We start from the raw sequence: 46,984 nt of genomic DNA, 5'->3' as shown, positions 1-46,984 counted from the left end.
GTGCTGGCCGGGGCGACCGGGTCTGCCGTCAGAGCGAGGCCTGGCGGGGGGCGGGGGATCTCGTGGGACGAGTACTCGCTTTTTATAGGAGGCCGGCGGGTGTACGTCTGGTCCGGGGAGTTTCATCCTTTCCGGCTACCGAGCCCGGATCTCTGGCGGGACATCCTCGAGAAGATGAAGGCTGAGGGTTACAACGCGGTCTCGGCTTACTTCGACTGGGGCTATCACTCGCCGAAGCGGGGCGTCTACGACTTCACTGGCGTGCGAGACATGGACCGCTTTCTGCGGCTTACAGAAGAGATCGGGCTGTACGTCATCGCGCGCCCGGGGCCGTATATAAATGGGGAGCTCGACGCTGGTGGTTTCCCCGGCTGGCTCGTGACGCAAGCCGGGAGGGCACGCAGCGACGCTGCGGACTACCTCGGGGCCGTAGACGAGTGGTTCGTAGAGATCAACCGGATAATAGCGCGGCATCAGATCACGGACGGCGGGGGCAGCGTGATCCTCTACCAGATAGAGAATGAGCTCGCGGCGACAGGTGACTCCCAGCGTGCGTACATGCGACACCTCCACGACAGGGCGCGCGCCGATGGGATCACCGTCCCGATCTTCCACAACGACAAGGGCCGCAACGGCATCTGGGTTCCCCCGGACTCGGACGTGCCGGGGACCATCTCCGGGCCTGTAGACCTCTACGCTTTCGACGGCTATCCCGGTGGCACGTGTCACAGCGACGGGACGCCCGGGAGCCCCAACGCCGCACCCGACTGGGGGATCTGGGGCCCAGGCGGGGCGACGGGAGGGGCATCGGCCTCACCAGGAACCCCCGGATTCGTCGCGGAGTTCGGGGGTGGATGGTTCGATTACTGGGGGAGCGTGGGTACCTACCGGTGCATGGCTGGAAGGGAGGGGCCCGGCTACGAGCGCGTCTTCTACAAGACGAACATAGCCAACCGGCTCACCGTACACAACGTGTACATGACCTTCGGCGGCACCTCATGGGGGTGGCTTCCCGCCCCCGTCGTCTACACCTCCTACGACTACGGAGCCGCCTTCGACGAGGCGCGCCAGATACGGCCCAAGGCGACGGCGATGAAAGAGATCGGGCTGTTCCTTCGGTGCGCCGCTTCGGAGATAACCCGGGTGGAGAGGGGGGAGGCCGTGACGGCCTCCTCACCGACCGTGAAGGTCTACCACAACGTGAATCGGAAGACCGGCACCCACTTCTACATCGCGATGCACGATCCGTCGAGCCTGACGGGCGACGATACCTTCACCTTCGAGATCGGCACCGTTGATGGATCGTACACCGTGCCCCGCTCCGGGACGCTCAGGATAGCCGGGCAGGACGCCAAGATACTCGCCGCCTCCTACCCGCTGGAGCGTCAGCATCTGGTCTACTCCACCTCAGAGATCATGACCCACTTCGCCCTCGATACCGGGGACCTCGCGCTGCTTTACGGGCGCGACGGGGAGGATGGGGAGACGGTACTGCGCTACAGCTCACGCCCGCGGGTGATGGTGCGAAGGGGTCGGGTGGACGTCGTCTGGGACGGCACCCGCGGGGATCTCAGGCTCGACTACGTGCACGACGGGCTGACCGAGCTGCGCATCAAGGGCGGAGGGCGTCCCCCGCTCACCCTGCTCCTCGCCGACCTGACGACAGCCGGTACTTTCTGGCGCCACGAGACTTCCGCCGGGCCGGTCCTCGTCCGTGGGCCATATCTGGTGCGCGGCGCGTCGGTAAGAGGGGAACTCCTCGCGCTGCGCGGGGACACTGCCGGGGAGGAAGAGCTCGAGGTGTGGGCTCCCGCACGCGTACGGAAGGTGAGCTGGAACGTCGTGCACCTGGAGGCCTCGCCCGGCGCCGCCGGCAGCCTGCGCGCCCGGAAGCGGCTGCCCGGCCCCGAACCGTTCGAGCTTCCCGGCCTCTCTCGGGCTGTGTGGCACTACAGGCGGGAATCACCCGAGGCAGAACCCGGCTTCGACGACTCCGGGTGGCAGAGGGCGGAGAAGACCTCGACCGGGAGTACCACACCGCCTCCTGCCGGGGAGCCCGTCCTTACCGCCGACGACTATGGATTCCACCATGGGGACGTCTGGTATCGGGGGCGGTTCTCGGGCTCACCCGCGGGGGTGACGCTCCACTACGGTGGGGGAGGGGCCGGGATGCTGCAGGCCTGGCTGGACGGTCACTACCTCGGGCAGCACGTGTTGCAGGCTGGGCAGAGCTCGCCGCCCACCACCGGCACCGCGATCTTTGAGGTCCCGTCTGAGATCCGCAGCGACGGGCCACACGTGCTCTCGGTAATGGTCAGAAACAACGGGCACAACGAGGACGGCGGCGTCAATGACGCGCACAAGGAGGGACGCGGCCTCATCTCGGTCTCCCTGAGCGACGCTGCGGGCGCCGATCTCGGGACTACGATCTCCTGGCGCATACAGGGCAACCTCGGTGGCGAGGACATACCTGATCCCGCAAGGGGCCCCTTTAACAACGGCGGACTCTACGGAGAGAGGGAGGGCTGGCATCTGCCGGGCTTCCCCGATAGCGACTGGGAGGAGACATCCGTGCCCGCCCCGGACGCCGCTCCCGGTACCTCCTGGTACCGTACGACCTTCAGGCTATCTGTCCCCGAAGAGAACGACACCTCGCTCGGGATCACGATAGGCGACCCGTCGGTGCCCCGCTCGGGTGCTAAATACCGCGCGCTCATCTTCGTCAACGGCTGGAACATGGGACAGTACATAGCTGACGTCGGTCCCCAGCATACCTTTGTCGTGCCGAACGGTATCCTTGATCCACGCGGTGCGAACACCCTGGCGATCGCCGTCACCAGCGATGGCGGACCTGGAAACGGGCTCGAACGCATTTCGATAACTAACCTCGGGACCGTGCGAGGCGGGGTCCCAGTAGGCCCGGTGAAGGCCCCGTCGTATCGGGAGTGGCGAAGGGTGATCCTGAGACATCAGGCGCTCTGACGGTCTGCTCTGAAGAAGGCAGAGCTGCAGGACGGCGTGTCGGCCCCGGCGACTCGAGGGGCGCTCTCAATCCGATGGGTTTGGATTTTGTGTTCCTCAGATCCTACAGGGTGCGTCAGAGCTAAAGGGTAGTGTGCGGCGAGAGCTACCACCACGCGGAGATGACCAGTTCTCATCCTGCGTCGGAAAAGATGCCATGGGGGGTGAAGGCAATGCTTCTAGGGGCCGTGCCCACCAGTCCATGGCTTGGGCCGGGGATCTCCAGATACCCGACATATTTTCCTGATGTGACCAACGCCTATATTCGAAACATGGCTAACATTTCGAACATCCGACCGGCCTGATACAACACACCCTGTGAGATGATGGTTTGGGGCGAACGAGGAGAGCTGTTGTGCTGAGTGATGTGGAACTCGTCGGGGAAGCGCAAGGGGGGTGACGCCACGAGCCTTGGTATCCTGCTGGAGCGCCACTGGGCATCCCTTTACGGCCTGGCGCTGTACATGCTGGGCTACGGACCGGAGGCCGAAGATATCGTTCAGGAGACCTTTCTCGTTGCCTTGGGCAACATCGACCGTCTTCGAGATCCGGAAGCTGTCGGAGGGTGGCTGCGCGGCATCACGCGGAACATCTGTTTGGCGCAGCTGCGGGTCGGGGGGGTTGTCTCGATCGGTTCGACGCAGACCTGCACGGGCTATCGGCTGAGGATGACATGGATCAGCTGGCGCTTCGCGAGTGGGTGTGGACGGCTATTTCCGAGCTCCCCGAGGTTCTGATGGTCACCGCTGTCCTGCGCTACTTCGGGCGCTACCCCTCGTATGAGGAGATTCAGCCATCCTCGGTGTACCGGTCGGCACGGTCAAGAGCCGCCTGAGTTAGGTCAAGGCTAGGCTGGCTGAGTCTCTTTTGGGTGCGGCCAAACCAGAACACGACGAGGCGCGCAGGCTCTCGGAGTCCCGAAGGAGCTACGTAGCCGAGGCCTTCGAAGCGTATAACCGGGGTCTTTTGAATGGGGTAACAGCCTTGCTCTCCAAGGACGTCACAGCCATCTTGGCAGGTGCCACGGTGCTGCACGGACGAGAGGGTCTGGTCACGGATCTGAGGCGTAGGATGGAGGAGGACCTCGCGGATGGGGTGCGGCTACGCCTCACGAACGTACTCGCGAGCAGAGATCTGTTCGTTATCGAAGGTGCCTTCGAGAACCCGCCTGATGACCCCTTCCACTGCCCGCCGGCCATGGTGGAGGTTCATCTGCTACGTGGTGGTCTGACCGACAGGCATGTAATCGTAGTCGGTGCACGCGTGGCCGGAGCCTCCACGGCGATGCTGCTGGCGCGCAGGGGGCTCAAGGTACTGGTGGTCGACAGGACCACCTTCCCCAGCGACACGCTTTCTACCCACCAGGTTCAGTTGCCGGGTGTCGCCAGGCTGAAACGCTGGGGTCTCCTCGACCGGGTCATCGCTTCCGGGGCCCCTGCGGCCCGTCACGTCAGGTTTGACCCCGGTCTGGTCGTGCTCGAGTGCCGCTTCCCCGCGTACCAGGGCGTAGATGCGCTGTACAGCCCACGCCGGACGGTCCTCGACGGGATCCTGGTCGACGCGGCGCGCGAGGCCGGGGCTTGAGGTACGTGAGAGGTTCATGGTGGAAGACATCCTGGCGTGTGGCGGGCGTGTTACGGGCATCCGTGGCCGGGAGAAGGGTAGCGCGGCGGTAACTGAGACAGCACAGCTGGTCATCGGCGCCGATGGCAAGCATTCGCTCGTCGCCAAGTTGGTACGTGCGACCACCTATTGCCGGAAGCCGGTGCTGACGATGGCCTTTTACACCTACTGGGAGGGAGTGCCGCTGGTCGGCGGCGAGATGTACGGGCGTGACCGGAGGATGGTCGGTGCCTGGCCGACCAACGACGGGCTGGTGATGACTTACGTTGCTTGGCCGGTTGGGGAGTTTCGCATCTTTCGCTCCGACATCGAGGGCAACTTTCTCAAGACACTGGATCTGGCGGGCGACTTGGGCCAGCGGGTTCGCGCCGGCCGACGTGCTGACCGGTTCCGCGGTACTATTGATCTGCCCAATTTCTTCCGCAAGCCGTACGGCTCCGGATGGGCGCTCGTGGGTGACGCGGGCCTCGTGATGGATCCCATCACCGGACAGGGTATAGGCGATGTATTCCGCGACGCTGAGCTGCCTTCCGGCGCGATCTGCGCCGGGTTCGATAACAACAGTCGCTCGATGGGGCGCTGGCCGGCTACGAGCAGAAACGCAACCGGGAAGCTCTGCCTATGCATGAGTTCACCGCGGGGTTGGCTTCCTTCGGCCCGCCGAAGCTCGAAGAGCAACTCCTGTTCGGGGCCCTGGTAGGCAGACGTGCGGAGATCGATCGTTTTCTGGGCATGCTCACCGGAGCGGTTCCCATCAGCAAATACTTCGCGCTGAACAACCTGATCAGGATTATCGGCGTTCGTGGCATGGCGAAAGTCATGCTGAGCAAGATTCTCACGTCGAAGCCCGGCGAGCTTGAGCGTGCAACATCAGACCATGCCCGATGCCTTGCAACTGCTCCATCCCTATTTGCCGATTGTAGGAAAGAAGCTGGCGGAAACGGTAGCCGTTCGCAGCCCCCTTACACGTATGAGCCGTTCTGTTCCCCCGGAAGTCTCTCCAGCCGCCGGGGGGCGGTGGGGGGACTGCGTGCTCCCTGTGGGGCACCGCGATTCTTGCCCGTCGGCGCTGACACCCTCTCCGTGTCTTGCGGTGGGGGAGAGCGGGGAAGCCTGCTCTCTTCTCTTTACAGCGATTACGACACGATGGGTGGTACGGTCGCCGCTGGCGAGGTGCTCACTGCCTGCTCGTTCATCTGCTGCTTCGACGCGGTTACCACCCTCACCGAAAAGACGCAAGACCCACACCATCCTCATAACTGTCCTCGCAGGCAGTGTGATCTTTTGCATCGGCATTGCGCTTCTGGCCTGGGTCACCAGTGGTTTCCACAAAGATCCCCCAGGGGCCTCGATTAACCGGGTCTTCTAGCAGAGGTCTGTACTGGACTTCATGACCTGCGGAACGGGTTTTCGATGACGAGCCCTTCTATACGCTGTCCATCCTGCAGATCTTCGCTGTAGAGCCGATCGCAGCCCGCCTCAAGTGCCGCAGCAACGATGAGCGAGTCGTAGAACCCGTAGCGGTAACGAGCCTGGATGTCGAGGGCTCGATGGTACAGCGCCGGTCTCGGCGAGATCCTCCACAATGGAGCCAGCACCTCCAACATGAACCTCCTCGCCCCCTCGGTGCTTATCGGCTCAGCCAGCTTGCTGGTGAGCACGTTGAGAACCTCCTGGACGACTTGGTAGCTAATGCTGGCGTTGTGCTCCTGCAGTCCCCGCTCCACTATCCGCTCTGCCACGTTACGCTTGAACCTGTCCGTCTCGTCGAACAGATAGACGAAGATGTTCGAGTCGACGAAATCACCGCTCATTCATCTCATCCCGCGTGAAGGTACGCCCCCCAGTGCGCACCTGTCCCTGCAGCTCCCGGATGACCTCCATCGCCCTCTCGGCCTGCTGCTCGCGCCGGGCGTATTCCTCCAGCCACCGGCGAAACTGCTCGTTCAGGGTCGTGTTTTCGGCGCGAGCCCTTTCTCGGGCGGCTTCGATCAACCGTTCGTCCGCGCTCAGCGTGATGTTCTTCATTATTAGGGGTACTCCTGTCCGCAGATCCTGTGGTTGCACGTATATAGTGTACACTATATACGTGTTATCAGGCTGTGTATGTTCGGTTTACCCACTCTTGAGCGGGGAATTAACAGCAAAGGTAAATTATATTTATAATACCAACCACACCCTCAATTCAAAAACGCAACAAAGCAAGAACAGGAAAAAGGAGAGGAGAGGAAATATAAGACTAAAAACCACCCCCAACCTCCTTAGTATTATAAAAATTAGCTACCAAAGATCCACTCATAGCCCTCACGACGGCGACGGGCCTGTTCGGATCTAGTAGGGAAGGAACCAGAGGCCGAGGGCATGTCGAGTTCGTAGCCTTCGTCTATGGCCTTACGGAGCCATCCGGCGGGGTTGCGGACGTTTCTCTGGCTGGAGAGGGCCTCGACGTAGTACATGACGCGGGTGGGACCGTGCTCGGCGACGAGGCGCTCGGCAGCTTCAGTCTCCATACCTTCGGCCTTCAGACGCTGGACGCAGAAGAACTCATCCTGGGTAGATGGAACTTCAGAGTGGGAGGAGGAGCGACGGGCGTGGAAGGAATCGGTTATCCTGTAGCCGACAAACTCACCGCCAGGTCCGCGGCGGTAGCTGACATCCTCCAGAAAACCTTTTTCGGTGAGCTCGGCGTGGGCGGGGGAGAGCTTCTCCTTGACCTTGGAGGCGTAGCGGTAGTTGGAGAGCGGGATCCTATCGCGCAAAGAGAAGAGCTCGACCTCCCAGAACCTCCTCCCACCGCGCTTCTTGTCGATCAACCGGTACAACCGTTTCGCGATTGGGCTGGAGAGAGACCAGTAGAAGCGTGCGTCCAGGTTCTTCAGGTAGTTCGCCCGGTAGGACTCTACGAAGTAGTTGCTCAGATGAACTCTGTTGCGGTCAGTCCTCTCACCAGAATAGTCCTCATACTCGGAGAGCTTGATTTCGTTCAGAAGGCTGAAAGTATCCGTGATGTAGGTCTTGCGCCCTCTGTGGTAGAAGGCGTTCTCGCTCTCTATGGTCGTACTCGCGAGTCGCTTAAGAGATTCCCTTACCTGCTGGTAGTCCCTCCCGGAATGCCCCCGGCCCATCAACTCGACCAGCTCGTAGAGCGAGAAGCTAAGCCAGCCATCCTCGGGTAGCCCCTTCTCATCGATCATCTGTAAAAGTGCGACGTAGACGTCTTGGTCGAACCTACCAGGAAGTCCCCTCCCGTGCGCAGCTCTCACCGTCCAGGACTGCTGAAGAACATTCCCATCCCTGGTCCTGAGCTCATGCTCGTACTTTAAAACTCCTGTGCCAGCATTCCGATCTCCTACCCTGAAGTAAGGATGCTCCTCGAAGTTACCCTCCGCTGGCACCTGATTTTTCGTCTGCTCTGCTTTACGCCTAAGCTTGCCGGTCACCTCGGCCCTTCCTCCCAAAAAGCTCTGGCAAAGCTCCTGTTGTTAACAACAAAAACACATAACAAACCCAATGTAAACAGAGGGCGGAGCGTGATTCTAAAAAACGAGTGATTTGCAGGCAAAACGTAAACAAGATTTCCTCAGTTGCACGGTATCTCTTCCCCGGTTGCACGGTAATCCTTCCTCAGTTGCACGGTATCTCTTCCCCGGTTGCACGGTAATCCTTCCCCAGATGCACGGTATCTAGTCCTCTAGATACCGTGCATCTAAGGAAGATATCCAGAAGGCGCCGTATCTCCGGGAAAGAGACAGGATTCTTCCTCAGTTGCACGGTATTGCCGAACCCGGCACCTGCAGTAACGCTTGAGGTATTCAATGGGGGCGTGATATCTCAGAAAGAAAACGCAAGGTGTAGAAGAAAAACCCGGTAAGGCCAAAACCGCTAGAAAAAGCCCGGAAATAGCCGGGCAAAATCTCCGAAAAGTATAAATCTTAACTTCAGAGATAGAATTATGGGAGGGGAGGAACGGGGGGGATTCGAAGAGGGAAGCATGGATGGAGGGGGTGGGGAAGAAGGAATGGCTTCCTCAGTTGCACGGTATGTCGGGGAAATTAGGTGGACGGACTTCCTTAGTTGCACGCTAGTTCTTTGTCACAGATCGGTTGCACGGTAAGGGAAGCTCTTGTACCCTCATTGTCACCAATCCAACGGGGGTGATCTCGCTATGTACAAGAAGCACGTCGTCCGCCTCGCCGCCGATGAACGCGAGAGGGTCGAGGGGCTGATCAACAGTGGCAGGGCGCATGCACGCAAGCTGCTCTACGGTCGCATTTTGCTCAGGGCCGACGCCGACGGGCCGAATCGCTGAACCGACGAGAGGATCGCAGAGGCATTCGAGGTCTCCACTGGCACGATAGCTCGCGAACGCAAACGCTTTCAAAAAACTCGCTCAAGCCCCACCTCAAGCGCCAGTGGGTGATTCCTCCAAGAAAGAGTGCCGCCTTTGTGTGGAGGATGGAGGAGGTTCTGGATCTCTACGAGGAGCCCTATGACCCCTCACGTCCGGTAATCCGCTTCGACGAGAGGCCCTGCCAACTCATAGGCGACGTGATCGAGCCCCTGCGGCCGAAACCCGGAGAGGTGGCGCGGTTCGACTCCCACTACCGGAGAGGCGGCACCTGCCACGTGCTTATGGCTTTCGAGCCACTCACGGGCTGGCAGCAGACCCGGGTCACAAAGCGTCGCAGGAAGAGGGAGTTCGCCGAGGAGATGCGACGATTGGCCGAGGAGGTTTACCCGCGAGCCGAAAGGATCCGGGTGGTTCTCGACAACCTCTCCACGTACACCGCCGCGGCCTTCTACGAGAGTTTTCCCGCCGAGCGGGCGCGACATCTGGCAAGGAAGATCGAGCTCGCATACACACCGGTGCATGGCTCGTGGCTAAGTGCGTCTAACAAAACCCGGTGTTGGGTAAGGTGACATCATGGCTAAGAAACTCGTTACCGATGAACTATGGGAAGTGATCGAGCCGCTTTTGCCCGAAGAGCCCCCCAACCCCAGGGCGGCAGGCCCCGCATCGACGACCGGGCAACCCTCACCGGCATCCTGTTCGTTTTGAAGAGCGGCATACCCCGGGAGATGCTCCCCCAGGAGATGGGCTGCGGCTCGGGCATGACCTGCTTTAGCGACGCCTCAAGGAATGGCAAGAAGCGGGCGTATGGGAACAGCTGCATCGGAGGCTCTTGGATCGTTTAGGGGAAGCGGATCAGATCGACTGGGAGAGAGCTTCTTTGGACCCGGCGAGTGTGGCCGCCCCCGGGGGGCAAAAGACCGGAGCGAATCCAACAGATAAGGGAAAGAAGGGCTCAAAGCGCCATCTTGTAGTAGATCGAGGGGGCATACCTCTGGCGGTGATTCACTCGGCGGCCAATGTCCATGATTCGAAGGTCCTGGAGGAGGCCGTGGACGCGATCTCCCCGATCCGCAAGCCTCGTCGTGGCAGGCCGCGCAAGCGTCCCAAGAAACTGCACGCCGACAAAGGATACGACTTTCCTCGCTGCCGTGAGGCCTTGAGGAAGAGAGGTATAACCCCGCGGATAGCCCGCCGGGGCATCGAGTCCAGCGAGAAGCCGGGCAGATACAGATGGGCGGTGGAACGAACGCTTTCGTGGGTGAACCGCTTCCGGCGTCTCAAGGTAAGCTACGAGCGCCGAGCAGACATCCACCAGGCGTTTCTCGATCTCGGGTGTGCGCTGATCTGTTGGCGCTAAGTTGAGCGGTTTTGTTAGGCTCACTTGTACTACAGTTGTAGTTCATGCCGGAGACGCGCCCCTTCGCTTGTAATGGCAGCGTCTGGCTACGGCCTGATGGCGTCGTAGCCATTCCGACCAGCGGAGCACTTCTTCCCAGCGCACAGCTCGCTGTAACAAGACCAATCGGTACAAGAGCCTGCGGATCTCGGAAACCGTCAACTTTACGAGGGTCCTCGCTTTCTCTTGAAAGCCAGCAGGCCGTCGGTGTTCTCCTCTGTCTCGAGAGCCCCATTTTGTGACTTACACAGAATGACCTCCGCCTTCGAAAGGCTCGCTATTTGAAGGTATAATATATATTGTTGATTCACAAAATTAACAAACTTGATAAGCTATAACTATGCAAAGGTATTTTGCTGCCAAGAAAACGCTGTCGAGAATCCAGCATGACGAGAAAAAGTATATGACGACTAATTTGACGTGGTGATCGTTTTGGTATAACCTAATACTAAATACGTCATTCAGAACATGAGGGGAGAAGGGGGCCCATGAAGCGATACACCAGGCGAGTTTTCTTGAGGAGCAGTGTTATGGGATTGGCGTTAGCTACTCTTCCGGCTGATGGCGGCTGGAAAAGCGAGGTTGTTTCCCATGGACTATCTGCGAAGAGCCTCAATTTGAATACCGACTGGTTGTTCGGTGGTGAATATGTGCCAGGGAGTACCGATCTAGACTTCAATGATAAGGAGTTTGAGCGAGTAACTCTTCCACATTGTGTGGCCCATCTCTCGTGGCGAAATTGGGATCCGAAAAGTTGGGAGAAGAGGTGGATATATCGCCGTCACTTTAACTTGCCGGATAAGCTAGGCAATATTCGCTTTTTTCTTCGGTTTGAGGGGGTGATGACTGGGGCAAGCGTCTACATAAATGGCCAGTTGATCGGGAGACACCTTGGAGGGTATCTACCATTTAAAGCGGAGATTACCCAACTAGTGAGCTCAGGGCACAACGTGGTAGCGGTTATCGACGATGCTCGCTGGGGACTTGATGTACCCCCGGATAGACCTGGGCCATCCACCTCCAGCGAATCGGTTGCTCCTGAGATAAGCCATCTGCAGCAAATGCAGATGCAATCAAGCAAAATCTATCGCAGAGCTTACCTTCCTGAGACGCCATATCCCTCTTCATCCGTAGACTTCTGGCAGCCGGGAGGCATCTATCGCGAAGCTTACCTCGAAGCTGTCCCGCCGATTTTTATCGCGGATGTTTTTGCCAAGCCGGTGGACGTATTGGACTCAAATCGACGCCGGGTTGAGGTCGAGTGCACCATCGATGCTTCTGTAGTTCCAAGAGATCCCGTACAGGTGCAGGTGGAACTCTACGGACACGGGATGAGGTCATCGATCTCCCGAACAGCTTCAATCCGCAGGCGAGGGCGAAACAGGGTAATGCTGACCATAACCGGTCTTGAAGACGTAAACCTCTGGGACATTGAGGATCCAAAACTCTATGAGTTGCGTGTGACTCTCCGATACAGGGGGAAATACCTGCACAGCTACCACACCCGCATCGGATTCAGAGAAGCCCGTTTTACGAAGGAAGGCTTTTTCTTGAACGGCAGGCGTCTTAAGCTTTTCGGGCTCAACCGGCATCAGTTCTATCCTTATGCAGGCGGGGCGATGCCTGCACGGGTGCAGCGCAAAGACGCTGAGATCCTCAAGAAAGAACTCAACTGCAACATGGTCCGCTGCTCGCATTACCCGCAGTCACCCCACTTCTTGGACGCCTGTGACGAGTTAGGCCTGATGGTCTGGGAGGAGGCCCCCGGGTGGGGATATCTCGGAGATCAGAAATGGCTGGGTAGAGCTCTGCGTGATATAAAGCAGATGATAATCAGGGACCGCAACCGTCCCTCAGTGATAATCTGGGGTGTACGCCTTAATGAGACACCCAACGATTCTTCCTTCTACAGCAAGGCACAAGCTGTAGCAAAGGCTCTCGACGATTCCCGTCAGACAACCGGAGCGATGATAGGCAGCCTGTACGCCACAAAAGACTTTCAGCAGGATGTATTCTCCTACAACGACTACCACAAGAACGGCAACTGGCCCACGTTGAACCCGCCAAGGGCCGACTACCCGTACATGGTGAGCGAGGCAGTCGGTTCTCTGAGCGGTCCATACCATTACTACCGGCGAACGGACCCCGCGGAGGTGCAGTCTGCTCAGGCCACGGCCCACGCCATTGTTCACGACATCGCCGCCTCCGATGAGCGTTATTGCGGGCTTCTTGCGTGGTCCGGGTTTGACTATGAGTCCGGCACCGGCTACGTCTACGAAGAAGTAAAGTGGAACGGGGTCGTCGATCTCTTCCGGGTTCCGAAACTTGGAGCAGCATTCTATATATCTCAGGTAGACCCGCGTGTGAGACCCGTGATCGAACCAGGTTTCTACTGGGACTTTGGTCCGAACTCTCCTGCCCAAGGTCCAGGGGAGAACGCACTCATATGGTCTAACTGTGACAGGTTAGAATTATTCGTGGGGGAAGAGCACTATGCTTCCGTAGAGCCGGACAGTGACTCATTCCCTCACCTCCGCTACCCGCCATTTCGGGTCGATCTCAGGGTAGATGGTGCGTCCAAGCCCGATCTCAGAATAGACGGTTACCTGCAAGGGAGGAGGGTAATCTCTCGTCGGTTCTCGTCGGATGCCTCGAGAGACAGATTCCTTCTGACAGTCGACGACGCTGAAATAAGGGCCGACGGCTCCGATGCAACTCGCGCGGCGTTTCGCGTCGTGGATGCTTATGGAGCCCCGCGTCCTTTCGCCGGTGGTGAGGTATTCCTGAGCCTCAAGGGTCCCGGCGATCTTGTGGGCCAGAGCCCATTTCCCCTCGGTGACAACGGCGGGGTAGGCGCCGTATGGATCAGAAGCCAACAGGGCAAGCCGGGCGCGATCCATATCCGGGCCGAACACAGCGATCTGGGAAATGCGACAGCCATGGTGCGGTCGGTAAGCGGAAGGAGAGCATGATGTGGCGCAGCCCATCCGGGGAGTGAGGTGCACAGATTCGTGGGTTGTTGGTATAGAAGGGAGAGCGAACGATGAAGCTCAGCAAGCTAACTTACCTGTTCGGTGCGCTGGGAGGCTTGCTCTTTGGGTACGACCTTGGCACCGTCGCCGGGGCTCTACTGTTTCTGGTGCCCGACCTTCACTTGACACCGGCGCAGGAGGGACTGGTGACCAGCTCCCTGCTGATGGGAGCAGCGGTGGGCGCCGTCTTATGCGGCCCGGCCTCCGACCGACTGGGCCGTCGGGGACTGTTGATCCTAGCAGCCGCGGTATTCGGGATCGGAGCCGTTGGTGCCGGAGCCGCACCGAATGCAGGCGTGGTCATCTTCTTCCGCTTTCTCATGGGGCTAACAGTCGGCAACGTCTCGGTCCTGGTGCCCGTCTACCTATCGGAGCTTGCTCCGGCCGGAATGCGAGGCAGGCTTTCTGGTCTCAACCAGCTCATGATATCCACCGGCATATTCATAGCATACTTGGTCAGCCTGGCGCTCGGCCAGTTTGGCGCTTGGCGGTGGATGTTCGGTTTGGCTGCGGTTCCGGCCGCGGCACTCCTAGCCGGGAGCCTGTTTCTGCCAGAAAGCCCACGCTGGCTCGTCAAGAGAGGGCGTGAACAGGATGCACGCAGGGTGCTGAGTGAGAGTCGCACCCCAAACGAGCTCGACGCAGAGTTAGAGGAAATAAAACGCGTAAACGAGGAAGAGCGTAGACAACTGAACTGGCGAGTAGTTCTCAGTTCGCCGCGCCTGCGTCGCATACTGTTCATAGGACTGGGACTGGCGGTGTTCCAGCAGATAATGGGCATAAACACGATAATCTACTATGCCCCTACGATCTTCAAAGACCTGGGCTTCAACAACGCCAGTGCGCTGACTATCAACGCAGGCCTGGGAGCCTGGACCGTGTTCATCACGGTGATCATGCTGCTCCTAGTCGTCGACAGGATAGGCCGCAGAAAACCGCTCATACTCGGGGCTCTGGGGCAGTTTCTGTGTACGGCAATTCTTGGCCTGGACTTCTTGGTGGGTGGCCAGCGTGGCGGTGCAGGCTGGCTCGCCATAGCCGCTTTCGTAATCTTCAAGGCCGTCTATTCCCTCAGCTGGGGTGGGATCATGTGGGTCATGCTCGGAGAGATCTTCCCGCTCCGGATGAGAGCGACGGCGATGGGGATCGCAACATTCGGAAACTGGGCGGGGAACTTCCTCGTAGGGCAGTTCTTCCCGGTGCTAGCCGCCTCAGCAGGTCCCGCGGTAGTGTTCTTTATCTTTGCTGTGATCGCGCTAGCAGCTTTCCTCTTCGCATTCCGCTTCGTTCCCGAAACCAAGGGGAGAAGCCTCGAAGAGATAGAGACAGAATTGGCTCTGGGAGAAAAGCACGCGGCGGTCCAAACAACCACCCAGCGCGGATAACCGTTCCAGGGGAGGGACTTTGAAGGAGACCAGAGATACCAGAGTTGGAGTACTCTTCTTAGGAAGGAAACGCCCGGGCTTCGATCAGGGCTGGGGCAAGGAGATGGAGAGACGGGTGCTCGCGTTCTTCGAGAACTCCCCCTATGACTACACGGCTCTGGGCAAGGCGGTTGATACGCATTCCCTGCTTCGAGCTCTGGACGAGTGCCGCGATGTCGGGTGCGAGGTGCTCGTCGCCGTACAGACCACAATCAGCGACGGACGGCTGGCTCCGGAGCTCGCCCAGAGATGGCCACTCCCGATTGTCCTCTGGGCAACGCCCGAACGGCATGGCGGTCCCAGGGAGATCTCCAACTCACTCGTTGGCACCCACCTCTTCGCCTCTATCCTACGGCGTTTTGGGCATCCCTTCGAGATACTCTACGGAAGTCCTCAAGAAGAAGAGTTACTCGGGGAACTCGACGAAGCGATCCGCTGCACGAGAACCACGGCCCGGCTGAGAACCGCCAAGATAGGCACGATCGGTGGCCAGGCCCCGGGGTACCTCGCCATGCGTGGAGATCAGTTCGCGTTGGGTTACAGCATGGGCGTACAGGTGCGCCACTTCTCAATCCACGAGCTGCTACAGGTTGCAGAATCGATATCCGAGAGGAGAATCGAAGAGGATGTCCGAGAGGTTCTCTCGCTCGGGCTGCCGTTCGATGAGGACGTGACCACCTCGGAGCTTCCGGTCAACTCCCGCATCTATCTGGCGCTGACCCAGATATCCACCGAAGAGGGCCTCGACGCGCTCGCGCTCCGGGAGTGGCCGGAGCTTCCGGAGATTATCGGCCAGTGGGTATACCTAGCGCTCGTCAGGCTCAACATGAATGGTTTGCCCACCGCGATGGAGGGAGATGTCGAAGGAGCCCTGCTCTCTCTGGTGGGTAGTTGGCTGGGTATCGGTACGGGATATATCTCAGATTGGTTGGAGCACGACGATAGCACGGTAACAACTTGGCACATGGGGAACGCCCCGCTGGAGATGTGCTACCCGGTGGGGGACTCCCGAGGTCCTCGCCTCGCCAGACACTTCAACATACCCAAACCGGTGGTGGTCAACGCCACACTGGAGCCGGGGCGTCCAGTCACGTTGTGCAGGATTTGGAGCATGGATGGAGGTTACAGGATGTTCGCCCGTAATGGAGTGACTGTGCCTCCTGATCGGGACTTGCTGGGCACCAACGGCCGTGTTGAGCTTGAGGACACCAGCGTGCAGGGATTCTTCCATAAGCTCTGTCACGAAGGTATGCCCCACCATGTCACGGTTTTTCCCGGTCACCATCAGAACCTCTTCACGCGTTTCGCGCGACAGGTAGGTGCAAAGTGGATATATTAGGAGAAGGGGACACTGCCTCACCGGAGCCAGAGCAGACATCCTACGTGAAGATCTCGGGGAAGGATCCATTCATGACAGGAAGCTTGGTACGAGCTGGTAGGCTCTTTGACCGGAAGAGCGGGAATGCGTTCGTGGCGGCGATGGATCACGGGCTGGTCACTGGGGTTCGACCTGGAAACGAGCGCGTTCTCGATACCGCAAAGAGATTGATCTCCTGTGAGCCGCAGGGCGTGTTGCTATCTCTAGGTGCACTTGAACGCACCGCGCATCTATTCTCCTTCCACGGAGCTCCTTCGATCATCGTCAGAACGGATTTTCTGATCGTCGAAGAGCGGGTAAAAGGACTCGGAGAGCACTACCGGGTTCTTTGCCATCCTGAAGCCGCCGCTGCTCGTGGCGTCGATGCCATAGCGATGTTTCTGGCGGTGGGCGCTGGAGGAGAGCTTATCTCGCACAATGCCAGAGCCATCTCGGAGAGCGTGGTGAGAGCCCACAGTGTGGGGATGGGAGTGATGGTGGAGGTGGTAACGTGGGGATCGCGCTCTCAACGAGGTAGACGTGATCCGGAAGAACTACTCTGGGGATGCAGGATGGCTGCAGAGCTCGGTGCAGACTTGATCAAGACCGAATACCCGGGAACTCGGAAAAGTATGCGTCGGATCGTTGAGGGATGTCATCCCGTCCCCGTGCTTGTCCTCGGAGGCCCAAAAGTGGGTTCGGAAGAAGCCCTGCTTGGAACCACCCTCGACTGTATGGAATCGGGTGCCCGCGGCGTGGTCTACGGGAGGAACCTCTGGCAGGCAGAGGACGCCCAATCAATCTCCGTGAAGCTACGCAATATCATACATCGGGAGTATACGGCCACCGGAGCGTCGGCACATATACCGGGGAACGGCTGAGGATAAGCGTGGCTGTTCTACTCGGCATTGACAGCGGGCTGACCAACACCAGAGCGGTTCTATTCGACGAGACGGGTAATCCTCTAGGAGCCTCGGCGGCACAGAGTCCTCAGGTCACACTCAGCCCCGGGCTGGTGGAGCGGGACATGGAAGCCCTGTGGGAAACCTGCGTGCGAGCCGTCCGGGGAGCCATTTCGAAATCCGGTATCAGAGGCAAAGACATAAGCGCGGTCGGGGTGAGCGGTCACGGAGACGGGCTTTACTTGGTAGACCACAAACATGCCCCGGTCAGGGCGGCCATACTCTCGCTGGACTCGCGGTCTTCATCGATTCTGGAGGGCTGGCGTGCGCAAGGATTACAAGAAGCTCTACTCCGCACGACCGGCAGGTCGCCACGCCCGGGTTCACCCGCTCCCCTCTTCGCCTGGCTTCAGCACCATGAACCAGAGAGCGTCGGGAGGACCCGTTGGATCCTGAACTGCAAGGATTGGATTCGCCTGCGGCTCACGGGTGAGATATGGACCGATCCAACGGAAGCGAACAGCTTCTGCGGGGACATAGCGACGGGGGAATATCGGGTTGACCTTCTCGAGATGCTGGGTTTGGAACAGGCCGGCAGAAAGCTTCCTCCAATCAAGGGAAGTATCGAGATCGCGGGCAGAGTCACCCGTGAAGCGGCGGAAGCCACAGGCCTCGATCCGGGCACCCCGGTGGTGGGCGGTCTGGTTGATGCCTTGGCGAGCATGCTGGGTACAGGATGCACGCATCCCGGCCGACTCTGCATGGTGAGTGGCACCTGGGGAATAAACGGAACCCTCACCACCGAGCCAGTCGCCAAAGAAGGGCTAGTTTGCCGCCGCTTTGCCACACCCGGTTATTGGGCGCTTATGTCCAATTCACCTTCTTCAGCAGCCAACTTGGGATGGTTCGTTGAGGAATTCTATCCGGTCAGCTCCGGGAAAGATCCGGATACCTCCCGGTTCAAACTCGCAGACTACGAGGCCAGCCGGTTGCTAGGGGAGGGGCCGGAGATTGTCTTCCTGCCCTTTATCAATGGTTCTTCCGGCAACAGCTGGAAGGCCGCCGCCTTCCTAGGCTTGAGAAGTTGGCACACCCGGGGACACATGGTCAAAGCCCTGATGGAAGGGGTGGCATTCGACCACAAACACCAAGCTTCTAGGCTTGGATCACGATTCGATAATGTCCTGCTGTCTGGAGGAGGAACCCGTAGCCAGACTTTGAGCCAGATATTCGCAGACGCTTTGTGGAACACCGTGACCGTCAGCCCTGTCGCCGAGACCGGGGCCTGGGGAGCCGCGATCTGCGCCGCCGTCGGCGCAGGTGTCTGCAAGTCCCTGTGTGAAATCGCAGATAGGAGCCTGCGTGGTAGCCGAAGCTACGAGCCCGACCCTTCGCGCGCGGAGCAGATGTCACAAGCTTATGAGGCATACCTCGAAATCTTACGTTTACCCTTGCCTCCGACTCTCAAGGAAGGATGAGATGACTGAGAACCTACGCAGGAAGATGAGACGGGTAGTCTTGACCGGGACGAGGAATTTCACGATCACAGAGACGGTCGAACCCTCGCGGATGCCGGACGAGGTTCTGGTGGCGGTCTCCATCGTCGGTGTGTGTGGTTCGGACCTGCACGTCTTCCTGGGAAGACATCCGAGGGTGAGGGCCCCTGTTGTACTGGGCCACGAGTGTGCGGGGAGAGTCTACTGGGCCCCGGAGGATACCGGACTGGAGGTAGGAGAGCCGGTTACGTTTACGCCCTTGGTCCCCTGCAAGGTCTGCGCCCACTGCAGGTTGAATCGGCCCAACATTTGTCTGAACCGCCAAGTGATCGGATTTCAAAGACCCGGTGGGCTCGCAGACATCGTCAGTGTGCCAGTTGAGAACGTGATTCCCCTGCCGGAAGGGTTCGATCTCAGAAAGGGCGCCCTGTGCGAACCACTCGCGGTGGCCGTTCACGCGGCATCGCTGGTGGGGATCGCACGCGACCAGCCGGTGGTGGTCACCGGCGCGGGACCGATCGGTTTGCTCGTAGGAATGCACGCGCGGGAAGCCTACGGCGCAGACGTGCATTTCGTGGAGATCAACCCGCGCAGAACCGAGTTCGCCGAGGACTTGGGCTTCGAGGTTGTCTCTGCGGTATCTGAGCTTGAGTGGGCGCTCGGATCAAGACATCAGGCGGTGGTTTTCGAATGCACCGGGAGGCTGGAGGTTGTCAGCTCCCTCATGGACCTTGTACCGGCTCCTGCAGCGGTCGTTCTCGTCGGCACCTTCGAGAGGTCTCAGGACATGGGACTGTACCTCATGAGCCGGTACGAAACCAGAGTCGTCGGCAGCCAGATGTACACGATGGCGGACATAGAAAGAGCGGTCTCAATCCTCTCAGGGTCCAACGGGCAGATCTACGGACGTTTGATTTCAAGCAAAGTTTTTCCTCTCGAACACGTCCGGGAAGCATACGAGGAGGCCCTGAATCCCGCCTACAGTGTCAAGGTGCAGGTCAGTGTCGAGCGGTGATCGGGGGCTGGTGCGCTCTTCGGCATATGCACTCTTTGTCGGTTGCCTAAGGAGGTGAAATGTGATGGATAGGTTGGGTGGTAAGCAGAGAGGGGAGAGGGTTTCCATGAGAAAGGTGGCAACGGCGAGTTTCGCCGGAGCCCTTATGGAATGGTACGATTTTTTCCTGTACGGAACGGCGTCGGCCCTTGTTTTTAACGAGCTGTTTTTCCCTAACTTCGATCCAACCGTGGGGACCATAGCCGCTTTCGCGACCTTCGGGGTCGGCTTTGTGATGCGGCCTGTGGGCGGGGCGATCTTCGGCCACTATGGCGACAGGCTGGGGCGCAAAGCCATGCTGATCCTCAGCATACTCATTATGGGCGGCGGCACGTTTCTGATCGGCCTTCTCCCCACCTACCAATCCATCGGAATCTGGGCGCCCATCCTCCTCGTCGTCCTGCGCCTGTTGCAGGGCATTGGTCTAGGGGGCGAGTACGGCGGAGCGGCCCTGATGACCATCGAGCACTCTCCGAGGAACCAGCGAGGTTTTTGGGCCGGGGTGCCCCAATCGGCGGCCTCGGCGGGGATTTTGCTCGCGACCGGAGTCTTCGCCCTCGTCTCCCTGCTCCCGCAGAGCCAGTTACTGTCCTGGGGCTGGCGCGTGCCGTTTCTGATCAGCGTCCTGCTGCTGGGTGTGGGACTGTACATACGCGTGCGCATCGCGGAAACCCCGGCGTTTACCCGGATGAAGAAAGAGGGAAACGAAGCCAGAATCCCGCTCTTCGAGTTGTTGAGATCTTACCCGAAGAATATATTCCTGACCCTCGGGGCGCGTCTCGCCGAAACTGTCTCCTCTAACATCATAAACGCCTTCGGGATCGCCTATCTGACCACCCAACTGGGGCTCTCGAAGAGTACGGGATTGAGCGGCATCCTGATCGCCTCTGCTATCGGCGTGCTCGTCTGCCCGCTCTTTGGGGCGATCTCCGACCGCGTCGGACGCCGCCCCGTCTACATGGCGGGCACTGGATTCCTCGTGCTCTTCGCTTTCCCTTTCTTCCTGTTGTTGGACACCAGGGTGCTAGCCTTGATATGGCTGGCCATCATCGCAGGTTACATTTTTGGCCCTACCCTAGTATTTGCCGTACAGTCGGTCTTCTTCACCGAATTGTTCGGCACACAGGTGCGCTACAGCGGGGTTTCCATTGCCTACCAGCTTTCGTCAATAGTCGGAGGGGTGACGCCGCTGATCGCCACCTCCCTGCTTGCGGCTGGAGGAGGAAAACCCTGGCTCGTCGCCGCGTTTCTGGCCGCTATATCTCTGCTATCCTTCGCGTGTACCTATCTGGCCACGGAGACGTTCAGGAACGATATCGCAGAAGCGGAGGAGGATAGGGTTCGCCACACAATGATGGCCTCTGCAGAAGAATAGTTCTGTATAGCTGTTGTCATTAGCCATCCCATCAACATCGACTCTTTCTTCCTGCTCGGTCTTGGCTATAAAAGCGGGATGAAAACCACAAAGGCTCCAGCTTCCGCTACCCGATGGGTTCACTGATTGGCTCTAGGCGCGCAGCACCAAGACTACCTGTTTCGCTCCGGCTCTCCGCTAACTGCTGCCAAATGATCAGAGGTTCACCCCACAGGCACGACCGATATCATTCAGCATACTCTTCAGGCTCGGGTTCAGCGTAACGCCTTCCCGGAGTCTGTTCATATAGGTGCGATAGCTGCGCTCACCAGGGTATAGGATCTCTTCTGTCCCTCTGGCTTTCGGATGCGACTTCATCTCTCTAATGAACCGCTCAAGCCTAGCGTAGTACTCCTCCAGAGGCATAAGATGCTCCACATCGATCAGGATGAAGCTGTGCCCGACGTTGGCCGGCGGATCGCCATCCTTGTACAGGTTGTTGACGTGAGGACCGAAAGCAGCTCCGGAGAGCACACCCGAGAGCATCTCAACAGCGACGGCCAAGGCGTAGCCTTTGGGACCGCCGAGTGGAAGTACAGCCCCTCTGAGTGCGGCTTCCGCATCGGTGGTGGGCAACCCCTCTTCGTCAATCGCCCAATCCTGGGGTATCTCACGACCCTCCGCTGCGGCCAAGATGATCTTGCCGCGGGCTACGATGCTAGAGGACATGTCCACGATGACCGGCGGTTCCCGCCGGGTAGGAAAGCCAAAGGCTACGGGATTGGTCCCCAGGTAGGCTCTCTTGCCGCCCCAGGGAGCTATGCCCGGGGGTGAATTGGTGGTAGCGATGAGAGCCATGCCCTCCCGGCACGCCATCTGGCAGTAGTAGGATGCGGCCCCGAAGTGGTTGCTGTTTCTCACCGCCACCGCTGCTATCCCGGTTTCTCTTGCTACCGGAAAAGCAGCCTGGAGTGCCTTGTACGAAACCACCTGCCCCAGCCCGTTACCGCCATCTACTTTCAGCACCGCCCCGTCTCGATCTATGCAGATGTCCGGCCGGGCGGAGATTCTACATTCCCGTATGCGTTTGGCGTAGATCGGAAGCCGGCTTATGCCGTGACTATCCTTGCCTTCCAGATTGGCGCGCACGAGCGAGTCGGCTACCACAGCGGCATCTTCGTCGGGCACGCCGAGGCTCGTCAGAACGTCTCTGCAAAAGCAAGTCAACGCCTCGGCCGGGTGGCGGCCGGCCCCTCTTCGGTCTTTCAAGTTGCCAGGCACAGGGAATGTCCCCCCTTCAGCACCCTGATAACTTCGCGTGCAATCAGGAGAGAGATACGTTCCTGAGATTCCTCGGTGAGGCCCGCAACATGTGGCGTGAGTATTACTCGGTCCTGCTTCAGGAGGGGGTTGTCGGGGGGGGGTGGCTCTTCTTCCAGCACGTCAAGCACGGCTCCGGCGATGAGTCCCTCGTTCAGAGCTGCCGCCAGCGCCATCTCGTCCAAGACTCCGCCACGAGAGGCGTTTATGATCCAGGCATCGTGCCTCATCATCTTAAAAGAATCCCTGGAAATCATGTGTCGGGTCTCACTGGTCAGGGGTACGTGCAGGCTCACGAAGTCTGCGCGCCGGAGAAGGTCCGCGAGTTCCACCATTTCGATTCCTCCCTCCATCACCGGGTAGTCGTAGGGAGCAACGTAGGGGTCGTAACCCAGGACCCCCATCTCGAACGCCCTCGCTCGCTTGGCGACCCGCCGGGCGGTCTCGCCCAGTCCGATCAACCCCAGGGTCTTGCCGTAGAGTTCCGCCCCCGTGAATTGCTTGCGGTTCCAGTCTCCTCTTCGTACGCTCGCACTAGCTTCGTAGAGTTTCCGCGAACCCTCCAGCAAAGCAGCCATTACGTACTCGGCCACGGAGGTGGCGTTGGCGTTTCTCGCGTAGACCACGGGCAACCTCCGCCTTCTCGCCGCTGCAAGGTCTATGTTGTCCAGACCGACACCCAGTCGGCCCACCACCCTGAGCTTTCGACCGGCTTCGAGCAGAGAAGCATCGACTCTGGTCGCGTTGCGGACGATCAGGGCATCGGCAGAGGTCACCTCCGCAACAAGCTCTTCTGGTTTCGTCCACATCTCGGGGTCATAGACCACGCTGCCGCAGGAGCGTAGCTCCTCCAGCCCCCGGGGCCACATGAGCTCGGTTACGACGATCTTGCTCACGGCGAGTACGTTTTCTCTCCGGCGCCGGCGGTTCTCCGAGCCCGTCTCGTCTTTGCATCCGTCACGCCGGAACCCCGATCCCGAGCTCGGGATGAATCCTGGCCAGTGAGGTCTCGACCGACTCGAGGTGGTCGAGCATGGCCTGACGGGCCCCGGCGGGATTCCGGGCCTTTACCTGCTCCAAGATGCGTACGTGGTCCTCCAGAGACTGGCGGGCCCTCCCGGGTATACTCAGTGTCTCGCGTCGGCTGGCGGATAGGAGGTCGAGCAGAACCAGCATAACACGAACGAGCACGAGGTTCCCGGAGGCTTCGGCGAGCCCGGTGTGGAACCTGGCGTCACGCTCGCTCAACACTTCCGGATCGTTTTCGTACCTGAAGGCGTCGTTGAGGATCTGCTGCAGGCGCTCCAAATGGTGGTCCTTCGCTCTCTCTGCAGCCCACTCAGCGGCCTGTGTCTCCAGGATTTTACGGACCTCGAAGTGATCCCTGAGGGCAGGGCCTCCCACGAGGATCATCCTGGATAGGGCGCTCAGGGCTCCCGGCATGGCCTCCTCCGGTGTGGCGACGAAGATCCCTGCTCCCTGCTTAACCCGCAGGATGCCGCGCCCAGCGAGCGTCTTCACCGCATCTCTGACTACGGTGCGGCTGACGCCGAACTGCTCCGCGAGGTCCCGCTCGGTCGGCATCCTGTCACCGGGTTTAAGGTCTCCTTTGACAATGGCATCGGTGATCTGTGAGACGATCTTTTCGCTGTACGCCCGACTGTCCGAGACGGGTTTGAACATGATGCTCGTCTCTCCTTTACGCGCTAGGATATAGTTTGGTCATCACGAACTCTCTGTGCCCCAACACCTCCGCCGACGTCAGCCTGCCGTTCACCGTCCGGACCAGATCCTCCATAAGGAGGTCTCCGGCCTCAGGAAGCGTGAGCTCGCGGCTCAGAAGCCCGCTCACGTCCACGTCTATGTGCTCAGCCATACTCTTTACGGTCTTGGGGTTGGCGGAGATCTTTATGACCGGCTCTATGGGGTTGCCCACTATATTACCCTGCCCGGTGGGGAAAAGATGGACAACTGCTCCCCCAGCGGCCATGAGCGTGACGAATTCAGCGGCAGCCGAGGAGCTGTCCATGAAGTAGAGCCCTGGGCCATCCTGCGGTGCCTCGGCAGGTTTCAGAACACCTATAATCTCTTTTGTTCCCGTCTTCTCGATGTTGCCCAGAGCCTTCTCCTCGATCGTCGAGAGCCCTCCGGCTATGTTGCCCTGGGTTGGTTGTGATCCCAGCAGGTCCACACCCTGAGATTCGATGAAAGAGACGTAGCTCTCGTACGTCTCCATGAACCTCTCCTTGAGCTCTGGGGTGGCCATCCGCTCGGCGATCAGGTGCTCACCTCCCGTGAGCTCCGAGGTCTCACCGAATATGACTGTCGCGCCTGCATCCACGAGCCGGTCTACCACTACACCCACGGTGGGGCACGAGGCGAGTCCGGTCGTGGTGTCTGACTCTCCGCACTTGATGCTTACCGTGAGATCTTCGAGCCCAACCGGCTCGCGCCGGAGCTCAGAGGCCCACTGCACGAACTCCCTGGCTTTCCAAGAGGCCCTGCGTACAGTCTCGAAGTCTCCGTGTCCCTCAATGGAGAACTGGGCCACGGGTTTTCCGGTCTCCCTGATGCCCTCTGCCACCCTGGCAGTCCAGTTCTCTTCGATACCTATGACGACCGCGGCGGCCACGTTCGGGTTGGAGCCGGTCCCGATCATGGTCCTGAAATGAAGCTCCAGATCCTCGCCGTACTGCAGGCGTCCGTACGAATGCGGCAGCGCCATGGTACCCTGCACGTGGCTTGCCACGGCCTCACACGCGGCGTTCGAGATATCGTCGACCGGCAGGATGACGACGTGGTTGCGCACCCCGACCCGTCCGTTTTCCCTGCGAAAGCCGAACAGCTCTTCCACGGTTACCACCTCGCGCTCTTAAGGTTGTGAGTGTGAACGTAATCGCCCACTGAAAGTCCCTCAGGGGCCTTGCCTATACGTACACCGTACTCGATCACCGTACCTCCCGGCTCGAGATCCGAGATCGCAATCTTGTGCCCGAGCGGTACGTCATCCCTGGCCACCACTTCGATCTTTGAATCGTCGTCCATAAATATCCCGATCACCCTCTCTCCAGCTTCTACATCCGAGATGGTAACCCCGACGTGATCCCCGCGTTTGTGGATCAGGAACTTGTGCACTCTCGAATCTCCTTCTTGTTTTCTCGCTTTCACAGCTATAGTATAACGTAATACCAATACGCGGTGTTGAGGGTAACATGATTGGGAGAGACACCTCCAGGTCCACACACAAACGCACAAAGTCTACTTATATAGTAGATTATTCCTTCGTGGGAGCAGGCTGGTATTGAGGAGGCGAACGGTTGAGAAGTTTCCGGAAGGTCTTTGCCGGACATTCGAAATGGCAGATCTGGATCATTTTTCTGCTTTTCTCAGGCACGCTGATCAATGCGATCGACCGGGGCAGCATCTCTACAGCCAACACCTTCATCGCTGGAGATCTGCATATGAGCAAGGCTGCGATGGGCGTCATACTCTCCGCCTTTGGCTGGACCTATCTGCTATTCAATCTTCCGGCCGGGTATCTCTGCGATCGGCTGGGAGCGAAGCGAGTGTATGGGGCCGCAGCAGCCATCTGGTCGCTAGGTTCGATGCTCACCGGTTTCGCGAGGACTCCGGTCACGCTGCTCTTCAGCAGGCTGATCGTGGGTGCCGGGGAAGCGGCGAACTTCCCTGCGGCGACTAAGGTCGTCACGGAGAATTTCAGACCAGAGCGGCGTGGTACGGCGACAGGCGTCTACCTCTCCGGTTTACGGCTGGGGTACGCGCTGACTCCTGGGATAATGCTAGGACTGATGGTCTGGTTCGGCTCGCGGGCCGATCCGGACTGGCATATAGCCTTCGTCGTGACCGGTCTGGCCAGCCTAGCGTGGGTAGCGCTCTGGATGTTCAGCTTTCGTGAACGGCGTCCTGCTACCAGGGAAGACGTCCTGGCGAAATCGGGGGGTGGTGTGAGGCTACGTCTGCTCCTGCAGCGCCGGAACACCTGGGCGATCGTGTTCATCAAGTTCTTCCAGGACTACGTCTACTATCTATATCTCACCTGGTTGCCAGGGTACCTGATCGAAGCACGCCACATGAACCTGGGCAGCGTAGCGTTCTACGCGACGATGCCCTGGATAGCCGGCGTGTTGGCGCAGCCGCTGGTAGGCATGCTCAGCGACAGGCTCATCGGCAGGGGTTACAACCTGAATCGGGTCAAGAAGAGCATCCTCGTGGTTTCGCAGCTGGTAGCGATATCGGTCGTAGGAGCCGCGTTCGCGCATTCGGCGACGACGGCAGCCTGGCTGCTCGTCCTCGCGATGGCCGCAGAGTCGGCATCCACGGCCATCCTGTGGTCGGTGCCCCAGGATTTGGCGCCGGGCGGAGCGGCAGGATCGCTCGGTGGGATAATGAACACCGCGGGAGCGCTGGCCTCGATCGTCGCACCCGCCCTCACGGGCGTGGTAGCGGAGTACTTCGGGTTCGCAGCGGCGCTGTCGCTTTGTGGGGTCACGATGCTGGGTGCGATCCTCTGCGTGGTGTTCTTCCTCACCCCGATACGCCAGATGAGATTGGTGCAGGACGAGCGTGCAGCGGAGGTGGTCAACCAATGAGCTCAGAGAGAGGCGAACGCCGTACCTCGGTACTGGGAGGCATAGAAGCGGCCCCGATGTTCATCGGGGGTGTATGGCGGACGAGGTCGTCATCATTCGAGGTGATGAATCCCGCTACCGGAGAGGTAATATCCCGTCAGGCACTGGCAGACGAGGAGGATGCAAAAGAGGCCGTGGAAGCGGCGGCCGGCGCGCTGGACCGCTGGCGGAAGACACCGGCGTTCGAGCGTGCACGGATTCTTGAGCGCGTGAGTCGGCTGCTCGTCGAGCGGGCGGAGGTGATAGGAGAGGTACTCGCACTCGAGAGTGGAAAGTTGCTCGGAGAAGCGGTGGGCGAGGTGCACTTCGCTGCCGACTACTTCCGATGGTTTTCCGGGGAGGCCCGGCGGCTTCAGCGGTTCACCTGCGTGGAAGGCCGAGATGGAGGCCCCCAGATGATACTGCGAAAGCCGGCCGGGGTGGCCGCGTGCCTCACCCCGTGGAACTTTCCCGTCTCAATCCAGGCGCGCAAGATCGCCCCGGCCCTAGCGGCCGGCTGCACCGTTGTTGCTCGCCCCAGCGAGGAGGCGCCTAACTCCGTCGTGAAACTCTTCGGGTGTTTGGAAGAAGCAGGTTTTCCGGAAGGAGTGGCTAACCTGCTGACTGGGCCGGCGGAGGAGATCACGCGCCCTATGCTAGAGGATCCGCGGGTCAGGGTTCTGAGCTTCACAGGTTCCACCAGCGTAGGGAAGAAGCTCTACGAGAGGTCTGCGGCGACTACCAAGCGTCTGGCACTTGAGCTTGGGGGCTGTGCGCCGTTCATCGTGCTTGAGGATGCAGATCTCGGGCTCGCCGTCGAGCAGGCCATGGTGAGCAAGTTCCGCAACTGTGGGCAATCCTGCGTCGCGGCCAACGTCTTCTACGTACACGACAGATGCTACGAGGAGTTTATCTCCGGCCTTGGCGAGCGGATAAACGACTTGCGGCTGGGAGACCCCCTGCGGGAAGAGACCACGCTTGGCCCTCTCATAAACGTAGAGCGGCGCCGGGCGGTGGAAGAGATCCGCGACCGTGCTCTCGAGAGAGGATTCGCGCGGGTGGCGGCAGCGCGGATGCCATCTCGGCAGGATGGCATCTATCCAGAGTGCTTTTTCCCGGCGGAGCTGCTCGTCTCTCGCGATTACCGCGACACAGATCAGCACCTGCTACGGACCGAGATCTTCGGGCCTCTGGCGCTGGTGGTGGGGTTCTCTGATCTGTCGGAGCTCATCGGTCATCTGAAACAGAACCCTCTCGGACTAGCAGCCTACGTATTCTCTCACGATGAGACGAAAGCTCTGCGTGTAGCCTCGAGCCTCGAGGTCGGTATAGCGGGCGTCAACGAGGGGCTCGCGAGCGCGGCCAACGTCCCGATGGGCGGGGTGAAGGACAGCGGGATCGGACGCGAAGGAGGGCACGAGGGATTGGAGGAATTCCTTGAATACCAGTATATTGCTACGCGCGATCTTCGGTTCATAGGAAATCCACATCCGGATTAGGAGAGACATATGCTGACCGGAGGGCAGTACGCGGGCTGCGTGGCTGTGGTGGGGCTCGGCACGATGGGACTCCCTATAGCCGGAAGGCTCGCGAAGAAAGGCAACCAAGTGTACGGTCACGACGTCCGGCGGGAGCGGCTGCAGTTACTCTCCAAAGCAGGAGGTCGTCCGGTGGGATCCCCGAGCGGTTTCCCGAAGGACTGCAAGATCTTCCTCTTGATCCTGCCCGACGCGGAGATCACGCACGAGGCGGTCTTCGGCGACGATGGCCTCGTCGGCTCACTCAAGCAGGGCGACGTCGTGGTGAACCTGGGTACCATCGGACCCGATGCTGTGGTCTCTCTCGGAGACCACCTGGAGGCGCACGGGGTTTGTCTGCTGGACGCCCCGATGGGCAAAAGTTCAAGGGAGGCTGCGGAGGGCACCCTCTCCCTGATGGTCGCGGGGAACGAAGAGACATACGTGCAGGTCGAGCCTCTTCTCAGGTGCGTGGCTTCCGAGATCACTTTCTGCGGAGATCTCGGGGTCGCCTCCACCATAAAGATGGTCAACAACTTGGTCTCAGGCACAATCCTCGAGGCCGTCGCCGAGGGGCTGGTCCTCGGAGTCAGGGCCGGCGCACCTCTCGAGCTGCTGATAAAGGCACTCTCTAGCGCCGGGGCGGACTGCTACCATCTGCGCAACACGTTCGCCCGCAGGGTGGTGGCGCGCGATTTCGAGCCTGGGTTCTCCATAGACCTGGAGGCCAAGGACATGAAGATTGGCCTAGAGGCCGCCGCCCGACGTCGGGTCCCGCTCCCGGTCATCGGGCAGGCGTTTCAGCGCTACGTGGAGGGCCAAGCCTCAGGACTCGGCGGGGAGGACTGGGGAGCCCTGGTAAAGCTCCTGGAGCAGAGCACGAACGTGGAGTTGCGCGTGGATGGTGTAACCGAGGAAGGAGGGTAACAGGCTTGCATAGGGAAAACCCTGATGATTCTTCGAGCCTTTCGAGTGGCTAGCAAAATCGGCTCTGGTGAGGAAACGAAATGGAAACCCTGACCGTACGCTCCAAACGGGACATAATCAACTACGTCAACTCGCACCCGAGCGGAAGCCGCAGGGCGCGGATACTGGCGTTCGTGGCCCTGGGAGGCATTTTTATCGACGCTTACGACTTCACGAGCCTGGGGTTCGGCGTCGATTCACTCCAGAAGGAGCTCTCTCTGAGCGCCTTCCAGCTGGGTACCGTCACGGCGATCATGGCGTTCGGGGCGCTGATCGGCGCGCTGTTCGGAGGATATCTGGTCGAGAGGGTAGGTCGCTACAAGCTGTTCACCATAGACCTGTTCCTGTTCGTCGTGGCGGCCCTGGGCGCAGCGCTCTCGCCGAACCTGGGGTGGCTGCTCTTCTTCAGGTTCTGCCTCGGAGTGGGGGTCGGCCTCGATATGCCCGCGTCTCTGAGCTTCGTCGCTGAGTTCACCAACTCCCGCGACAAGGGCAAGTACGTAAACTTCTGGCAGATGATGTGGTACTGCGCGACGGTCTGCACGGGGCTGGTCGCGCTTGTGATGTTCCTCGCCGGCGCGGGCGGCGAGCTGTGGCGCTGGGCCGTGGGATTCGGTGCCGTGCCGGCGCTGGTGGTCCTCGCGTTGAGATTCCGCTACGCGGACGAGAGCCCGATGTGGGCCGCACATCATCTCGGTCTGAGCGAGGCCGGCAGGATCCTCCAGAAGAACTACGATGTCAGAGTGGAGGTGGAACCCTCCGAGGAAGAGTCCATGCGCCCGAGCCGCATAAGGTTCGGGGCAATATTCCAGCCAGGATACAGGGCTAGGACAGCGCTGGCTTCGATCATCTCCGGTCTACAGAGCATGGAGTATTACGCGGTGGGGTTCTACCTCCCGACCATATCCGCTCTGATCTTGGGCAAGGGCCTGCTCTACGCCATCCTGGGAACGACCGTGATAAACCTCTTCGGTATCCTCGGCGGTGGAACGCAGGCGTTTCTCACCCGCAGGCTGGGTGTCTGGAGACTTGCCGTCATCGGTTGCTCGGTGGCAGCGGCAAGCTTGGTCGTCGCGGGGACCACGCGTGGATCCATCTCCGTGTACCTGGAGGGTCTGCTTCTGGGCATCTTCATCCTCGCCCACTCTTTCGGGCAGGGGTCACAGGGCAAGACGATGGCCGCCATGTCGTATCCCACGGAGTTCCGGGGAGTGGGAACGGGATGGGCAGAGGCGATGTCGAGGGTAGGTAGTATGCTAGGCTTCTACGTGTTCCCACTCGTACTCGCAGCCGCGGGGCTGAGCCACACCATCCTCTACCTGGCGGCCATCCCCCTCATCATGCTGATCTTCCTGCTGGTGATACGCTGGGAGCCCGTCGGCAAGGAGAGCGAGGTGGAGGGAGGGTTGACGTCCACACCGGGCAGGCCCGAGGCCGTGACCCCGGGCGAGTAGGCGGGGTGGGATCCGCGACCGGCGGAAGGAGGCATACAGCTTGTCGGTTCTGATCACCGGCGGAGCCGGATTCATCGGTGCGTATGTAGCACGGGTGCTGCTCGGGTCGGACCGGAGGGTCATCACGCTGGACCCCCTGCCGTCCAACGTCATCCATACCGTGCTCACGCCGGAGGAGATCTCCAGGATCTCTTTCGAGAGGGGAGACGTGTCTTCTCTGCGGGACCTGGCGCACGTCATCCAGAAGCATGGGGTGGAAAGGGTGATCCACCTAGCCTCCCTGCTGCACCCCGCCTGCAGCGAGAACCCACCGCTCGCGATCCGGGTAAACATCCAAGGACAAACGAACGTCTTGGAGGCAGCACGCCTGTTCGGTCTGAAGAAGGTCGTGTGGGCCAGTTCGGCGGTGGTCTTCGGCAGCCGGCAATTTCACCCCGAGCGACCGCTGCCCGACGACGCTCCCCACCATCCGGCCAACCTGTACGGAGCGACCAAGTCATTCGACGAGCACCTGACAGCGGATTACATCCGGCGTTGGGGGATAGATGCGCTGGGGTTGAGGTTCACGGTGGTTTACGGTCCTGGACGCATCCGGGGAGCGAGTGCCTTCGTCAACGAACTCGTCAAACCCGCCCTGGGGGAAGCGGCCAACGTGCCTTTCGGCGATGACGTTGTGGACTGGCAGTACGTTGAGGACGTCGCCCACCTGCTCGTACGCTGCGTCGACTCGCCGAGGACCGTGCGGGCGGTGTTCAACACGCAGTTCGACAGAAGGTCCGTCAGGGAGGCGGGCGAATATGTAAAGAGGCTTATACCTTCCGCACGCATAACCTACCAGCCGGGGGAATTCGGCGTGGCATGGGAGCTGGACGACACAGCATTGCAGGAAGAGATCGGGTTTCGCCCGGCTTTCAGGATGGAGGATGGCATGCGCAGGCTGATCGATCACGCCCGCACACAGGCCGGGCTGCCACCCCTGAACAGTACAACCGGGGACGGGTCGAAGGGAGACGAGGGGTGAAGCGCGTCAGGCTAGAGTATGGGGACTCCTGGATGGACGTCGATGTCCCAGAAAACGCACTAATCGCAAGACCGGGTGAAGATTTCCCGGAGCCGGAACCTCTGGAAGATCCCGTGGAAGCCACCCGCAACGCTCTCTCGGAACCCCTAGGATGTCCACCCATAAGGGAACTTGTGGGCCCGGGCTCGAAGGTCGTCATAGCCTTTCCGGATCGGGTGAAGGGTGGTGCCCACACCACCGCCCACCGACGTGTGTCGATACCGCTGATTCTGGAGGAACTCGCTGAAGCCAGTGTAGACGAACGGGACATCAGGCTGATCTGCGCGATCGGATTGCATCGCAAGAACACCTACGAAGAGTTCGAGTCTTACCTCGGCCCCAGGATCGCCACCCGCTTCCGGGGCGAGAAACTGGTGAACCACGACCCCGAGGACCCACGGGAGATCGTCCGACTCGGGGAGACGGACCGGGGAGATGTGGTTGAAATCAACCGTGCGATACTCGAGGCTGATCTCGTCGTCACGCTCGGCCACACCCTGGGGAACCCGTACGGCGGGTATTCCGGTGGGTACAAGATGCCCTGTACAGGCCTGACGAGCTGGCGTTCGATCCGCTGCCACCACACCCCTAAGACCATGCACCGGGAAGACTTCACCCCGGCATCGACGAGGAGCCACTTTCGGCACCAGCTAACCGAGATAGGCCGGAAGATTGAGGAGAACATGAAGGCCCCCTTCTTCATGGTGGACGCCGTACTCGACGGTCGATCCCGGCAGATAGCGGTTTTCGCCGGAAGGGCCGAGGAAGTCGAGAAGGCCAGTTGGCCGGTTGCCGGGAGAAGGACCGAGGTAACCTTAGAGAAGGAGAAGGCGGACGTCCTGGTCCTGGGTATGCCACGTTCCTTTCACTACGGTCCCGGTATGGGTTCCAACCCCATACTCATGCTGCAGGCCATCGGCTCCTCGATCGTCCGCAACGCGGACGCGCTCATACCCAACCCCGTGGTCATCTGCGCATCGGTCTGCGACGGGTGGTTCAACGACGAGTGGTTCCCTTCCTACAGGGAGACTTACGAACTGTTCCAGCGTTGCGCGACCGTGGATGAGATGCAGAAATACGAGGAAGATCTCTGCATGCGCGAGGAGTACATCAGCAGGTTCAGGCACGCCTACGGCTACCATCCCTACCACGCCTTCTCAATGCTCTACATGGGAGGGATCGCCTTGGAACGTGCCCGGGCCATCTACATAGCCGGCGCCGAGGAACCAGAGTGCGCCAGAGGTGTGGGTTGCATACCGACACGCACTTTCGAAGAGGCCCTGAGGTACGCCACACGCCATGTGGGCAAAGCTCCAAGAATGCTCGTCATACCGGAACTCTCCAAGCCACAAGTCCACGTGAGCAGTCGAGCTTGAGACCCGCATAACCGGCTCAGGGCCGGGCTCTGTGGAACGACGACCACGGCGGTCCAGGAAAAGAAACGCAAGAGATTGGAGGATGACCCGGATGCAGGTAGGGGTTATCGGATTGGGGAAGATGGGGAGTGGAATGGTCCGCGCGCTCCTGGAGGCGGGGCACACGGTGACCGTCTACGACGTATCCGGCTCCGCCGTCGATCGCATCGTCGAAATGGGCGCGATCCCGGAGGATTCCAGCGCCGAAGTCGGAGCTGCCGCAGAGGTGGTCCTGATGTCGTTGCCTTCCCCGCAGGAGGTCTTTGATGCGGTCGGCGGTGAATCGGGTCTCCTCTCTTTACCCACCCGGAACTTGGTGATCGTCGACACCTCCACGGTAGATCCCGCCACAACCCGTCGTCTCGCAACCGATGCTGCGGCGACCGGGGTCGCCTACCTGGATGCGCCCGTGCTGGGCAGGCCGGATGCCTGCGGGGAGTGGACCCTGCCCGTAGGCGGAGAACGCAGCGCCTTTGAAGCCGCACGGCCAGTCCTCGAGACCATCGCGTCACGCATATACCACGTGGGTGAGGCAGGAACGGGGAACGCCATAAAACTGCTCAACAGCCTGATGTTCGGGGCTATCAACGTAGCCACCGCCGAGATGTTCGCGGCCGCCGCCCTGATCGGGGTTTCCCCTCGCACCCTCTACGAGATCATATCGGAGAGCAGAGCCGCCACCATGAGCCCCCTGTTCCGCGAGCTAGGTGAGAAGATCCTCGACAGGGATTTTTCTCCCGTGTTCACGGTTGAGTTACTGTGCAAGGACAACTCCCTGGCTATGAAGATGATCGAAGAAGCGGGAGGATCGCTCGTCCTCGGCAACACCATCAGATCCCTCAACAGTCTGGTCAGGTCAGCCGGCTACGGGGATGAAGACACCGGCGCCATCACAAAGCTCTACGAGAAGCTGCTGAATGTCAGCATCTCCGCAGAAGCCGGTCATCTAAATACGTCCGTAAAGAGAGCAGGGTCTGGCAAAGCACCGTAAAGACATCCTTCTCAGAGAGAACCCGTCCAGCCACGGTTGCGCCGTACTGCCGGAGCTGCGTTGCACCGGCAATTTACGCCGGTTTGCGCTTCTTTTAAACATGCCCTGGAGGGATCGTGAATACACTGCTCCCACAGGTACACGGGATCGAGAGAAGGCGGAGATGGCATCGAATGGTGCGGAGAAGGGAGCGGGGATCTCCCGGGCGCAGTTTCTCAGGCATTCGCTCGCCGGGATGGTAGCGGTCTAGGTGGGGGCGGGCCCGCCCATGGGCGTTGATCGGGCACTCGCCGAGGAACTGTTTCGTTGCAGGGGAATCAACCCAGATAGATTCCCGCAGAGCGTGGCTTTCGGCGATCCCTCACCGCACAGGATAGTGCTACAGCACGTTGCAGCAATAGTGAACCGGTGAGAGTATGGTTGCATGAACGGTTACTCCGAAGACCTTAGACGAAGGGTAGTCTCCGCCGTGGAAGGCGGCATGTCCAAAGCTTAAAGGCGGCCCGTACCTTCTCCGTCTCGCTCTCCTCCGTCAAACGCTACGTGAAAAAGGCCGAGCGGGGAGAATCCCTGGCCCCGAAGAAGAGGCCCGGATCTGCTCCGAAGCTGGACGAGAGGGCGCAGAAGCTGCTCGAAGATAACCTCCGAGAACACCCCTACCTCACCCTCCGGGACCGCTGCGAGTACATCGAAGCCGTCGCGGGACTCTCGGTGAGTCGCTCTACCCCATGTGCCGTGCCATAGCTCGCATCGGTTACACCAGAAAAAGGGGGAGGAGTCACCACCGAGCGTGATGGGTTCCAAAGGGCAGCTTGGAGGGTGATGGTGGCTGCGGTAGTAAAGCCCGAGTCGCTGGTTTTCGTGGATGAATGCGGGGTCCACACTTCGCTGGCTCCACTCTACGGCTATGCCCTGAAAGGTGAGCGGTTGCGTCTGTCGGTCCCTCGCACTCGCGGGCCAAACACGACGCTTCTCTCCAGCATGAGCATAGAAGGTATAGGACCGTCTCTGGCCGTGGAAGGGGCGACCACCGCCAGGGTTTTCGAGACCTGCTTGGAGAAGATGTTGGTGCAGAGCCTGCGTAGTACGGGATAGATTGTGGTGATGGACAACCTCTTAGCCCACAGACCAAAGAGGATCAGGGAGCTGATTGAGGAGCAGGGCTGCGAGTTGCTCTATCTGCCGGCCTATTCCCCCGACTACAACCCCATTGAGGAGGCTTTTGCCAAGATCAAGGCGATCCTGCGCCGAGCGGCAGCCCGCGGTAAAGAGGCGCTCATAGAAGCGTTGGGCAAGGCGCTCTCGGCAGTCAACTCCCAAGATGCTCGTGGGTTTTTCGAACATGCTGGCTACCAGCAAGATGCGGGTCAGCTACTGTGAAACTTGCTGTAGGTCTTCTCATTGATCTCATAGTCAAGGCTCTTGCACCGGCGATGCCTAGCGCTGTGGCAGGCGCTCACTATGGAGACTCGATGATCGTGCAGCTGTCTGGTCTCGACCCGAGAAAGGGTAGTGCTCCCTTTCTAACACTTGAGGCAAACCCTGGGGGTGGGGCGCATTTGAAGGTGGAGATGGCCAAGACGGCCTGATAAACAATGTAAACGGCGGGCTCAAGGACATGCCAGTCGAGGTGTTCGAAACTAAATACCCTGTGCAGATCAAAAGGTATGGTTTCAGGCCAGACTCTGGGGGCCCCGGTGAGTTTCGGGGAGGGTGCGGTCTCTACCGGGAATACGAGCTTGGAACGGATTGCAACCTTTATCTTTGGTTCGAGCGTTCAAGGACGCCGGCATGGGGCCTTTTGGGAGCCAGGGATGCCGCAGGCCCAGTGGTGAAGGTTAGGTCGAATGGTTCCGAGCAACAGATGCTCAAGGTGAACAAGATGCCTTGCAGGGCCGGTGATACACTTACCGTACATACAGGAGGTGGCGGGGGATACGGTGATCCACTCACGAGAGACTCTCAGGCTGTTCTTAGAGATGTTCTCGCAGGTTATGTCACACGTGAAGGCGCTGAGCGCGATTATGGTGTGGTAATCGGCCCCGATCTCAAAGTTGACCCTGCGGCTACAGCTCGCAAGCGTGAGGAGCTGGCTGGGAACAGGAGTAGAAAGCAAGCCAGGAAGCGTAAGGGATGATTGGCACTGAAACCATACTCCTGCGGGATATGCCTGAGATGGACGGTACAGGGAGCCTCAAATTTGTTTACAGGACCCCGGGTGCCGTGGAGGAGAACGTGTACGAGGGATCCTCTCGGAGGATCCCTCGCAGAAAGGATGGTGATAAGCTTACTGATCATGCCGGTAGAATGCTGCCGGTGTTTACGGATACCACATCTGCATCCTTGACCGTACCGCCAGCCCCATTGATATTTAAACTGCTACGAGGAGTGGCATAGCAGGAATTTGTCATCGTAAGAGGTACTAGCGGCACTAGCTACCCGTTCAAGGTTACGATGAACAAAAGATTGTCAGAGGATCAGAGTTGCTGGTGAAAATCATGGAGAACGCGCGCATGGGATGTATGAGGATTCTATCGAGCACATCTTCTGATCTGGTACGCGGAAAGGTTCAGAGATCTCACGCTCTACACCTAGACTCGTACAAGAGTCCAAGCTCTTTAAGCTCTTATCTTGTGGTTTTTGTCTTTGAGGCCGAAGAATATCCAGAGTCGCTTCTGTAGGTTTTGTGTGTTGGTACGAAATACAAAAGTAAGCGGCAACGAAATCCAGAGGTGCGATGGACGGCGGGTAAGCGGAGATAAAGGGAGCATGGTAATGAAAGAGTGCATGAGTATCTGTAGAAGCCAGCTAAAGAGATGTAGTATGGTGAGCAGCTTTTAGAGGAGGTTGCGGTGGCTGATGCTGAAAAGATAGGTCATGATGATCATTCACTCTCTCGGGTACCAGCTTCTGAGCGATACTCGTGGTTCACCGTGGCGGTACAGCGCTTCGGTCAGCTCTCGGCACTCTCGCAATTCCTGCTGGGTGCTACGCTCGGATATGGCATGAGCTTCTGGTCCGCATTTTGGGCGCTGACTCTGGGCGCCATAATCCTGGAGATAGTGGCTATCTTTACCGGCATCGCCGGTCAGCGAGAGGGATTGAGCACCTCCGTGCTCGCCCGTTGGGCCGGCTTCGGCCGTTACGGATCGAGCCTGATAGGACTTGTCTTTGCCGTTAGCCTGATCGGCTGGTTCGGGGTGCAGAACGCCGTGTTCGCGGAGGGCCTGCATTCGCTTGTGGGCGGCTTACCCATCTGGGTCTGGTCGATCGTTACGGGGCTGGCCGTTACGTTGGTCGTCGTCTACGGGTTCCTGTCCATGGCTTGGGTAGCATATATTACGGTACCAGCCTTTCTTCTACTCGCCGGCTACTCTATCTTCAGCGCGTTGCAGAAATACCCCCTGGGAGAGCTTGTCACCTCGCCTGCTCCGGGCAAAGAGCTCAGCCTAGCCGCAGCTACCACGATCGTCGCAGGTGGCTTCATCGTCGGGGCGGTGATCACCCCGGACATGACGCGATTTAATCGCTCAGCGGCCGACGTAATTAAACAGACCGTGCTGGGGATCACTCTTGGTGAATACACGATAGGTCTGATCGGGGTACTCTTAGCGCACGCGGTAAAGAGCGAGAATGTTATAACCATCGTTACCTCAACCAGCGGCGTGATCGGCACGCTGGTCCTCATAGCCGGAACTTTAAAGATCAACGACTGGAATCTATATTCGTCTTCGCTGGGCTTGGCAAACTTCATCGACTCCGTCTTCGCCAAGCGTTTTAACCGGGCTGCTATAACCATAGCGGTTGGGCTCTTCGGCACCGTGCTCTCTGCAGCGGGCATACTCGAGCATTTCCAAGGGTTTCTCACCCTCTTGGGGCTCGCCGTACCTCCCATCGCAGGGATCATGGTCGTCGACTACTTCGTGCTGCAGCGGCACCGGAACAGGCTCGCCGAGAGCGGCCGCGCCGGGTCCTTGCCTGCCCGCCAGGAGAAGCTGAACCCCATTACCATCGTTGCTTGGTTCGCTGCCTCGGCTGTGGGATATTTCTCGGAGGAAAGATTCGGCATCCCTGCGCTTAACTCGCTGCTCTGTGCCGCGCTTTCATACTACGTGCTGATGAGGGTGATCGCAGCACTGCAGAATCGTCCCTACGTCGAATTCAGCGAGACTTCCACTATCCGCTGAGGTAGATAGAGATTGGGCACGCAAATAGACCTAAAAAACCTCGAAAACCTTGCAACCGGAGCCACCATACTAGGAGCGGGAGGCGGAGGGGATCCCTACCTAGGGAAGCTGATGGCCGGCCAAGCCATCGAGGAATATGGTTCAGTAAAGCTCCTGACGCTCGATGAGCTTGAAGGTGACGGCCTGGTGCTGCCTGTGGCGATGATGGGTGCACCTACCGTGCTAATTGAGAAGATACCGAACGGAGCCGAGTTGACGAGAGTGGTGAGAGCCGTCGAGAGTAGGCTTGGGAGGAAAGCCAGCGCGCTGATGTCCGCCGAGGCAGGAGGAGTCAACTCCACCATCCCGATCGTGGCTGCCGCCGAACTCGGATTACCCTTGCTCGATGCCGATGGCATGGGGCGGGCTTTCCCGGAGATCCCGATGTGCTCGATGAGCGTGAGGGGGATTTCAGCCACCCCGATGGCGCTCGCCGACGAGAAAGGTAACCTGGAGATAATCGAGACGGTGGACAATGCTTGGACCGAACGACTCAGCCGTACCGCCACTGTGGCGATGGGCGGTTCTTCAATAATATCTCTCTACCCCATGACCAGCACAGAAGCCGTCCGTGCGGTAGTGCCCGGCACCATGAGCCGGGCCGTGGAGATAGGGGAGAGCATACGCAGCGCGCGCGAACGGGGGTTCAATACTCTTGAGGCTCTGCTTGGGACAACCTCTGGCAAACTTCTGTTCCGGGGTAAAGTCGTGGATGTCTTGCGGAGAATTATCGGCGGGTTCGCCCGTGGTACGGCGAGGATCAAGGGTCTAATGGAATATGTGGGCTCCTCACTCTCACTCGAGTTTCAAAACGAGCATCTCTTGGCCCTGCGAGATGGATCGCCGGTCGCCACCGTGCCGGACCTCATAGTAGTACTCGATGCCGACAGCGGCTCTCCGATCACCACTGAAGGACTATCCTATGGGCAGAGGGTAGAGGTTGTTGGCATCCCCTGCATGCCGATCTGGCGCGAGCAGGAAGCCCTCAAACTCGTAGGACCCGAGTACTTCGGTTACCCGTTTGAGTACAGACCGCTGGAGGAGGTGTGACACCTGATGCGGCTGGGTATCGACGTCGGGGGCACGAATACCGATGCAGTCATCCTGGATAGTGCAGACCGGGTTCTCGCCAAAGGAAAGACCCCGAACTCAGAAGACATCGTATCCAGTATAGAGAAGGTTGTCTCGGAGGTGATGCAGCACTCTGGAGTAGACCCTGGGCAGATAACTCACGCCATGCTCGGCACCACGCAGGTGACCAACGCGATAATCGAGCGCCGGGGATTAGCGAGGGTCGGCATCCTGAGGTTGGGAGCGCCTGCTACCAGGGCCATACGTCCACTCGCGGCTTGGCCACAGGATCTGAGGACCTCCATAGAGGGACCCGCCGCAATCCTCCCCGGTGGTGTGGAATACGATGGGAGACCGATCTCTGTCTTCGACGAGGCAGCCGTGCGTGAGGCAGTGAGGAAGATGAGGGGACGGGTGGAGGCCTTCGCCGTCTCTTCTGTCTTCTCGCCGGTCAAAAGCGACGATGAACGCAGGACGGCCGAGATCATAACCGAGGAGGTAGGGGAGGGGATACCAGTCTCCATCTCCTCCGAGATCGGGAGCATCGGGCTTTTGGAGCGCGAGAACGCAACCATCCTCAATGCCGCCGTAACACAGGTCGCTCTCAGGGTAGTTAGAGCCTTCGAAAATGCTCTGAGACGTCTCGGCATCGAAGCCCAGCTCTTTCTCTCCCAGAATGACGGAACCCTGATGACCATCGATTACGCCCTCCGATACCCCATCCTCACCGTGGCTTGCGGCCCGACGAACAGCATCCGGGGGGCAGCCTTTCTCTCCGGGTTGGATGATGCGGTGGTCGTAGACGTTGGAGGTACATCTACGGATGTCGGTGTGCTCTCCTCAGGTTTCCCCCGTGAGTCGGCGATAGCAGTGGAGATAGGGGGCGTCCAGACGAACTTCCGTATGCCGGACCTCCTATCCATCGGGCTCGGCGGAGGTTCCATCGTTAGGTTAGTCAGCGACGGACCAGATGACGAGGTACATGTTGGGCCGGAGAGCGTGGGATACGCCATCACCAAGAAAGCTCTCTGTTTCGGGGGGGACACTCTGACCATGACCGATGTGGCGGTCTCGAGAGGCATGGCTGAGATCGGAGACCGCAGGAAAATCCGTGTCGAACAGAATGTCATCGAGGCGGCATACTGCCGCGCCGAGGAAATGTTCGAGGAAGCCATCGACAGGATGAAGACCAGTTCCCGGGATGTGCCGGTGGTAGCCGTCGGTGGCGGGAGCATACTCCTGCCCGAAAAGCTCCCCGGAGTATCCAAGCTCCACAAGCCACCCCACTTCGAGGTCGCCAACGCGGTTGGAGCCGCGATCGCCCAGGCGTCAGGAACCATAGATCGGGTGTTCTCTTTGGATAATCGTTCAAGAGACGATGTGATGGACGAGGCCAGGAAGACTGCCTTCGAGGAAGCCGTACGCGCCGGAGCAGACGAAGAAAGCCTTGAGATCGTCGAGGTGGAAGAGGTCCCCCTAGCCTATCTTCCTGGGAACGCCGTGAGAATAAAGATCAAGGCTGCCGGTCGCCTCAAGAGCTATCGGGAGGATGCGTGAGGGAGATCACCCCGCAGGATCTCGAATACCTGGCTATCGGTGCCGCCATCCTGGGCACCGGCGGTGGGGGAGACCCCCTCATCGGGAAGATCATGGCCCAGCAGGCGATCGAAGAGGAAGGGCCTGTAACCCTGCTCCAAGTCGACGAGCTGGCCGACAATGCTCTCGTTCTTCCCACTGCCATGATGGGGGCACCCACCGTTATGATCGAGAAGATCCCTGAGGGAATGGAAGCCGTAAGAGCGCTCAGGACAGAGGAGCGCCGGCTGCGCCGCAGGGCTGACGCCACCTCACCCATCGAGTGTGGCGGGGTAAATTCCCAGATCCCCTTCGTAACCGCGGCCAGAGCTCATTTGCCCGTCGTCGACGGTGACGGAATGGGTAGAGCCTTTCCAGAGTTGCAGATGGAGACCTTCCATGTCTACGGCATCTCTGGCACGCCGGCCGTCGTCGCCGACGAGCGCGGTGCCTTCGTTACCGTAGAGACACCGGACAATTACCAGCTCGAGTGGATCGCTCGGGGGGTCACGATACGCATGGGCGGACACGCGATGTTGGTCGATTACCCAATGAGCGGAGCAGATTTCAAACGTACGGCTGTCCGTGGGACGATCTCCATGGGCATCGCCCTCGGACAGGCGGTGGTCGGAGCGCGAAAGGCTGGTGTTCACCCCATTGAGGCCGTATGCGCAGCCACCCGACATACCATCTATGGGCAGGGCATCCCTCTGTTTGAGGGAAAAGTTGTGGACGTCGAGCGCCGTACACGGGCGGGGTTTGCGGTTGGTCAAGCCGTTATGAGTGGGCTCGGGGAATGCCGCGGCTCGCAGTTTACCGTGCGATTTCAGAACGAGAATCTTGTGGCCCTCAGAGATGGAGAGATAGTAGCGAGCGTGCCGGATCTCATTTGTCTCCTGGACAGCGAGAAGGCCACGGCCGTAACCACGGAACGGCTGCGTTACGGACAGCGGATAACAGCTGTTGGCATTCCAACGCCAGAGATGATGCGCACCAGGGAGGCATTAGACGTTTGGGGGCCCAGGGCTTTCGGCTACGATGTGGACTTTGTTCCTCTGGAACTGAGATTTCCCAGCTATTACAGAAAGCATGGGGTTCCGGAAGAGAAAATGAAATATCTGACCAACAACAAGAGCACCTTGAGGGGGTAAAAGTGTTGCGTCTTGCGGTGGATATCGGGGGCACCTTTACTGATGTCTGCCTCTTCGACGAAGAGAAGAAAAGCATACGGGTCGGCAAAGTCTCCTCCACGAAAGATACCATAGACGCCGTTTTTGAGGGAATAAAAGAAGTGGGTGTCTCGCTCGCGGAGCTAGAGTTCTTTTCACACGGCACCACCGTAGCGACCAACGCTCTCATACAGAGGAACTTTCCGAGAGCGGCGATGATCACCACCAAAGGCTTTCGGGACGTCATAGAGATCCGCCGCGGGACCAAACAGGATCTCTGGGATGCTTACAAAGACGTCTCCCCACCCTACATTCGGCGTCGAGACCGCTTCGAGATCTCTGAAAGAGTCGATTTTGCGGGCAGAGAGCTTGAACCCGTGAACGAAGGCGAGGTCAGAAAGGTAGCCAGGCTCATACAGAAGAGGGGAATCAAGACGGTAGCCGTCTGTTTGGTCAACTCCTACGCCAATCCCTCCCACGAACAACAGGTGCGACGTATTCTGGAAGCGGAACTCTCCGACGTTTCCATCTCCACCTCCAGCGAGGTCCTGCCGGAAATATTCGAGCATGAACGTTTCTCCACCACCATAGCCAACGCTGTCCTCTCACCGCTCGTCGGGAGCTACGCCAAGCGACTCGCCGACCGGATGCGGGATGGCGGCTACAGGGGAGACGTGCTGCTCCTGCACTCCGGCGGCGGCGTGATGACCGCCGACGTGGTGGAGAGGTTCGCCGGCAGGCTGGCCTCCTCAGGGCTCGCCGCGGGCGCGATCGCCTGTGGACATCTGGCGAAACTGGCCGGGTACGAGAACGCCGTGGGGCTCGACATGGGCGGCACCAGCGCCGACATCTCGGTCATGGTGGGAGGAGAGACGCGCATCACCAACGACTGGTTCGTGGAATACGGCTACCCGATCCGGTTTCCCAGCGTGGAAGTTTCGACCATCGGGGCGGGCGGTGGCTCGATAGCCTGGATAGACGCAGCGGGCAGCCTCAGAAACGGCCCACAATCGGCGGGCTCGAACCCGGGTCCGGCCTGCTACGGACGCGGCGGGGAGGAGCCGACCAACACCGACGCCAACCTGCTGCTCGGCAGGCTCGGGGAAGAGCTCATCGGAGGAGCGATGAGACTCGATCGCGAGAAGGCACAGGCGGCGGTGGCGAAGATCGGGGATCCGTTAGGGCTCGACACCACCGAGGCGGCGCGGGCGATCATCCGCGTGGCGAACGCCAACCTGGCAGATGCCATCCGGCTCGCCCTCATACAGCGCGGCCACGACCCGAGGGACTTCGCGCTCGTGGCCTTCGGCGGCGCTGGCCCGTTGCACGGGGCAGAGCTCGCCCGCGAGCTCTCCATCCCAACCGTCCTGGTACCGCCGAACCCCGGCATCACTTCGGCGCTCGGGTGCCTGATCGTGGACATCCGACACGACTTCTCGGAGATGCACCTCGTGCCCACCGGGGAGACGGATCCCAGGGAGATAGAGGCCCGCTTCGCCGCCCTCGAGGACGAGGCCCGAGAGAGGCTGCGGGCCGAAGGCATAGAGGAGACAGAGATGCGGCTGCTACGGTCGGTGGACATGCGCTACCTCGGCCAGTGGCGCTCGCTGGAGATAGCCGTGGACGGCAAGGTCGAGTCTCTCGAAAGGCTCACCGAGATGTTCCACGAGGAACACGAGCGCCAGCACACCTACAAGCGTGAGGACTCGCCGGTGGAGATCTACCAGCTCAAGGTCGCGGCCATCGGGAGGATACCGAAACCCGAGCTCCCGTATGCGGAGCCGAGGGAGCACGAACCGGAGCCAAACAGGCACAGGAAGGTTGTGTTCGGGGACGGAGAGAGTGTCGAGACGGCCATATACAGCCGGGACTCGCTCTCGCCGGGGGCGAGGATAGCAGGCCCCGCCATCGTGGGGCAGCTCGACTCGACGGTCGTCATCCCACCGGGAGACACGGCTGAGGTTGACGGCTACTCCAACATCATCGTGCGCGTGGGAGGTGCGAAGTGACCGAGAGGCAGGCGCTCGACCCCGTCACCTTCGAGGTGCTCAAGAACTCCTTCATCACGGTCGTGGACGAGATGGCCGAGCAGATCCTGAGGACGTGCCACTCGTTCGTGATCTGGGCGCGGGACTTCTCCAACTGCCTCTGCGACGCCGAAGGCAACACCATCATGCAGGGCAGCCAGGATATCGCCGTCCACGTGGGCACCCTGCACTTTACGGCCAAGGCGATGCTCGAGGCCTTCAAGGATGACATACACCCCGGCGACGTCTTCGCCATAAACGACCCGTACGCGGGCGGGACGCACTTCAACGACGTCCGCATCATCCGTCCCATCTTCGTCGGGGACGAGCTCATCTGCCTCGCCCAGTCCAACGGTCACTGGGCCGACGTTGGCGGCACCGTCCCCGGCTCCTTCGACATCAGCGCCAAGAACCACTTCGGCGAGGGTCTTCGCATCCCGGCCGTCAGGATCTGGGACAGGGGCGAGTACCGACAGGATGTAGTAAACCTCATAACCTCCAACACCCGCGCTCCGGACGACGTGGAGGGCGATCTCCTCGCTCAGGCCGAGGCCACTAGAGTGGCGGAGCGCGAGATACTGCGCCTGGTCGAGAAGTACGGCAAGGAGACCGTGACCACGGCCTTCGCCGAGGTTCAGGACTACGTTGAGCGGCTCACCCGGAGCAGGGTGGCGGAGCTTCCGGACGGGACGTGGGAGACGGAGGACTACATAGACCAGGACCCGAGCGCCGGAGAGGGTCTCATCCCGGTGAGGGTCAAGATGACCATAGACGGAGATCAGATCCACTACGACCTCTCCGGCAGCCACCCCGTTATCGGGAGCTTCCTGAACGCCGGCTTTGGCTCGGCCTTCTCGGGGATCGTGGCCGGCACCAAGACCTTCTTCCCGGACGTGCCGCTGAACTCCGGCTTCTACCGGGTGCTCGACGTGCACCTGCCGGAGAACACGGTCGTGAACGCCCCCTGGCCGACCGCCGTGACGGGCTTCTGCTCCGGGGCGTACGAGAAGATCATGAACGCTCTCTTCGAGCTGTGGTCGCAGGTGATGCCGGAGAGGGCCCTGGCGGGCTGCTTCAATCTGGAGTACCTCCTGATCGGGGGCTGGGACAAGCGCACCGATTCCTCACCGTTCTTCATGTGGTACGACTGGATGGTCGGCGGCTGGGGCGGCAGGAACGGCAGGGACGGCTCGAACGCCACCTCCCCCGTCTTCGGCGTGGGCCTCGCCGTCCAACCCTTCGAGGGACAGGAACGGCTCACGCCCGTGGTCACCTCCGTCCACCGCATCGTCCCGGACTCCGGAGGTCCGGGCCGCTACCGCGGCGGCTGTGGCGTCGAGAAAGGCGGTACGCTCACCGAGATAGAGGACACCGTAATGTCCTACTGCTGCGACCGCGCTCGCTCGATCACCTGGGGCATCGAAGGCGGCCTCCCTTCGTGTCCACACGGGGTCTGGCTCAACAAGGATGGTGGTGGCAAACGCTTCCTCGGTGCCGTCTTCTCGAACGTCCCCGTCGAGAAGGGGGACTCCTTCGTCCGGCCTTCTGCCGGGGGCGGCGGTTACGGAGACCCGCTGCTGCGCGATCCGCAGGCGGTCCGCGAGGACGTCGAAGACGGATACGTCACCCCAGAGGGTGCCCGACGCGACTACGGCGTCGTGGTGCGGGAAGTGGATGCCGAGCTCGCAGAGTGGGAGGTGGACGAGGAAGCGACGGAGCGCGAGCGGTCGTACATCCGCAAGAACAGGCTCCGCTGGCTGGAGGAGTACCCGGAGGAGCTGGCGGAGAAGTACCGTAGAGGCGAGACGGACACGCTGAAGCTCATCCGGCGACACGGCGTCATCCTGGATTGGGGAACGGGAGAACTGCTGCCCAAGACCACGGCGGGCTTCCGGGCGATGCTGAAGCGGCGCGCCGTCCCGCATTGGGAGCCAGCTTGAACCTCCATGTGCTACTGCGCTAGGAAAGCTACCGTTCTTCGACCCACGGTTACAACCTGCTGCGGGTCGAACCGGCCAGGATCCTTTGCACCATGAAGGCCGTGGGGAGCGTGAAGAGCCCGCAGTCAGATATAGGGTGGCTCGCCGCCTTCGAAGTCTCCGCGGGCAGCCCGAAGATCTCCCGCGTCGGCTGATCGGGAGACCGACCGCCCAGTACAAGAGCGCTCCGAGACCGGAGCCCGCCAGGGCGCACGGCGAACCACCGTTATGGGCGGGAAGGTCCGCCAGCGGGTCGTGGGCGCCCAGCAGCGGGGGTGGTCCATGGTGTGTGAGCCGGAGGATGATCGGCGCCTCCGGCTCCGGTTGGGGGAGCTCAAGGGGGACCTCGACCGCCCGTAATCTTGCACGGAACCCTTGCTACACTGATTCCGTGTAGCAAGGAGGTGGCATGGCGAACCTGACCATCACGGTAGACGACGAGACGCTGAAGAAGGCGAGGATGCGTGCCCTGGAGGAGGACACGTCCGTGAACGCGGTCCTGCGGGACTACCTCGAGGAGTACGCCGGCAGGAGGCGGGAGAGGCGGGAGGCTGGCCGCAGGCTGCTGGAGCT

37 protein-coding genes and 2 pseudogenes are annotated in these 46,984 nt (G+C 60.0%); 31 read left to right on the top strand and 8 right to left on the bottom strand.

Features of this window, described 5'->3' with window-relative positions; translation table 11 throughout:
* The 5 genes from PJB24_RS13780 to PJB24_RS13765 all read left to right on the top strand — a co-directional run bounded on the left by PJB24_RS13780 (position 1) and on the right by PJB24_RS13765 (position 5,344).
* A complete protein-coding gene (locus PJB24_RS13780; RefSeq protein ID WP_420541953.1) occupies positions 1–2,982 on the top strand; it encodes a beta-galactosidase in 2,982 nt (993 codons plus the stop codon).
* 404 nt (positions 2,983–3,386) lie between these two features.
* Complete coding sequence (locus PJB24_RS15965; RefSeq protein ID WP_420541956.1) at positions 3,387–3,758, top strand: RNA polymerase sigma factor; 372 nt, start codon at positions 3,387–3,389, stop codon at positions 3,756–3,758.
* On the top strand, positions 3,695–3,856 hold the full coding sequence (locus PJB24_RS13775) for a hypothetical protein (protein ID WP_273846812.1): 162 nt from the start codon (positions 3,695–3,697) through the stop codon (positions 3,854–3,856). Before PJB24_RS15965 ends, PJB24_RS13775 begins: the two co-directional genes overlap by 64 nt.
* A 32-nt stretch (positions 3,857–3,888) precedes the next feature.
* On the top strand, positions 3,889–4,605 hold the full coding sequence (locus PJB24_RS13770) for an FAD-dependent oxidoreductase (protein ID WP_337959023.1): 717 nt from the start codon (positions 3,889–3,891) through the stop codon (positions 4,603–4,605).
* Between the two features lie 16 nt (positions 4,606–4,621).
* A complete protein-coding gene (locus PJB24_RS13765) occupies positions 4,622–5,344 on the top strand; it encodes an NAD(P)/FAD-dependent oxidoreductase (protein ID WP_273846807.1) in 723 nt (240 codons plus the stop codon).
* 688 nt (positions 5,345–6,032) lie between these two features.
* Here the strand turns inward: PJB24_RS13765 and PJB24_RS13760 are convergent.
* The 3 genes from PJB24_RS13760 to PJB24_RS13750 all read right to left on the bottom strand — a co-directional run bounded on the left by PJB24_RS13760 (position 6,033) and on the right by PJB24_RS13750 (position 8,084).
* Positions 6,033–6,458 carry a PIN domain-containing protein gene (locus tag PJB24_RS13760; protein WP_273846805.1) on the bottom strand — a complete coding sequence of 142 codons (426 nt, stop codon included), beginning with the start codon at positions 6,456–6,458 and terminating at the stop codon, positions 6,033–6,035.
* Positions 6,448–6,672, bottom strand: coding sequence for a hypothetical protein (locus tag PJB24_RS13755; RefSeq protein WP_273846804.1), 225 nt, complete (start codon positions 6,670–6,672; stop codon positions 6,448–6,450). Before PJB24_RS13755 ends, PJB24_RS13760 begins: the two co-directional genes overlap by 11 nt.
* Positions 6,673–6,920: 248 nt before the next feature.
* Complete coding sequence (locus tag PJB24_RS13750) at positions 6,921–8,084, bottom strand: replication initiator protein A (RefSeq protein ID WP_273846801.1); 1,164 nt, start codon at positions 8,082–8,084, stop codon at positions 6,921–6,923.
* Between the two features lie 725 nt (positions 8,085–8,809).
* On the opposite strand from PJB24_RS13750, the gene PJB24_RS13745 reads away from it, so the two are divergent.
* From PJB24_RS13745 to PJB24_RS13700, 10 genes and pseudogenes are all read left to right on the top strand, one after another.
* Complete coding sequence (locus tag PJB24_RS13745) at positions 8,810–8,953, top strand: hypothetical protein (RefSeq protein WP_273846799.1); 144 nt, start codon at positions 8,810–8,812, stop codon at positions 8,951–8,953.
* Positions 8,950–9,564: an IS630 family transposase gene (locus PJB24_RS13740; protein WP_337959024.1), complete on the top strand. Its 615-nt coding sequence runs from the start codon at positions 8,950–8,952 to the stop codon at positions 9,562–9,564. The genes PJB24_RS13745 and PJB24_RS13740 overlap by 4 nt, the downstream gene beginning before the upstream one ends.
* Before the next feature lie 4 nt (positions 9,565–9,568).
* Positions 9,569–10,355, top strand: a pseudogene (locus PJB24_RS13735) (IS5 family transposase).
* Positions 10,356–10,882: 527 nt separating this feature from the next.
* The gene (locus PJB24_RS13730) at positions 10,883–13,366 is read left to right on the top strand and encodes a glycoside hydrolase family 2 protein (RefSeq protein WP_273846797.1); all 2,484 of its coding nucleotides are present in this window, start codon (positions 10,883–10,885) and stop codon (positions 13,364–13,366) included.
* Positions 13,367–13,437: 71 nt separating this feature from the next.
* Complete coding sequence (locus PJB24_RS13725; protein ID WP_273846796.1) at positions 13,438–14,811, top strand: sugar porter family MFS transporter; 1,374 nt, start codon at positions 13,438–13,440, stop codon at positions 14,809–14,811.
* Between the two features lie 19 nt (positions 14,812–14,830).
* A complete protein-coding gene (locus PJB24_RS13720; protein WP_273846794.1) occupies positions 14,831–16,189 on the top strand; it encodes an L-fucose/L-arabinose isomerase family protein in 1,359 nt (452 codons plus the stop codon).
* A 44-nt stretch (positions 16,190–16,233) separates the two neighbouring features.
* Positions 16,234–17,088, top strand: coding sequence for a class I fructose-bisphosphate aldolase (locus PJB24_RS13715; RefSeq protein ID WP_273846792.1), 855 nt, complete (start codon positions 16,234–16,236; stop codon positions 17,086–17,088).
* A gap of 8 nt (positions 17,089–17,096) precedes the next feature.
* Positions 17,097–18,587, top strand: a complete 1,491-nt coding sequence (locus PJB24_RS13710; protein ID WP_273846790.1) for an FGGY-family carbohydrate kinase — start codon at positions 17,097–17,099, stop codon at positions 18,585–18,587.
* Between the two features lies 1 nt (position 18,588).
* Complete coding sequence (locus PJB24_RS13705; RefSeq protein WP_273846788.1) at positions 18,589–19,620, top strand: zinc-dependent alcohol dehydrogenase; 1,032 nt, start codon at positions 18,589–18,591, stop codon at positions 19,618–19,620.
* Between the two features lie 61 nt (positions 19,621–19,681).
* Positions 19,682–21,034, top strand: coding sequence for an MFS transporter (locus PJB24_RS13700; RefSeq protein WP_420541952.1), 1,353 nt, complete (start codon positions 19,682–19,684; stop codon positions 21,032–21,034).
* Positions 21,035–21,229: 195 nt separating this feature from the next.
* Here the strand turns inward: PJB24_RS13700 and PJB24_RS13695 are convergent, their stop codons facing one another.
* From PJB24_RS13695 to PJB24_RS13675, 5 genes are all read right to left on the bottom strand, one after another.
* The gene (locus tag PJB24_RS13695; RefSeq protein WP_273846784.1) at positions 21,230–22,294 is read right to left on the bottom strand and encodes an Ldh family oxidoreductase; all 1,065 of its coding nucleotides are present in this window, start codon (positions 22,292–22,294) and stop codon (positions 21,230–21,232) included.
* Positions 22,279–23,229 carry a hydroxyacid dehydrogenase gene (locus tag PJB24_RS13690; RefSeq protein WP_273846782.1) on the bottom strand — a complete coding sequence of 317 codons (951 nt, stop codon included), beginning with the start codon at positions 23,227–23,229 and terminating at the stop codon, positions 22,279–22,281. Before PJB24_RS13690 ends, PJB24_RS13695 begins: the two co-directional genes overlap by 16 nt.
* 61 nt (positions 23,230–23,290) lie before the next feature.
* Positions 23,291–24,016, bottom strand: coding sequence for a FadR/GntR family transcriptional regulator (locus PJB24_RS13685; protein ID WP_273846780.1), 726 nt, complete (start codon positions 24,014–24,016; stop codon positions 23,291–23,293).
* Between the two features lie 16 nt (positions 24,017–24,032).
* Positions 24,033–25,187: a UxaA family hydrolase gene (locus PJB24_RS13680; RefSeq protein WP_420541955.1), complete on the bottom strand. Its 1,155-nt coding sequence runs from the start codon at positions 25,185–25,187 to the stop codon at positions 24,033–24,035.
* Between the two features lie 2 nt (positions 25,188–25,189).
* Positions 25,190–25,468, bottom strand: coding sequence for a UxaA family hydrolase (locus tag PJB24_RS13675; protein ID WP_273846777.1), 279 nt, complete (start codon positions 25,466–25,468; stop codon positions 25,190–25,192).
* Positions 25,469–25,650: 182 nt separating this feature from the next.
* Between PJB24_RS13675 and PJB24_RS13670 the strand changes: the two genes are divergently transcribed.
* From PJB24_RS13670 to PJB24_RS13595, 16 genes and pseudogenes are all read left to right on the top strand, one after another.
* Complete coding sequence (locus PJB24_RS13670) at positions 25,651–26,943, top strand: MFS transporter (protein ID WP_273846776.1); 1,293 nt, start codon at positions 25,651–25,653, stop codon at positions 26,941–26,943.
* Positions 26,940–28,460, top strand: a complete 1,521-nt coding sequence (locus PJB24_RS13665) for an NAD-dependent succinate-semialdehyde dehydrogenase (protein ID WP_273846774.1) — start codon at positions 26,940–26,942, stop codon at positions 28,458–28,460. Before PJB24_RS13670 ends, PJB24_RS13665 begins: the two co-directional genes overlap by 4 nt.
* 9 nt (positions 28,461–28,469) lie before the next feature.
* Positions 28,470–29,405: an NAD(P)-dependent oxidoreductase gene (locus PJB24_RS13660; protein WP_273846772.1), complete on the top strand. Its 936-nt coding sequence runs from the start codon at positions 28,470–28,472 to the stop codon at positions 29,403–29,405.
* An 80-nt stretch (positions 29,406–29,485) separates the two neighbouring features.
* Positions 29,486–30,898 (top strand): MFS transporter, encoded by a 1,413-nt coding sequence (locus PJB24_RS13655; RefSeq protein WP_273846770.1) that lies wholly within the window; start codon positions 29,486–29,488, stop codon positions 30,896–30,898.
* A gap of 40 nt (positions 30,899–30,938) precedes the next feature.
* Entirely contained in the window at positions 30,939–31,919 is a 981-nt protein-coding gene (locus PJB24_RS13650) for an NAD-dependent epimerase/dehydratase family protein (protein WP_273846769.1), read from the top strand.
* A complete protein-coding gene (locus PJB24_RS13645) occupies positions 31,916–33,334 on the top strand; it encodes a lactate racemase domain-containing protein (RefSeq protein WP_273846767.1) in 1,419 nt (472 codons plus the stop codon). The genes PJB24_RS13650 and PJB24_RS13645 overlap by 4 nt, the downstream gene beginning before the upstream one ends.
* A gap of 31 nt (positions 33,335–33,365) precedes the next feature.
* Complete coding sequence (locus PJB24_RS13640) at positions 33,366–34,364, top strand: NAD(P)-dependent oxidoreductase (RefSeq protein WP_273846765.1); 999 nt, start codon at positions 33,366–33,368, stop codon at positions 34,362–34,364.
* A gap of 822 nt (positions 34,365–35,186) precedes the next feature.
* A pseudogene (locus PJB24_RS13635) lies at positions 35,187–35,744 on the top strand (IS630 family transposase).
* Between the two features lie 205 nt (positions 35,745–35,949).
* A complete protein-coding gene (locus PJB24_RS13630; RefSeq protein WP_420541954.1) occupies positions 35,950–36,501 on the top strand; it encodes a hydantoinase B/oxoprolinase family protein in 552 nt (183 codons plus the stop codon).
* 715 nt (positions 36,502–37,216) lie between these two features.
* Positions 37,217–38,551, top strand: a complete 1,335-nt coding sequence (locus PJB24_RS13625; protein ID WP_273846762.1) for a purine-cytosine permease family protein — start codon at positions 37,217–37,219, stop codon at positions 38,549–38,551.
* A gap of 12 nt (positions 38,552–38,563) precedes the next feature.
* Positions 38,564–39,640 (top strand): DUF917 domain-containing protein, encoded by a 1,077-nt coding sequence (locus tag PJB24_RS13620; RefSeq protein WP_273846760.1) that lies wholly within the window; start codon positions 38,564–38,566, stop codon positions 39,638–39,640.
* Between the two features lie 6 nt (positions 39,641–39,646).
* On the top strand, positions 39,647–41,218 hold the full coding sequence (locus tag PJB24_RS13615; RefSeq protein ID WP_273846755.1) for a hydantoinase/oxoprolinase family protein: 1,572 nt from the start codon (positions 39,647–39,649) through the stop codon (positions 41,216–41,218).
* Positions 41,215–42,387, top strand: coding sequence for a DUF917 domain-containing protein (locus PJB24_RS13610; RefSeq protein ID WP_273846753.1), 1,173 nt, complete (start codon positions 41,215–41,217; stop codon positions 42,385–42,387). The genes PJB24_RS13615 and PJB24_RS13610 overlap by 4 nt, the downstream gene beginning before the upstream one ends.
* Positions 42,388–42,392: 5 nt before the next feature.
* Complete coding sequence (locus PJB24_RS13605; RefSeq protein ID WP_273846751.1) at positions 42,393–44,414, top strand: hydantoinase/oxoprolinase family protein; 2,022 nt, start codon at positions 42,393–42,395, stop codon at positions 44,412–44,414.
* Entirely contained in the window at positions 44,411–46,372 is a 1,962-nt protein-coding gene (locus PJB24_RS13600) for a hydantoinase B/oxoprolinase family protein (protein ID WP_273846749.1), read from the top strand. The genes PJB24_RS13605 and PJB24_RS13600 overlap by 4 nt, the downstream gene beginning before the upstream one ends.
* Positions 46,373–46,639: 267 nt before the next feature.
* Entirely contained in the window at positions 46,640–46,771 is a 132-nt protein-coding gene (locus tag PJB24_RS13595; RefSeq protein WP_273846747.1) for a hypothetical protein, read from the top strand.
* Positions 46,772–46,984 lie beyond the last annotated feature (213 nt).

Source organism: Rubrobacter calidifluminis, from assembly GCF_028617075.1.
In the GTDB taxonomy this organism is placed as follows: Bacteria; Actinomycetota; Rubrobacteria; order Rubrobacterales; family Rubrobacteraceae; genus Rubrobacter_E; species Rubrobacter_E calidifluminis.
This window is presented reverse-complemented; position numbering and strand designations above follow the sequence as displayed.

Excerpts from the sequence above, each read along its gene's own strand:
- PJB24_RS15965 (WP_420541956.1), top strand. The coding sequence starts at position 3,387 with ATGTGGAACTCGTCGGGGAAGCGCAAGGGGGGTGACGCCACGAGCCTT.
- PJB24_RS13775 (WP_273846812.1), top strand. The coding sequence starts at position 3,695 with ATGGATCAGCTGGCGCTTCGCGAGTGGGTGTGGACGGCTATTTCCGAG.
- PJB24_RS13765 (WP_273846807.1), top strand. The coding sequence starts at position 4,622 with ATGGTGGAAGACATCCTGGCGTGTGGCGGGCGTGTTACGGGCATCCGT.
- PJB24_RS13760 (WP_273846805.1), bottom strand. The coding sequence starts at position 6,458 with ATGAGCGGTGATTTCGTCGACTCGAACATCTTCGTCTATCTGTTCGAC.
- PJB24_RS13755 (WP_273846804.1), bottom strand. The coding sequence starts at position 6,672 with ATGAAGAACATCACGCTGAGCGCGGACGAACGGTTGATCGAAGCCGCC.
- PJB24_RS13745 (WP_273846799.1), top strand. The coding sequence starts at position 8,810 with ATGTACAAGAAGCACGTCGTCCGCCTCGCCGCCGATGAACGCGAGAGG.
- PJB24_RS13730 (WP_273846797.1), top strand. The coding sequence starts at position 10,883 with ATGAAGCGATACACCAGGCGAGTTTTCTTGAGGAGCAGTGTTATGGGA.
- PJB24_RS13725 (WP_273846796.1), top strand. The coding sequence starts at position 13,438 with ATGAAGCTCAGCAAGCTAACTTACCTGTTCGGTGCGCTGGGAGGCTTG.
- PJB24_RS13705 (WP_273846788.1), top strand. The coding sequence starts at position 18,589 with ATGACTGAGAACCTACGCAGGAAGATGAGACGGGTAGTCTTGACCGGG.
- PJB24_RS13685 (WP_273846780.1), bottom strand. The coding sequence starts at position 24,016 with ATGTTCAAACCCGTCTCGGACAGTCGGGCGTACAGCGAAAAGATCGTC.
- PJB24_RS13665 (WP_273846774.1), top strand. The coding sequence starts at position 26,940 with ATGAGCTCAGAGAGAGGCGAACGCCGTACCTCGGTACTGGGAGGCATA.
- PJB24_RS13660 (WP_273846772.1), top strand. The coding sequence starts at position 28,470 with ATGCTGACCGGAGGGCAGTACGCGGGCTGCGTGGCTGTGGTGGGGCTC.
- PJB24_RS13655 (WP_273846770.1), top strand. The coding sequence starts at position 29,486 with ATGGAAACCCTGACCGTACGCTCCAAACGGGACATAATCAACTACGTC.
- PJB24_RS13615 (WP_273846755.1), top strand. The coding sequence starts at position 39,647 with ATGCGGCTGGGTATCGACGTCGGGGGCACGAATACCGATGCAGTCATC.
- PJB24_RS13595 (WP_273846747.1), top strand. The coding sequence starts at position 46,640 with ATGGGCGGGAAGGTCCGCCAGCGGGTCGTGGGCGCCCAGCAGCGGGGG.